Origin of the sequence: Vibrio ordalii ATCC 33509 (assembly GCA_000257205.1) — a bacterium.
GTDB classification, from domain to species: domain Bacteria; phylum Pseudomonadota; class Gammaproteobacteria; order Enterobacterales; family Vibrionaceae; genus Vibrio; species Vibrio ordalii.
In genome coordinates, this window is sequence record AEZC01000134.1 from 1 (window position 1) to 57,671 (window position 57,671).

The 57,671-nt window shown below is 46.0% G+C and carries 48 protein-coding genes, 1 tRNA gene and 2 pseudogenes (1 of these 51 running past the window's edge); 30 read left to right on the forward strand and 21 right to left on the reverse strand.

Annotation, left to right across the window (positions count from 1 at the left end):
• The first annotated feature begins 66 nt into the window (after positions 1–66).
• The 9 genes from VOR_RS0109695 (at position 67) to luxS (ending at position 10,359) form a co-directional block, all read left to right on the forward strand.
• Positions 67–143, forward strand: a tRNA-Arg gene (locus VOR_RS0109695).
• Between the two features lie 373 nt (positions 144–516).
• Positions 517–771: an oxaloacetate decarboxylase subunit gamma gene (locus tag VOR_RS0109700; RefSeq protein WP_010319511.1), complete on the forward strand. Its 255-nt coding sequence runs from the start codon at positions 517–519 to the stop codon at positions 769–771.
• Positions 772–801: 30 nt separating this feature from the next.
• The gene (gene oadA / locus VOR_RS0109705; protein WP_010319512.1) at positions 802–2,580 is read left to right on the forward strand and encodes a sodium-extruding oxaloacetate decarboxylase subunit alpha; all 1,779 of its coding nucleotides are present in this window, start codon (positions 802–804) and stop codon (positions 2,578–2,580) included.
• A 9-nt stretch (positions 2,581–2,589) separates the two neighbouring features.
• Entirely contained in the window at positions 2,590–3,720 is a 1,131-nt protein-coding gene (locus VOR_RS0109710; protein ID WP_010319513.1) for a sodium ion-translocating decarboxylase subunit beta, read from the forward strand.
• Positions 3,721–3,837: 117 nt separating this feature from the next.
• Positions 3,838–4,788, forward strand: coding sequence for an NADP-dependent oxidoreductase (locus VOR_RS0109715; RefSeq protein ID WP_010319514.1), 951 nt, complete (start codon positions 3,838–3,840; stop codon positions 4,786–4,788).
• Positions 4,782–5,243 carry a YqaA family protein gene (locus VOR_RS0109720; RefSeq protein ID WP_010319515.1) on the forward strand — a complete coding sequence of 154 codons (462 nt, stop codon included), beginning with the start codon at positions 4,782–4,784 and terminating at the stop codon, positions 5,241–5,243. The genes VOR_RS0109715 and VOR_RS0109720 overlap by 7 nt, the downstream gene beginning before the upstream one ends.
• Positions 5,244–5,252: 9 nt before the next feature.
• On the forward strand, positions 5,253–8,108 hold the full coding sequence (locus VOR_RS0109725; protein WP_010319516.1) for a M16 family metallopeptidase: 2,856 nt from the start codon (positions 5,253–5,255) through the stop codon (positions 8,106–8,108).
• A gap of 102 nt (positions 8,109–8,210) precedes the next feature.
• On the forward strand, positions 8,211–9,776 hold the full coding sequence (gene gshA / locus VOR_RS0109730) for a glutamate--cysteine ligase (RefSeq protein ID WP_010319517.1): 1,566 nt from the start codon (positions 8,211–8,213) through the stop codon (positions 9,774–9,776).
• 64 nt (positions 9,777–9,840) lie between these two features.
• Entirely contained in the window at positions 9,841–10,359 is a 519-nt protein-coding gene (gene luxS, locus VOR_RS0109735) for an S-ribosylhomocysteine lyase (RefSeq protein ID WP_010319518.1), read from the forward strand.
• 94 nt (positions 10,360–10,453) lie between these two features.
• Here the strand turns inward: luxS and VOR_RS0109740 are convergent, their stop codons facing one another.
• Both VOR_RS0109740 and VOR_RS0109745 read right to left on the reverse strand, forming a co-directional pair.
• On the reverse strand, positions 10,454–11,728 hold the full coding sequence (locus tag VOR_RS0109740) for an HlyC/CorC family transporter (RefSeq protein WP_010319519.1): 1,275 nt from the start codon (positions 11,726–11,728) through the stop codon (positions 10,454–10,456).
• An 83-nt stretch (positions 11,729–11,811) separates the two neighbouring features.
• Complete coding sequence (locus VOR_RS0109745; protein ID WP_010319520.1) at positions 11,812–12,606, reverse strand: cytochrome C assembly family protein; 795 nt, start codon at positions 12,604–12,606, stop codon at positions 11,812–11,814.
• A 306-nt stretch (positions 12,607–12,912) separates the two neighbouring features.
• Here VOR_RS0109745 and ffh point away from each other — a divergent pair, with 306 nt between their 5' ends.
• The 5 genes from ffh to rplS all read left to right on the forward strand — a co-directional run bounded on the left by ffh (position 12,913) and on the right by rplS (position 16,511).
• A complete protein-coding gene (gene ffh, locus VOR_RS0109750) occupies positions 12,913–14,295 on the forward strand; it encodes a signal recognition particle protein (RefSeq protein WP_010319521.1) in 1,383 nt (460 codons plus the stop codon).
• Between the two features lie 214 nt (positions 14,296–14,509).
• Positions 14,510–14,758 carry a 30S ribosomal protein S16 gene (rpsP, locus tag VOR_RS0109755; protein ID WP_010319522.1) on the forward strand — a complete coding sequence of 83 codons (249 nt, stop codon included), beginning with the start codon at positions 14,510–14,512 and terminating at the stop codon, positions 14,756–14,758.
• Between the two features lie 29 nt (positions 14,759–14,787).
• Entirely contained in the window at positions 14,788–15,342 is a 555-nt protein-coding gene (gene rimM, locus VOR_RS0109760; RefSeq protein WP_013857691.1) for a ribosome maturation factor RimM, read from the forward strand.
• A 27-nt stretch (positions 15,343–15,369) separates the two neighbouring features.
• On the forward strand, positions 15,370–16,116 hold the full coding sequence (gene trmD, locus VOR_RS0109765; RefSeq protein WP_010319524.1) for a tRNA (guanosine(37)-N1)-methyltransferase TrmD: 747 nt from the start codon (positions 15,370–15,372) through the stop codon (positions 16,114–16,116).
• A 41-nt stretch (positions 16,117–16,157) separates the two neighbouring features.
• Positions 16,158–16,511 (forward strand): 50S ribosomal protein L19, encoded by a 354-nt coding sequence (rplS, locus tag VOR_RS0109770; protein ID WP_010319525.1) that lies wholly within the window; start codon positions 16,158–16,160, stop codon positions 16,509–16,511.
• A 69-nt stretch (positions 16,512–16,580) separates the two neighbouring features.
• Here the strand turns inward: rplS and yacG are convergent, their stop codons facing one another.
• From yacG to nadC, 8 genes are all read right to left on the reverse strand, one after another.
• The gene (yacG, locus tag VOR_RS0109775; protein ID WP_010319526.1) at positions 16,581–16,778 is read right to left on the reverse strand and encodes a DNA gyrase inhibitor YacG; all 198 of its coding nucleotides are present in this window, start codon (positions 16,776–16,778) and stop codon (positions 16,581–16,583) included.
• A gap of 89 nt (positions 16,779–16,867) precedes the next feature.
• Positions 16,868–17,608, reverse strand: a complete 741-nt coding sequence (gene zapD, locus VOR_RS0109780) for a cell division protein ZapD (protein WP_010319527.1) — start codon at positions 17,606–17,608, stop codon at positions 16,868–16,870.
• A 32-nt stretch (positions 17,609–17,640) separates the two neighbouring features.
• The gene (gene coaE, locus VOR_RS0109785) at positions 17,641–18,249 is read right to left on the reverse strand and encodes a dephospho-CoA kinase (protein WP_010319528.1); all 609 of its coding nucleotides are present in this window, start codon (positions 18,247–18,249) and stop codon (positions 17,641–17,643) included.
• Positions 18,240–19,121: a prepilin peptidase gene (locus VOR_RS0109790; RefSeq protein ID WP_010319529.1), complete on the reverse strand. Its 882-nt coding sequence runs from the start codon at positions 19,119–19,121 to the stop codon at positions 18,240–18,242. The genes coaE and VOR_RS0109790 overlap by 10 nt, the downstream gene beginning before the upstream one ends.
• A 37-nt stretch (positions 19,122–19,158) precedes the next feature.
• Entirely contained in the window at positions 19,159–20,385 is a 1,227-nt protein-coding gene (locus tag VOR_RS0109795; RefSeq protein ID WP_010319530.1) for a type II secretion system F family protein, read from the reverse strand.
• Between the two features lie 42 nt (positions 20,386–20,427).
• Positions 20,428–22,116, reverse strand: coding sequence for a type IV-A pilus assembly ATPase PilB (gene pilB / locus VOR_RS0109800; RefSeq protein ID WP_010319531.1), 1,689 nt, complete (start codon positions 22,114–22,116; stop codon positions 20,428–20,430).
• Positions 22,117–22,125: 9 nt separating this feature from the next.
• The gene (locus VOR_RS0109805) at positions 22,126–22,551 is read right to left on the reverse strand and encodes a pilin (protein ID WP_010319532.1); all 426 of its coding nucleotides are present in this window, start codon (positions 22,549–22,551) and stop codon (positions 22,126–22,128) included.
• Positions 22,552–22,810: 259 nt separating this feature from the next.
• Complete coding sequence (gene nadC, locus VOR_RS0109810) at positions 22,811–23,698, reverse strand: carboxylating nicotinate-nucleotide diphosphorylase (protein ID WP_010319533.1); 888 nt, start codon at positions 23,696–23,698, stop codon at positions 22,811–22,813.
• Between the two features lie 124 nt (positions 23,699–23,822).
• Between nadC and ampD the strand changes: the two genes are divergently transcribed.
• On the forward strand, positions 23,823–24,374 hold the full coding sequence (gene ampD / locus VOR_RS0109815) for a 1,6-anhydro-N-acetylmuramyl-L-alanine amidase AmpD (RefSeq protein WP_010319534.1): 552 nt from the start codon (positions 23,823–23,825) through the stop codon (positions 24,372–24,374).
• A gap of 21 nt (positions 24,375–24,395) precedes the next feature.
• On the opposite strand, the gene fldB is transcribed toward ampD, so the two are convergent.
• On the reverse strand, positions 24,396–24,914 hold the full coding sequence (fldB, locus tag VOR_RS0109820; protein ID WP_010319535.1) for a flavodoxin FldB: 519 nt from the start codon (positions 24,912–24,914) through the stop codon (positions 24,396–24,398).
• Between the two features lie 152 nt (positions 24,915–25,066).
• Here fldB and xerD point away from each other — a divergent pair, with 152 nt between their 5' ends.
• The 7 genes from xerD to lpdA all read left to right on the forward strand — a co-directional run bounded on the left by xerD (position 25,067) and on the right by lpdA (position 35,958).
• Positions 25,067–25,975 (forward strand): site-specific tyrosine recombinase XerD, encoded by a 909-nt coding sequence (xerD, locus tag VOR_RS0109825; protein WP_010319536.1) that lies wholly within the window; start codon positions 25,067–25,069, stop codon positions 25,973–25,975.
• 13 nt (positions 25,976–25,988) lie between these two features.
• Positions 25,989–26,762 (forward strand): thioredoxin fold domain-containing protein, encoded by a 774-nt coding sequence (locus VOR_RS0109830; RefSeq protein WP_010319537.1) that lies wholly within the window; start codon positions 25,989–25,991, stop codon positions 26,760–26,762.
• A 41-nt stretch (positions 26,763–26,803) separates the two neighbouring features.
• Complete coding sequence (gene recJ, locus VOR_RS0109835; protein WP_010319538.1) at positions 26,804–28,543, forward strand: single-stranded-DNA-specific exonuclease RecJ; 1,740 nt, start codon at positions 26,804–26,806, stop codon at positions 28,541–28,543.
• Positions 28,544–28,846: 303 nt separating this feature from the next.
• Positions 28,847–29,614, forward strand: coding sequence for a pyruvate dehydrogenase complex transcriptional repressor PdhR (gene pdhR / locus VOR_RS0109840; RefSeq protein ID WP_010319539.1), 768 nt, complete (start codon positions 28,847–28,849; stop codon positions 29,612–29,614).
• A 53-nt stretch (positions 29,615–29,667) separates the two neighbouring features.
• On the forward strand, positions 29,668–32,343 hold the full coding sequence (aceE, locus tag VOR_RS0109845; RefSeq protein WP_010319540.1) for a pyruvate dehydrogenase (acetyl-transferring), homodimeric type: 2,676 nt from the start codon (positions 29,668–29,670) through the stop codon (positions 32,341–32,343).
• 18 nt (positions 32,344–32,361) lie between these two features.
• Positions 32,362–34,230, forward strand: coding sequence for a pyruvate dehydrogenase complex dihydrolipoyllysine-residue acetyltransferase (aceF, locus tag VOR_RS0109850; RefSeq protein ID WP_010319541.1), 1,869 nt, complete (start codon positions 32,362–32,364; stop codon positions 34,228–34,230).
• Between the two features lie 300 nt (positions 34,231–34,530).
• Positions 34,531–35,958, forward strand: coding sequence for a dihydrolipoyl dehydrogenase (gene lpdA, locus VOR_RS0109855; RefSeq protein ID WP_010319542.1), 1,428 nt, complete (start codon positions 34,531–34,533; stop codon positions 35,956–35,958).
• An 81-nt stretch (positions 35,959–36,039) separates the two neighbouring features.
• Here lpdA and VOR_RS0109860 read toward each other — a convergent pair whose 3' ends face one another.
• Entirely contained in the window at positions 36,040–36,678 is a 639-nt protein-coding gene (locus VOR_RS0109860; RefSeq protein ID WP_010319543.1) for a LuxR/HapR/OpaR family quorum-sensing transcriptional regulator, read from the reverse strand.
• A 367-nt stretch (positions 36,679–37,045) separates the two neighbouring features.
• Between VOR_RS0109860 and hpt the strand changes: the two genes are divergently transcribed.
• Positions 37,046–37,576 carry a hypoxanthine phosphoribosyltransferase gene (gene hpt / locus VOR_RS0109865; protein ID WP_010319544.1) on the forward strand — a complete coding sequence of 177 codons (531 nt, stop codon included), beginning with the start codon at positions 37,046–37,048 and terminating at the stop codon, positions 37,574–37,576.
• 87 nt (positions 37,577–37,663) lie between these two features.
• Here the strand turns inward: hpt and can are convergent, their stop codons facing one another.
• Positions 37,664–38,332: a carbonate dehydratase gene (gene can, locus VOR_RS0109870; RefSeq protein ID WP_010319545.1), complete on the reverse strand. Its 669-nt coding sequence runs from the start codon at positions 38,330–38,332 to the stop codon at positions 37,664–37,666.
• 249 nt (positions 38,333–38,581) lie between these two features.
• Here can and VOR_RS17845 point away from each other — a divergent pair.
• The 3 genes and pseudogenes from VOR_RS17845 (at position 38,582) to VOR_RS0109885 (ending at position 42,088) form a co-directional block, all read left to right on the forward strand.
• Positions 38,582–40,250 (forward strand): annotated as a pseudogene (locus tag VOR_RS17845) (SulP family inorganic anion transporter).
• 141 nt (positions 40,251–40,391) lie between these two features.
• On the forward strand, positions 40,392–41,312 hold the full coding sequence (locus tag VOR_RS0109880) for an ABC transporter ATP-binding protein (RefSeq protein ID WP_010319546.1): 921 nt from the start codon (positions 40,392–40,394) through the stop codon (positions 41,310–41,312).
• A gap of 5 nt (positions 41,313–41,317) precedes the next feature.
• On the forward strand, positions 41,318–42,088 hold the full coding sequence (locus tag VOR_RS0109885; protein WP_010319547.1) for an ABC transporter permease: 771 nt from the start codon (positions 41,318–41,320) through the stop codon (positions 42,086–42,088).
• A 241-nt stretch (positions 42,089–42,329) separates the two neighbouring features.
• Here the strand turns inward: VOR_RS0109885 and VOR_RS17850 are convergent.
• Positions 42,330–43,241: pseudogene (locus VOR_RS17850) on the reverse strand (LysR substrate-binding domain-containing protein).
• 109 nt (positions 43,242–43,350) lie between these two features.
• Here VOR_RS17850 and VOR_RS0109895 point away from each other — a divergent pair.
• Complete coding sequence (locus tag VOR_RS0109895; protein ID WP_010319548.1) at positions 43,351–44,676, forward strand: 6-phospho-beta-glucosidase; 1,326 nt, start codon at positions 43,351–43,353, stop codon at positions 44,674–44,676.
• A gap of 333 nt (positions 44,677–45,009) precedes the next feature.
• On the opposite strand, the gene panC is transcribed toward VOR_RS0109895, so the two are convergent.
• From panC to sfsA, 7 genes are all read right to left on the reverse strand, one after another.
• On the reverse strand, positions 45,010–45,891 hold the full coding sequence (panC, locus tag VOR_RS0109900; RefSeq protein ID WP_010319549.1) for a pantoate--beta-alanine ligase: 882 nt from the start codon (positions 45,889–45,891) through the stop codon (positions 45,010–45,012).
• An 11-nt stretch (positions 45,892–45,902) separates the two neighbouring features.
• Positions 45,903–46,697, reverse strand: a complete 795-nt coding sequence (panB, locus tag VOR_RS0109905) for a 3-methyl-2-oxobutanoate hydroxymethyltransferase (protein WP_010319550.1) — start codon at positions 46,695–46,697, stop codon at positions 45,903–45,905.
• Positions 46,697–47,203 carry a 2-amino-4-hydroxy-6-hydroxymethyldihydropteridine diphosphokinase gene (gene folK, locus VOR_RS0109910; RefSeq protein ID WP_010319551.1) on the reverse strand — a complete coding sequence of 169 codons (507 nt, stop codon included), beginning with the start codon at positions 47,201–47,203 and terminating at the stop codon, positions 46,697–46,699. The genes panB and folK overlap by 1 nt, the downstream gene beginning before the upstream one ends.
• Complete coding sequence (gene pcnB / locus VOR_RS0109915) at positions 47,200–48,561, reverse strand: polynucleotide adenylyltransferase PcnB (protein ID WP_026028232.1); 1,362 nt, start codon at positions 48,559–48,561, stop codon at positions 47,200–47,202. Before pcnB ends, folK begins: the two co-directional genes overlap by 4 nt.
• 107 nt (positions 48,562–48,668) lie before the next feature.
• Positions 48,669–49,538, reverse strand: coding sequence for a tRNA glutamyl-Q(34) synthetase GluQRS (gluQRS, locus tag VOR_RS0109920; protein WP_010319553.1), 870 nt, complete (start codon positions 49,536–49,538; stop codon positions 48,669–48,671).
• 92 nt (positions 49,539–49,630) lie between these two features.
• Entirely contained in the window at positions 49,631–50,077 is a 447-nt protein-coding gene (dksA, locus tag VOR_RS0109925) for an RNA polymerase-binding protein DksA (protein WP_010319554.1), read from the reverse strand.
• 139 nt (positions 50,078–50,216) lie between these two features.
• Entirely contained in the window at positions 50,217–50,957 is a 741-nt protein-coding gene (gene sfsA / locus VOR_RS0109930) for a DNA/RNA nuclease SfsA (protein ID WP_010319555.1), read from the reverse strand.
• Positions 50,958–51,012: 55 nt separating this feature from the next.
• Between sfsA and hrpB the strand changes: the two genes are divergently transcribed.
• The 3 genes from hrpB to VOR_RS0109945 form a co-directional block, all read left to right on the forward strand.
• Entirely contained in the window at positions 51,013–53,481 is a 2,469-nt protein-coding gene (gene hrpB, locus VOR_RS0109935; RefSeq protein ID WP_010319556.1) for an ATP-dependent helicase HrpB, read from the forward strand.
• Complete coding sequence (mrcB, locus tag VOR_RS0109940; RefSeq protein WP_010319557.1) at positions 53,478–55,826, forward strand: penicillin-binding protein 1B; 2,349 nt, start codon at positions 53,478–53,480, stop codon at positions 55,824–55,826. The genes hrpB and mrcB overlap by 4 nt, the downstream gene beginning before the upstream one ends.
• 139 nt (positions 55,827–55,965) lie before the next feature.
• On the forward strand, positions 55,966–57,671 hold the 5' portion of the coding sequence (locus tag VOR_RS0109945) for a patatin-like phospholipase family protein (protein WP_286118391.1). The gene runs 502 nt beyond the window's last position; only the first 1,706 of its 2,208 coding nucleotides appear in the window; it begins with the start codon at positions 55,966–55,968; its stop codon lies off the right edge, out of view.

Consider the following 57,671-nt stretch of genomic DNA (forward strand, 5'->3'; position numbering starts at 1 on the left):
CTTATTCAAAGGGTCATTGATCCTGATACTGTTAGCGATTATCGCTGATTAATATCAAAACTTTGCGCGCTCATAGCTCAGCTGGATAGAGTACCTGGCTACGAACCAGGCGGTCGGAGGTTCGAATCCTCCTGAGCGCGCCATTTATTAAGAAGCATCGCATTGTGCGGGGCTTTTTTATGTTGGTTTTTTTGTTGCTATTTTGTTAAATTGAAAATGGCAACTATTTGTTTTATCTTGTTAATCTGCAATGTTTTAACTCCCTCTCAGTATCTGCATCATTTTTTGATTAACGTAGCCGTATTGGCTAGTTAAATGCCCTTCTTAATAGAGAAAATTCAGAGTTTTGTGATTTGTGTGAGTAATTGTTCGCCGATTTTGTGTGTTATCTACAAGAGTCCCTTAAACAAAATTGACAATTATTAACCAATCGAGATAATCCTAATCCACTTGCCAAGATCGCATGTGTAAAAATGGATGGCAATTGTTGTCAGGATGACACAGAAAGGAAGCAACATGACTACTATTGGAAGCCTATTAGTTGACGCCGCCACCCTTATGATGACAGGGATGGCTGTAGTCTTTATTTTTCTAACTATTCTCGTTTATCTCGTTCGGTTAATGTCAACCTTGGTACCGGAAGATGTACCACAACCGATCGCAGCGCCGATTCAACATCGAAAAGTTCAATCAAACCCTTCAGCTGTAAGTCCGCAAATTGTGGCGGCAATTTCTGCAGCAGTGCACCAGCACCGCGCATTAGCTAAATAGCATAGAAAGGATGAAAAGGAGTTTATGAGCATGTCTAAACCACTAGCTATTACGGATGTGGTCCTTCGTGATGCCCATCAGTCACTATTTGCCACGCGCATGCGTATCGAAGACATGCTGCCCATTGCAGCAGAGCTTGATAAGATCGGTTATTGGTCACTGGAAACTTGGGGGGGAGCAACGTTTGATGCTTGCATCCGTTTTCTCGGTGAAGATCCATGGGAGCGTTTACGTTCGCTTAAGCAAGCGATGCCCAACACCCCAATGCAAATGTTGCTACGCGGCCAGAATTTACTAGGCTATCGCCACTATGCCGATGATGTTGTTGAAAAGTTTGTCGAACGAGCTCACGCGAATGGGATGGATGTTTTCCGTATTTTTGATGCGATGAATGATGTTCGCAATTTTGAAAAAGCGGTCAAAGCGACAATTGATGTTGGCGCACACGCGCAGGGCACACTGTCTTACACCACTAGCCCTGTTCATAATTCAGATACTTGGGTTGATCTTGCCAAGCGGTTGGAAGATCTCGGTTGCCACTCTTTGTGTATTAAAGATATGTCAGGGTTGCTCAAGCCGTATGAAGCTGAAGATCTGATCACCCGTATTAAATCCTCTTGTGCCGTACCTTTAGCGCTGCACAGCCATGCAACGACTGGTCTTTCAGCGGCAACAGCCGTTAAAGCGGTAGAAGCGGGTATCGATATTTTGGATACCGCTATCTCGTCAATGAGCCAAACTTACGGGCACACACCAACCGAGACAGTGGTCGCTATGCTTGAAGGAACCGAGCGTGATACGGGCCTGAGCCTGACACAGCTTGAACCGATTGCCACTTATTTTCGTGAAGTGCGTAAGAAATACGCTAAATGGGAAGGACAGTTAAAAGGTGTCGATTCTCGTATTCTTATTGCGCAGGTTCCTGGTGGTATGTTGACGAATATGGAAGGTCAACTAAAAGAACAAGGAGCGGCCGATCGCCTTGATGAGGTTCTTGAAGAGATCCCTCGTGTGCGAAAAGATTTAGGTTTCATTCCCCTTGTGACTCCAACATCTCAAATCGTAGGAACACAAGCGGTGATCAACGTCCTGACTGGTGAGCGCTATAAGAGCATCACGAAAGAAACTGCAGGGGTATTAAAAGGTGAATACGGTGCCACGCCTGCGCCAGTGAATACTGAGTTGCAAGCCAAGGTGTTGGGTAATCTTACGCCGATCACTTGCCGTCCAGCCGATTTGTTGGATGCAGAAATGGCCGTGTTGACCACTGAATTGCTTGAAAAGGCAAAAGCAGAGGGAATTTCATTAGCGGCAGATACGGTGGATGATGTTCTGACTTATGCATTGTTCCCGCAAGTTGGTTTGAAGTTCTTGAAAAATCGTCACAATCCAGATGCATTTGAGCCTGCGCCAACCGTGGAGTCAGCCAAACCTACACCTGCCACCGTTGTGACAAAAGGTGGTATTGAAACCTACAGTGTTAAAGTGGATGGGCAAATTTACACGGTTGAAGTGGGGCCACAAGGCCAGCTTAGCTCAATTGCTGCCAGCCAGTCTCAAGCAGCACAGTCATCAGGCGTGCCTGCAAGTAACAGTGCAGAAGCCGTTCCTTCACCACTCGCTGGCAACATTTTTAAAGTGAATGTTCAAGCTGGTTCTGAGGTGTTAGAAGGGGATGTGTTAGTGATTCTGGAAGCGATGAAGATGGAAACCGAGATCCGTGCGGCACGTGGCGGTATTGTTCAAGATCTTCATGTCAAAGAGGGTGATGCTGTGACTGTTGGTGCACCATTGCTGAGCTTAGCGTAAGGGAGAACCATGGACGGATTATTGACCTTATGGTCTGAAACAGGGATCGCTAATTTTCAGCTAGGCCAAATCTGCATGATTTTGGTCGGTTGTTTACTGCTGTTTTTGGCTATTCGCAAAGGCTTTGAGCCACTGCTGTTATTGCCGATCGGCTTTGGTGCGATTTTAGCGAATATTCCGAATGCGGGTTTTACCGAACCCGGCGGTCTGCTTTATTACGTTTATCATGTTGGTATTGAGACGGGCGTTTTTCCACTGCTGATTTTTATGGGCGTGGGCGCGATGACCGATTTCGGGGCGTTGATTGCAAACCCTAAAACGTTATGGCTAGGTGCGGCCGCTCAGTTTGGTATTTTCGCCACCCTGTTTGGTGCGATATTACTCAACTATGTGCCGGGTATGGAATTTACCATGGCCGATGCTGCGTCCATCGCCATTATTGGTGGAGCCGATGGCCCAACCGCTATTTTCCTTGCCAGTAAATTATCGCCGGATTTATTAGGTGCAATCGCTGTGGCGGCTTATAGCTATATGGCATTAGTTCCTATCATTCAGCCACCGATTATGAAGGCACTTACAACACCTGAAGAGCGAAAAATCAAAATGGCTCAGCTACGCCATGTTGGGAAGACAGAAAAAATACTGTTTCCTTTGGCGGTGCTATTGATGACGATTCTATTTTTACCGTCAGCAACGCCATTAGTGGGAATGTTCTGTCTAGGTAATTTAATGCGTGAATCGGGTGTGGTTGAGCGTCTATCCAAGACAGCGCAAAATGAACTGATCAATATCGTGACGATATTTTTAGGGCTAGGTGTTGGTTCAAAGTTGCAAGCCGATCAGTTCCTCAATTTGGAGACTTTAGGCATTTTAGCACTGGGCGCTGTTGCATTTAGTATTGGCACGGCTGGTGGTGTATTGATGGCGAAAGTGCTTAATAAATTTTCGAAAGAGGATATTAACCCTCTCATTGGCGCAGCTGGTGTGTCTGCGGTACCGATGGCCGCGCGAGTTGTGAATAAAGTGGGGCTTGAAGCTAATCCACAGAACTTCTTATTGATGCATGCTATGGGGCCAAATGTAGCGGGTGTTCTGGGCTCTGCTGTTGCGGCGGGCGTTTTGCTTGCTCTTGTTGGCTAAGCCTAGACGAGCCAATGGTTATTTTGCGAGCTAAAGATTAACTAGAAGCAATAAAATGGTATATATTCAAAGGGATGCTGAGGCATCCCTTTCTTTTTATCAATAGGGAAGTTTGACATGGATAATAAACAGATCGCAATGACTGAGTTTGGTGGACCAGAGGTGCTCGTTATTCAAACCAGTGACGTTCCTCAACCTAAAGCTGGCGAAGTGTTAGTAAAAGTGGCGTTTGCTGGTGTAAACCCTATTGATGTAAAAACTCGGGCGGGTCTGGGGTGGGCTGCAGCGCAAAACAAAGATAAACTGCCATGGGTGCCAGGTTACGATATTTCTGGACAAGTTGTTGAGGTGGGGAAAGATAATCGCCGCTTTCAGATTGGAGATAATGTGGCGGGCTTTGTTGGGTTTCCGTTGCGTGGTGGCGGTTACAGCCAATACCTGTGTGTGGCAGAAAGCGAACTCAGCCTTGTTCCTGATGCTGTGACTTTAGAAGCAGCTGCGGTGCTGCCACTGGCAGGGCAAACGGCGGCGCAAGCCCTAAATAAAGCGCAAGTGAAAGAGGGGGATTGCGTATTGATCCTCGCGGGCGCCGGTGGTGTCGGGCACTTAGCGGTACAAATTGCTTTAGCAGCAAAAGCCGAAGTGTATACCACGTGCAGCGAACAAAATTTGGATTATTTAGCGACTCTTGGTGCTCATGCGATTAATTACAATTTTGCTCCTGCTTCACAGCGTTTAGAAGAAGTGGATGTGCTGATTGATTTAGTCGGGGGTGATGCGGCTCTCGACGCTTTGAAATGCTTGAAAGATCATGCGCGTGTCGTTACTGTTCCCACTCTAAGTGCTGAGCTTATTTGTGAAAAAGCAAAATTACTTGGTTTTGAAGCCACAGGCATGTTAGTTGATCCTAATCCTGAACAGCTCGATACCATGCTTTATATGGTTAGCGTTGGCTTATTGAAAACGGAAATTCAAGCTGTTTATCCGATGGCGGAAGTGGCTGCGGCTCATCAACAGATTGAAACAGGCCATACTCGAGGCAAAGTTCTTCTTGATATGAAATGTTAGACATTTTTAGCACCTATTTGGAACCGCTCTCGTATTGGTTTGCTGGTTCTGCGCTGTGGGTGCTTTTTTTTAGTGGTTTTCTCAGTGCTACCTTATTACCGGGAAGCTCAGAAGCGAGTTTATTCGCCACATTAAGCCTGAATCAATTTCCCGTATTTTGGGTTATCGCCGTTGCAAGCGCTGGCAATACCCTCGGCGGTCTGACCAACTATTGGCTCGGTATCTGGTTGCCTAATCGAACTGAAAGCGAAAAGCACGGTCATAAAGCGTTAGCTTGGCTCAATAAATATGGTTATTGGGTCCTCTTATTCAGTTGGTTACCTGTGGTGGGCGATGTGCTTTGTTTGGCTGCAGGTTGGCTACGCATGAAATTTTTACCTACTTTTGTCATGATTTTGATCGGCAAAGCACTGCGTTACATCATGCTTTCCGCTGTATTCTATGGTTTTTTCTAAGGAGCTGTTATGAGAAAAATTTGGCTAGGTGCCCTTTCTCTTATTGCCATTTATGGCTGTTCATCAACGGTCGCACCTATCGCTTTTTTTTCATCATTACCGAAAGGGGTTACGCTGATTGAGCAGGTGGATGCTCAACCAGAAAAAGTGATGATCCCTTATGCAAAATATCAGATCGATAATGGCCTTACTGTCGTGCTCTCACCGGATCACTCAGATCCTTTAGTGCATGTCGATGTCACTTATCATGTGGGTTCGGCACGTGAAGAGGTTGGAAAATCAGGGTTTGCTCATTTCTTTGAACACATGATGTTTCAAGGAACGGAGCACGTTGGCGATCAAGAACATTTTCGTTTGATCACCGAAGCGGGAGGAACCATGAATGGGAGTACTAACCGTGACCGTACTAATTATTACCAAACCGTGCCTTCAAATCAGCTAGAAAAAGTGTTGTGGCTCGAATCTGATCGGATGGGATTTTTGCTCAACGCAGTTTCTCAACGTAAATTTGAGATCCAACGTGACACAGTAAAAAACGAACGTGCACAAAACTACGACAACCGCCCCTATGGCTTGATGTGGGAAAAAATGGCGGAGGCGATGTATGCCGAAGGACACCCTTATTCATGGCAAACCATTGGTTATGTCGAAGATCTTGACCGAGTGGACGTCAACGATCTTAAAGCGTTTTTCTTACGTTGGTATGGGCCGAATAATGCAGTGCTGACCATTGGTGGTGATATTGATGTTCAGCAAACACTTGAATGGGTTAATCAATATTTTGGCACCATACCGGCAGGCCCAGCCGTTGATAACGCACCTAAACAGCTGGCCCAGTTGGCGCAAGATCGTTTCATTACCTTGGAAGATCGCATTCAGCAACCCATGGTTGTGGTGGGCTGGCCGACAGAATATCGCGGTGCTCAAAGTCAAGCCTCGTTAGATGCGCTTGCCAAAGTGTTAGGCAGCGGTACCAATAGTTATCTCTACCAAGCGTTGGTCAAAACTCAAAAAGCCGTCAATGCGGGTGCATTCCAAGATTGCGCCGAATTGGCTTGTACCTTCTATGTTTATGCCATGGCCCCTTCGGGTGAAAAGGCTCAGCTTGCTCCTTTGTATCGAGAGTTAATGCAAACGCTCAGTCAGTTTGAGCAGCAAGGGGTAGATCAGAGTCGACTTGATCAAATTACCGGTATGGCGGAAGCGAATGCGGTCTTTGCGCTGCAAAGCGTATCTGGAAAAGTGACGCAGCTTGCGTCCAACGAAACGTTTTATGGGCAGCCTGATCGCCTAGAGCAGCAATTAGCTCAGATTCATGCGGTCACCCCAGAGTCAATTCAACAGGCTTATAAGCGCTTCATTGCTCATCAACATAAGGTTACCTTAAGTGTTGTACCTAAACATAAAGCCGATCTTGCCGTTCAAAAAGCCAATTTCGTACCCCCTAAAAGAGTGCTACCTGAGCATCAAACGATAACCGAAGATCAATTGGCTTATCGCCAGGTTGAAGATCAATTTGATCGCTCAATCATGCCTTCTGTGGCAAAAGGTGTGAAAGCACAAATGCCGACATTGTATGAACTCTATTTTGATAACGGTATTGAGTTATTAGCCACACAAACCAGCGAAACGCCGACCGTGCTAATTAATATCAATTTACCGGCAGGGGAGCGACACGCCGCGCGTGGCAAAGAAGGGTTAGCTAATTTAACCGCGGCGCTACTTGAAGAAGGCTCAACTCGACGCTCAGTGGAAGCGATTCAAGCTCAACTCGACACGTTAGGTTCGACTATCAGTGTTACTGCCAATGAGTATTCGACCAGTATTATCGTCTCTAGTTTGAAGAAGAATGTTGCAGCAACATTGGATGTGGTTGAAGAAGTTTTATTTCATCCTGCTTTCAAAGAGAGCGATTTTACACGGCTGAAACAACAGATGCTGGAAGGGTTGGTTTACCAGCACCAAACACCGGGCTGGCTTGCTTCACAAGCTACTCGTCAAGTGCTGTTTGGCAACTCTATTTTTGCGCGTTCAAGTGAAGGCACTGAGCAATCACTAAACGATTTAACCTTAGAAGATGTAAAACGCTTTTATGCGAAACATTACACGCCACATGGTACGCAAATCGTTGTGGTTGGCGACATTTCCAAAAAAGAGGTCGCTAAACAGTTAACCTTTTTAGGGCAGTGGCGTGGTGAAGCGTCTCCTTTGTTACGTCCCCAAGTGGTGAACTCACTGACAGAGCGGAAGATATATCTGGTTGATAAGCCTGATGCGCCGCAGAGCATCGTCCGTTTTGTGCGAAAATGGTTGCCTTTTGATGCCACTGGCGAGCTTTTTCTCAGCCAACTGGCTAACTTCAATTTAGCGGGCAACTTTAACAGCCGCATTAATCAAAATTTGCGTGAAGATAAAGGCTACACCTATGGCGCTGGGAGTTATTTCGCGAGCAATCGAGAAGTGGGCGCTATCGTTTTCAATGCTCAAGTGCGTGCTGATGCCACTGTAGCTTCAATCGTTGAAATAGAAAAAGAGATGGCAACATTCAGTCAAAGTGGCTTAACCGACCAAGAGCTAAAATTTATGCGCCTTGCTGTCGGCCAACAAGATGCACTGACGTATGAAACACCATCACAAAAAGCGCAGTTGCTTAGTAATATTTTGACCTATAGTTTGGATGAAGATTACCTACAGCAACGAAATGAACTGGTAGAAAACGTAAAAAAATCAACGCTCAATAAACTCGCCGCTAAATGGTTTGCACCACAAGAGTATCAAATTATCGTGGTGGGTGATGCGAAAACGTTGAAGCCACAACTTGAAAAATTAGATATTCCCGTAGAAGAGCTTGAAATCATCCGCTAGAGTACACATTTATAGGGGGCAGATTGTTTGCCTCCATTCTACTCTCTTGCTGAGTTAGAGCCGCTTTCATTCGGATCATTCACCTATAAGCGAATCATTATTTTGACTAATTTTGCCGCACGACTTGAACAAGTCACTAAAAAATCAGAAGTGTTTAAGCAGTTTGGCCGAGGCGTTGAGCGTGAAACGTTACGCTATACCCCAGAAGGCTCGTTAGCTCTGACTCCTCATCCAGAAGCACTCGGCAGCGCATTAACCAACCGTTGGATCACCACTGATTTTGCGGAGTCATTGCTTGAATTTATTACACCAGTCTCTCATGACGTGCCGACTTTACTCTCACAACTGGCGGATATTCACCATTTTGCTCAAACCAAATTGGGTGACGAAAAACTGTGGCCGCTTTCTATGCCTTGTTATGTTGGCAGCGAAGATGATATAGAACTGGCGCAATATGGTTCATCGAATACGGGTAAAATGAAAACCCTTTATCGAGAAGGTCTAAAGCGTCGTTACGGCAGCTTAATGCAGATCATTTCTGGCGTGCATTTCAATTTTTCATTTCCAGAATCATTTTGGGATGCCTTGTATGGCGATCAGACTGAATCCCAGCGCACTGAGACAAAATCGGCAGCCTATTTTGGTGTGATTCGTAATTACTACCGTTTTGGCTGGCTCATTCCCTATTTCTTTGGCGCATCACCTGCGTTATGTTCATCGTTTGTGCGCGGACGTGAAAGCCATCTGCCATTTGAACATATTGGTAAAACGCTTTATTTTCCTCATGCTACCTCGTTGCGCCTCAGTGATTTGGGTTATACCAATAGCGCGCAAAGTGGTTTGAAAATTGGTTTTAATAGCTTGGATCAATATCTAGAAGGGTTGAATCAGGCGATCCGCACCCCATCAAAAGAGTTTGCAGAACTAGGCGTGTATGTCGATGGTGAACATCGTCAGCTCAACAGCAATGTTTTGCAGATAGAAAACGAACTCTATGCACCGATCCGTCCTAAACGTGTGGCCAAAAATGACGAAAAGCCGTCACAAGCGTTAGAGAGAGGTGGAGTCGAATACATCGAAGTGCGTTCGTTAGACGTAAACCCGTTTAGCCCGATTGGTATTACTGAAGATCAAGTGCGTTTTCTCGATCTGTTCCTCACTTGGACAGCTCTTTCCGATTCAGATCCGATGGACAATTGTGAGCTGGCATGTTGGCGAGATAACTGGAACAAAGTGATTTTAGAAGGTCGTAAACCGGGTTTAGAGTTACAAATTGGCTGTCGCGGTGAGAAACTGACGCTGCAAGCGTGGGCGCATAGTGTATTTGATGACTTACGCAAAATAGCGCAAGTGATGGATAGTGCTTGTGGTGGTAACGCATACCAAGCCGTATGCGAGAAACTAAGCTCGTGGATTGATAATCCAGAATTAACCTTTTCCGCTCAACTGCTTGAACAGACTAAACAGTTTGGCGGGCTCGGTAAGGTGGGTTGTGCATTAGGAGCAGAATACCGACAAGCCAACCTGGCACATCACTATCAAACTTATTCTGAGTCTGTGATGGAAGAGGAAGTGCTGCGTTCTCGAGCCGCTCAGCAACAGATAGAACAACACGATACTCAAAGTTTTGAAGAATTTCTTGAAAGCTACTTTTCGTACCTAAAATGATCTCTCGATCATAATCTAACATTGATAGGCAGAGCATCGCTCTTTGCCAAATAAGGAGAAAGCAATGCCATTACTCGACAGTTTTACGGTAGATCACACTCGTATGCATGCGCCTGCGGTACGTGTGGCAAAAAATATGCAGACGCCTAAAGGGGATACAATCACCGTATTTGATCTCCGTTTTACTGCTCCAAACAAAGATATTCTTTCAGAAAAAGGGATCCACACTTTAGAGCATTTATACGCTGGCTTTATGCGCGCGCACTTAAATGGTCATGATGTAGAAATCATCGACATCTCACCTATGGGCTGCCGCACAGGTTTTTACATGAGCTTGATTGGCGCGCCAACAGAAGCGCAAGTGGCGCAAGCGTGGTTAGCGGCGATGCATGATGTGCTAAAAGTAGAGAGCCAAGATCAGATCCCTGAACTAAACGAATACCAATGTGGTACAGCCTCAATGCACTCGTTAACAGAAGCTAAAGAGATTGCTCAAGCGATTATCACGGCAGGTATTGCGGTGAATAAAAATGATGAGCTTGCTTTACCTGAGTCGATGCTCAAAGAGCTGAAAGTGGATTAAAGATCGCCAGATCTGGCCCTTTAAAAACAATTTAAAAACAAAAAGCTTGGCAGTGACCAAGCTTTTTTTCTTTCTTTTATGCAGTGACTGGCGATTAATGTTTTTTGGTTTTGCGTGGAAAGACTTTAACCTGCTTAATGCGGTTTTCTTCTACATCCACAATCTCCATCGCATGGCCAGAAACTTTGACACTTAAATGGCTACTTGGAATATCTTCAAGGTGCTCCAAAAGTAAACCGTTTAAGGTTCTTGGGCCCGTTGTTGGCAGTTTCCACTTCAGCCCTTTGTTAATGTCACGGATATTTGCGCTGCCATCAATCAAGAAGCTGCCATCACTTTGTGGGGTAATTTCATCGGCTAAGCTTGGTGCCATCGAGGTGGTGAATTCTCCTACAATCTCTTCGAGAATATCTTCAACAGTGATCAAGCCATTGATATCACCGTATTCATCAACGATCAGGCCAATCCGTTCTTTGTTGCGTTGGAATTTAAGTAATTGTACGTTGAGCGGTGTGCCTTCCGGGATGAAGTAGACTTCATCAGCGGCACGTAAAATCATCTCTTTATTGAACTCTTTTTTTTCCAACATCAAACGAGAAGCATCACGAAGGCGCAATATGCCCACCGCTTCATCAATTTTGTCTCGGTAAAGCACCACGCGTCCGTGTGGCGAGTGAGTTAACTGACGCACGATAGATTTCCAATCATCATTAATATTGATACCAGTAATTTCGTTACGTGGGATCATGATGTCGTTCACTGTGACATGTTCAAGGTCGAGAATGGAAAGCAGCATATCTTGGTGGCGACGAGGAATAAGACCACCCGCTTCGTTGACGACGGTTCTTAATTCTTCAGAACTCAAGTGAGCGTCACCACCATGCTTGGCCTTAAGGCCCAGTAAGCGGATGAAACCATTGGTGATGAAGTTAATGAACATCACCAATGGTGACAATATCTTCATTAAGAAGATCAGTAAGATGCTGCTGGCGTAAGATACGCGTTCAGGGTAAAGCGCGGCCAATGTTTTTGGTGTCACTTCAGCAAAAACCAGAACGACCAAAGTCAGCGCACCGGTAGCAATGGCCACTCCTAGATCCCCATAAAGGCGCATACCGATTATAGTGGCAATCGCAGAGGCTAAAATATTGACTAGGTTGTTGCCGATGAGGATCAAACCAATGAGGCGATCTGGACGATCAAGCAGTTTTTCAACACGCTTTGCACCTTTGTGGCCGGTATTGGCCAAGTGCTTTAAGCGGTAGCGGTTCAAAGACATCATGCCGGTTTCTGAACCTGAAAAATAAGCCGAAATTACGATGAGACCCGCGAGTAGTGCAAACAATATACCCGTTGAAATGTCGTCCAAAACGTGGTGTTTCCTTATAAATAGTGTGATTAAGTAATGATCTAATTAAATGAATGTGTCAATACGCTATCAAACGTGTTGAGTTAGCTCAAAATGATTTCTTTTACAAAACGGCTACCAAAGTAGGCCAGTGTCAGTAAGGTTGCACCAGCGACAGCAAACCAAGTCACTTTTCTACCGCGCCAACCTTTTCGGTAATGTCCCCACAACAATACAGAATAGACAACCCAAGCAATGAAAGACAAAATACCTTTATGCGCTTTGCCTTGAGCAAACATATCACCGACAAAATCAAATCCAGTAATCAAGGTACCAGTAAGCAATACGTTACCTATCAAGATGATTTTAAACAGTTGCCTTTCTACCATCAGTAGTGGTGGCAAATTGGGGTTGATGGTTAGCATCTTCTTTTTCTTTAGCTTGTAGTCCAGCCAAGCCAATTGCAAAGCGTAGAGTGCGCCAATCGAAAGGGTTGAATACGAAAATAGTGCTAGAGAAATATGCAACAACAGCGGCGGATTGTTTTCTAAGTGAGTCATAAACATACTGGGAAGAAATGAGGCGGCGCTGACGTTGATCGCGGCGAAGCTGTACACAACTGGCAACAGAAACCACAAGCGCGTTTTTAACATCGCAATGCTCATCACCAGTGAGATGATAAAGCTGATCAATGATGCCACATTGAGCATGCTGAGGTTTTGCCCATTAGCGTTGAAGATTAAATCACTCAGTAACCACGCATGAAAAGCCAGCGCCAGTGCTGAACTGAACAATACTGTCTGCACACGAATCCCAGTTTGATTAACTAAGCCTGGAATAATGGTCGCTATGGATAAAAAATACAAAATAGTGGCGACTATTGCGATTAAGTTTTCCATACTTCTTACAAAATGGTGGCTAAATTGGCGAATTATACCTTGCATCACGATAATGAGCTACGTTGGATACCGATTGATTTGATATATCACCATCTTAGTTCTACTTAAGGTGCAAATAATTGATAGAGCGAAGACTTTTATTTGCTCTATCGCTGAGATAATGCTTTTTTAACGCTCTGGTTTTTGAATCGAATGTTGTGTTTTATCGGGTTAAGTCGCTTATCGCGAAGCGTCAATGGGTATGACTATTAGATTGGCTAAGGTATACTGACCCCAATTAATCGCCGAACTAGCGAAGAGACAACGATGTTTGAAAATTTAACGGATCGACTATCCAAGACGCTGAAAAATATCAGCGGTAAAGGCCGTCTCACCGAAGAGAATATTAAAGAAACCCTACGCGAAGTGCGCATGGCGCTGCTTGAAGCGGACGTGGCACTGCCTGTAGTGCGTGATTTTGTCGCTCGAGTTAAAGAGGGCGCAGTGGGTGTTGAGGTGTCTAAATCGCTGACACCGGGACAAGAGTTCATCAAGATTGTTCAAGCGCAGCTTGAAGCGGTAATGGGCGAATCTAACGAAGCGCTTAACCTTGCAGCCCAGCCGCCAGCAGTGATTTTAATGGCGGGTTTACAAGGTGCAGGTAAAACTACCAGTGTTGGTAAGCTTGCTAAGCTGCTTAAAGAACGCGATAAAAAGAAAGTGCTGGTGGTTTCGGCTGACGTTTATCGTCCAGCGGCGATAAAACAGCTTGAAACGCTAGCTAACGATCTGGACGTTGAATTTTTTCCTTCTTCAGCCGACCAAAAACCGATTGATATCGCCAATGCGGCCATTGACCATGCGAAGAAGAAATTCTTCGATGTGCTGATTGTCGACACTGCAGGCCGTCTTGCGATTGATGAACTGATGATGGCAGAGATCCAAGATCTGCATGCGGCGATTAATCCGATTGAAACATTATTCGTCGTGGATGCCATGACGGGGCAAGATGCCGCGAACACCGCAAAAGCCTTTGGTGATGCGCTGCCGTTAACGGGGGTTATCTTAACCAAAGTTGATGGTGATGCTCGAGGTGGTGCCGCACTTTCCGTTCGTCATATCACCGGTAAACCGATTAAATTCTTAGGGGTCGGTGAAAAAACTGACGCGCTCGAGCCTTTCCATCCTGATCGTATTGCATCACGCATATTGGGGATGGGCGATGTTCTCTCATTAATTGAAGATCTACAACGTAATGTTGATCACGAGCAAGCAGAACGCCTAGCTAAAAAATTCAAGGAAAAGAAAGGATTTGATTTAGAAGATTTCCGCGAACAGCTCGGGCAAATGCAGAATATGGGCGGCATGATGGGCATGCTCGATAAACTGCCTGGCATGGCAAACCTACCTGCCAACGTGAAAGATAAGGTCGATGATAAGATGTTCAAGCAGATGGAAGCGATCATCTGTTCGATGACCATGCACGAGCGTCAGCACCCAGACATGATAAAAGGTTCACGTAAAAAACGTATCGCGACGGGTTCTGGCACCCAAGTACAAGATGTTAACCGCTTACTGAAACAGTTCACCCAAATGCAGAAAATGATGAAAAAAATGCAGAAAGGTGGCATGAAAGGCATGATGCGTAATATGCAAGGCATGATGGGCGGAATGGGTGGTATGGGCGGCGGCGGTTTCTTTGGTCGTTAACCTAACTCATTGCGATGCTTAAAATTTACTAAAGCGTGATGTCCATCACTGCAAAAGCATAATGCTTCTGCTGGTGAAAAAATAGCTAAACCCCTTGCAAAGCCTCGGAATAAGAGTAAAATTCCGAGGCTTTATTTTGGCACGAGACCCCAGGCTGTTTTTCGTAAATGGTTTTTGGGGTTAATTTTATTATTGAGAAAGCAAAGAGGACGACATGGTAACCATTCGTTTGGCACGTCACGGCGCTAAAAAGCGTCCATTTTATCAAATCGTAGTTGCGGATAGCCGTAACGCAGTAACTGGCCGTTTCATCGAGAAAGTAGGTTTCTTTAATCCTACGGCTACTGGCCAAGAAGAAGGCCTACGTGTTGATCTAGATCGCGTTAACCATTGGGTTGGTCAAGGCGCATCTCTATCTGATCGCGTAGCTAAGCTAGTAAAAGACGCTCAAAAAGCGGCTTAATTCTTACTTTTATAGAAGAACATTAGCTTATGTCGATGAAAGGTAAAGAAACAATGAGCAAAGAAAACGAAAAGATTGTTATGGGCAAGTTTGGTGCTACCTATGGCATTCGTGGCTGGCTCAAAGTTTTTTCCTACACAGACGAAGCTGAAAGTATTTTTGATTACAGCCCTTGGTTTATTAACCAAAAAGGCCAGTGGATCGAGTACAAAGTAGAGAGTTGGAAGCGCCATGGTAAGAGTATGGTGGTAAAACTTGAAGGTTTAGATGTTCGAGAAGACGCACATCTACTCACCAACTTTGAAATTGCTATTGATCCCGCATCATTACCAGAATTGTCAGCAGATGAATTCTACTGGCGTGAATTGTTCGGTATGCAAGTTATTACCACTAAGGGGTATAACCTTGGTGAGGTCACTGACCTATTAGAAACTGGCTCCAACGATGTTCTGGTTGTGAAAGCGAATTTGAAAGATGCTTTTGGCCAAAAGGAACGGTTGGTACCGTACCTTGAAGAGCAAGTGATCAAGAATGTTGATCGCGAAGCTCGACGGATCGAAGTTGACTGGGATCCGGCATTCTAACTCTAAAATTTCAGAGCGAGAGAACACATGTGGGTTGGCGTTATAAGCCTATTTCCTGAAATGTTCCGTTCTGTTACTGATTTTGGAGTAACAGGTCAAGCGGTTAAAAAAGGTTTGCTGTCTATTGAAGCTTGGAATCCTCGAGATTTCACTCATGACAAACATCGCACCGTCGATGACAGACCTTACGGTGGTGGTCCTGGAATGCTCATGATGGTTCAGCCTTTGCGCGATGCCATTCATGCAGCAAAACAAGCCGCACCGGGAAAGACGAAAGTCATTTACCTTTCTCCTCAAGGTCGAAAACTCGACCAAAAAGGAGTCGAAGAGCTGGCGACGAATGAGAACCTAGTTCTTATTTGCGGACGCTATGAAGGGGTAGATGAGCGTATCATCCAATCAGAAGTTGACGAAGAATGGTCGATTGGTGATTTTGTGATGACAGGCGGCGAACTGCCAGCCATGACGTTGATTGATTCTGTCTCTCGGTTTGTTCCGGGAGTATTAGGAGATTTCGCATCAGCAGAAGAAGATTCTTTTGCCAATGGTTTGCTAGATTGCCCGCACTATACGCGTCCTGAAGTGTTAGATGGAAAAGAAGTACCTGCGGTACTGAAATCCGGTAATCACGAGGATATTCGTCGCTGGCGGCTGAAACAGTCGTTGGGCCGAACTTGGCATAGAAGGCCAGAGCTCCTGGAAAACCTAGCTCTGACTGACGAACAGGAACTATTACTGGTTGAGTTCATTAAAGAAACTCAAATACATCAGTAACCTATTTAATTTAGTATCAGTTTATTCTAGGAATTTTTAAAATGAGTAACATCATCAAGGCTCTTGAAGAAGAGCAAATGAAACAAGGCCTACCTAAATTCGCACCAGGTGACACTGTTGTTGTTCAAGTTAAGGTAAAAGAAGGTGATCGTGAGCGTCTACAGGCTTTTGAAGGCGTTGTAATCGCAATCCGTAACCGTGGCCTACACTCTGCATTCACTGTTCGTAAGATCTCTAACGGTGAAGGTGTTGAGCGTACGTTCCAAACTCACTCTCCAGTGGTTGATAGCATTGAAGTTAAACGCCGCGGTGCAGTACGTCGTGCCAAACTGTACTACCTACGTGAGCGTTCTGGTAAGTCAGCTCGTATCAAAGAGAAACTTGCTAAGAAGTAATGCTATAAACTAGCGTTCTCATAGTAATAAACAGGGGTCGAGTAATCGACCCCTGTTTTTATATGTGCGCTAATATTGATCTTCTGACCAACCATCACTGTCTGACATATCCGGTGCACCGGGAATACTTTTTTCCTCATCGGCCCACTCGCCAAAATCGATCATCTGACACTGTTTGGAACAAAAAGGACGATAAGGGCTCTGTTCTCCCCATTCGACATCGGCTTTGCACTGCGGGCATTTTACAATGGTAATTTTCTTTGACATAACGGACTTCAAGTAACGATGGATAGGCGTAAGTGTATTACCTAACGCAATGGAAAGTAAGAGTCAGTCGGGAATTGAAGCGGAATTGATTAACAGCAGACGGCGAGATCAAACTCGATATCGCACCCTGTTGCTTGGCCTGATTGGAATTCGATAAACTTAATCGCGAAGCGATTTTTATGGCCAGAGATCATGGGATATACCCCATACTCAAGTGGGATCGACAAGCGCAAGATATTAGCGTCTTCTGCATCGCTTTGATAAAAACCTAATCGTGCTAGGCGTGCTTTAAAATGGCCCGTTTCGCGGGTTAATTTCAGCCAAAGTTGCAACGCATCTGATAACGGTCGCAGCGTTTCCATCCATTGGTGCGCATCTTGGGTCTTCTTTTCTATCGGAATGTGTAGCCAGTAGTGCAGGGCTGGTAGGTCGAAACAGCACGACCCGCCCGGTAAATTAAAACGTTGGCGAATCGTGCTTAAGAAACGATCTTCTTTGAGTGATTGACCAAAGCGTTCAGCGCTCATTAAATTACGATGGACCTCGTCGATCTCTTCAAGGAGCGATAGCAACATTTCTTGATCAACACCATCCACATTGAGCCAGCTACGGTAGTTCAAACGCTGTTTTTCAATATCTTTAGCCAACTCGCTTTTGAGTTGGATCTGTTCGAAGATTTCGAGTAAATCAAACAATGAACGAAAGAAGAGTTGGTGTTGAATACCGTCACGAAACTGAGCGGAATGCATCAACTGGTTAAGCAGCGCTTCGACTCTTAAATAGATACGAGTTTTTTCGTTCAGTGGGTGTTCAAACTTATGCGTGGTCATCTAGCTAGCCTTAGGTCCGGTCTGGGTTATTCTTACAGACTTAGGCTGCATATGGCTAGATACTTTTTGTGTAATTCTGTGATTTGAGGCAAAAGTTTTTGGTTTTCTGCGCTATTTTTAATCACATCGTCAGCGTATTGCAATCTTTGTTCACGGCTCGCTTGAGCGGCTAAGATCGAACCGACTTGTTGCTCTGATACCTTGTCTCTTGCCATAGTGCGAGCGATTTGGGTTTTTAGATCAACATCAACCACTAAGATGCGATCGACTAAGCTTTGTAGGTTATTTTCTATCAATAATGGCACAACCAATAAAGCATAAGGCGAGGTAGTTTTTGCTAAATCAGCGATCATTTTTGCACGGATAATTGGGTGAAGAAGCTGATTAAGCCAAGCCTTTTCTTGTTCATCAGCAAAGATCTTTTCTCTTAACGCGGTGCGATCCAATTGCCCGTCGGTCTTTAATATGGCAAGACCAAAGTGCGCGCAAATCGCCGTTAATCCTTCACTACCTGGTTCGACGACTTCTCGAGCGATGATGTCAGCATCCACGACATCAATCGAGAAATGCTGCTGAAATAAATGAGCAACAGTGCTTTTTCCGCTGGCAATCCCGCCGGTTAAACCCACCACTAACCCCATGACGATAACCCTATAATTGAACCTAAATACCAACTCATAATATCGTTACCCCACAACAAGGTTAGCCAGCCAGCAATGGCGAGATAGGGGCCAAAAGGAAAGGCTTTGTCGATCCCTTTTTTTTGCAAGCGCAATTGAATTAGGCCAAAGACAATGCCAACCACAGATGACATGAGAATGATGATGGGCAGATATTGCCAGCCCAACCAAGCGCCGAGAGCAGCCAGCAGTTTGAAATCGCCATAGCCCATTCCTTCTTTACCCGTGACGAGTTTAAACAGCCAATAGACCGACCATAAGCTCAGATAGCCAGCAATGGCGCCGATCACCGCATCTTGCAAACTGACTGGGCTAATGTGCATCAGTGATAAGCTGAGGCCCGCCCACAGTAGTGGCAGTGTCAGCTTGTCGGGTAACAACATGGTATCGAAATCGATAAACGTCGCCGCGATGAGCACAAAAGTGAAAAACAATAGCGCTAGTGAAAAATAACTAAAACCGAAGTGGCTAGCCACGACAAAGCTCATACTGGCGGTGAGCAGTTCAATCAAAGGATAGCGTGCACTGATCGTGCCTTGGCAACGGGAACATTTCCCTTTTAAAAAGAGCCAACTGAGTAGCGGAATATTGTCAATAATACGGATTGGCGTATCACAGTGTGGGCAGCTAGAACGGGGGACACTGAGCGTGAGTTGCCCTTCCGGTGGCGCAATGTGATATTCGGGAAAGCAGTCAGCGCACTCTTGTCGCCATTCTCTCTCCATGATTTTGGGTAGACGATAAATGACCACATTGAGAAAACTCCCCACGATTAAGCCAAACAACGCTGCAAACAGTGGAAAGAGCCAAGGGTAATAAATAAAAACTTCCATGCACAGACTCGATAAGTAAAAGATTAGCGTGCTAATACTATCCTAATACACTCATTAAGTTAAAGATGGGCAAGTACATTGCCACCACCAAACCACCGACCACCGTACCCAAAAAGACAATGATCAATGGTTCGAGAATTTTGCCTAAGTTATCGACGGTATTATCGACTTCAAATTCGTAAATGGTGGCGACTTTATTGAGCATGTCATCCAATCGGCCTGATTCTTCACCAATCATCACCATTTGCAGCACCATTTCAGGAAAGGCTTCTGTATTACGCATCGCAATATACATTGGCATACCGGTTGCCGTATCACGATAGACCTCATTAATCGCCGTCTCAAAATGGACATTGCCAGCGGTTTTGGCGGTGGTTTTTAAGCTGGCTAAAATCGGAATGCCTGCACTAAAACTGGTGGCGAGTGTGCGACTGAATTTGGCAATAGAGGCTTTGCCTATCACCCCGCCAAGAATGGGAAACTTTAATCCTAATCGGCTGGTTTTTAAGCGTATTAAAAAAGATTTTTGCCGTACTGCTTTCACGGCAATTGTGGAGAGGATTATGGTAATGAGTACCCACAAACTGTAACTTTGCACCCAATGAGAGAGTTTCAATACTTGCAGTGTAAACCAAGGTAATTCGGCGCCGAATCCTTTGAACATGCTTTCAAACTCAGGGATCACCATAGTAAGCATTAAGTAAGAAACACCTAACGCGACCAACACCACCATGGTTGGGTAGATGAGCGCTTTAATGACTTTAGCGCGCAGTTGTTCACTTTTTTCTCGATAAGTCGCTAGCCGCTCAAACACTTCAGCCAAGTTACCTGACTGTTCGCCTGTGTGAATGAGATCAACATACAAGGTATCGAAATGAGTGCTGGCAGTACGCATCGCTTTGGAAATTGGCGTTCCGGCTTCAACCCCTTTGGTGACTTGCGACAAAATGGATTTCATTTCGGCTTTACGATGGTTATCTCCGACCAGTTTTAAGGCTTTCACGATCGGCACGCCCGTGGTCAGCATGGTCGCTAATTGGCGTGTCAGAATGGTGATGTCTCTGGCCTTGACGCGATGAGTCAAGCGGGTGATAAAAGAGACGCCCCCTTTTTTGATTTTTTTGATCTGAATGTGCTGCTCTTTAAGTTTGTCACGCACTTCCAGTTCGGTTAAAGCGAGAGTTTGGCCAGATACTTTTTTGCCCGAACTATTGATGCCTTTCCAACGATAATTTTTGAGTTCTGATTTGATTTTTGTGTTCATACAATAGAGTCACTCAATGGCTAGCTAAGAGGGATCAAAGCGTTAGAAATAGAGCACGCGTTGCAGCTCTTTGAAGCTGGTTACGCCGTTTTTGAGCTTTTCAATGCCTGATTCTTGTAGTGTCTGCATTCCGTTGGCTTTCGCGATCTGTTCTATTTGATGAATGCTTGCTTTTTGCATAATCGCTTCGGCCAGCTGTGGGTTAAACACCATCACTTCATAAATGCCGACTCGACCTGAATAGCCCCCTGTGCATTCGTTGCAACCATGCGGGTTCGCTTCATAAATGGTTTCTGTTGATAGCAACCGAAAATGTTGCTGCAACTGCATTGAGGTCACGACGGCAATTTTGCAGTGCCGACAAAGGCGACGAGCCAAACGCTGGGCAATAATCAAACTGAGTGAAGAGGCTAAGTTAAACGCTTCAATTCCCATATTACTCAAGCGAATCACCGTTTCGGCGGCGGAGTTAGTATGCAAGGTAGAAAGGACTAAATGCCCGGTTTGTGCTGCTTTCACGGCGATTTCGGCAGTTTCTAAGTCGCGGATTTCGCCAACCATAACAATGTCGGGATCTTGCCGTAAGAAAGAACGTAATGCTTGCGCAAAGCCAAAGCCAATTTTTGGCTGCACTTGAACTTGGTTGATGCCGGATAAGTTAATTTCAACCGGATCTTCGGCGGTGGAGATGTTCACTTCATCAGTATTTAAAATGCGTAGCCCCGTATAGAGCGAGACGGTTTTTCCGCTGCCCGTCGGGCCCGTCATTAAAATCATCCCTTGTGGTTTTTTCAGCGCAGCTAAGTAGAGTTGTTTTTGCTGGTCGTTATAACCCAATTTGTCGATATCTAAGTTAGCGGCGCTGCTATCAAGTAGACGTAGCACGATTTTTTCACCCCATAAAGTAGGGAGGCTGGAAACGCGCATATCGATGGCGGTGTCTTGATTCAACCGCAGTTTAATGCGGCCATCTTGTGGTAAGCGCCGCTCGGCAATATCGAGTTTGGATAAAATTTTAAGCCGCGCGGCAAGCCGGCGACTTAAGTTGCTTGAGGGACGTTGCGTTTCCAGCAAAATACCATCACAGCGCAATCGTACTCGGTAAAGCGCTTCGTACGGTTCGAAATGGATATCGGATGCGCCTTTTCGCACCGCATCAAGCAGGATTTGGTTAATAAAACGGCTGACTGGGGCGTCATCTTGGCTGAGGTCTTCAATCGATTGAATCTCATCATCAGACAGCTTAACTAAGTTTGCCAGTTCATCTTGGCTGATCTCTTTCCCTGAAGAAGAGGATCCTTGAATTGTTCGGCCATATAAGCGCCGGATGGCTGCTTGCAGCGCTTTGTCGTCGGCTAAAACCAGTTCAACTTGTAAGCCTGTCGCGAAGCGAAAATCATCTTCCACTTGTAAATGGGTCGGGTCGGAAACCGCGATGGTCAGGGTTTGGCCATTATGGGCAATCGGCAGTGCTTGGTAACGGGTGATGAGATCACGCAAACCAAGCTGTTGGCAGAGCTGTGGGTAGTCGTAGCGGGTTAAGTCGGTGTCCGGTAGGCCAAAAAGGGTACTTAACTGCTCAGTCAGATCATCGGGATGGAAAAAATCCAAAGCGAGCAAAGCGTCTGGCACACTCGCACCAGACGCTTTGATATGTTCAATAACTGCGTGTTCTTGCGTCGGGCTCAATATCTGAGCCTGACGCAGAATCGCAGGTAGGTTGGTTAGCATTTATTAATCTTATGAGCAGCCATCAATTGCTGGCATATTACTTACACCACCAGAAGTTGCTTTACATGACCAACCTGTATTTGCATCTCGTGAGAATGTTAGGTATGCACCGTTGATTGCACTTTTTTCTCCAAATTCGAATTTTATATTGTTATTACTTGGGATGGATATGGTTCCTAAACTGTTTGAACCTGCTGATATTCCTAAGTCAGTAGGTTCAGTAGCAGCGGCCAAAATACCTTTGTCTTGATAGGTAATCTCGGCAGGGGTAATTAAGGCTTTCATTGTTGCTATTGCTGAAGCTACTTCACTTTTAGCTACATAGTTTTTATAAGCAGGAACGGCAATCGCAGAGAGTACGCCAATAATCGCTACCACAATCATCAATTCAATTAAGGTAAAACCACTTTGTTTCGTTTTCTTATTTGTGTTCATTATTTGTTTTGCTCCGTTTGAACGCATAAGGATGGGCAGAGCATAAGAAGCTTGTGGGTTGGTGGGAATGAGATAAAGAGCAGTGCGCGAGTGATCTGGATTTTTTACCTGTTTAGTTGCATATATCAATCACTGAAATACGACTGACTTAAAAATGCCGTCTTGCTTTTGATACGCAAGCGATAAAAAAAGGAAGCTCGTCAGGCTTCCTTAACTATTTGAAATTTTTGATCTTTATTTCAATGGTTGATGTGATTAATTACTGAAAGCGCATTGAGAGATCGAGTGCTTTAATGTGCTTAGTCAGCGCGCCGACTGAGATGTAATCAACACCGGTTCGCGCGTAATCGCCAATGGTTTCTAATGTGACGTTACCAGAATTTTCTAAAGCCGCGCGGCCCGCGTTAATTGCTACCGCTTCACGCATCATCTCAATACTAAAATTATCCAGCATAATGATGTCAGCACCCGCTTGAATCGCCTCTTCTAACTCTTGCAAGCTTTCGGTTTCGACTTCGACGGGTTTACCGGGGTTGAGCTGTTTAGCGGTGCCGATGGCTTGGGTAATACCGCCACAAGCAATGATATGGTTTTCTTTAATTAAATAAGCATCAAACACGCCAATACGATGGTTAAAGCCGCCGCCACACGCGACAGCATATTTCAGTGCGCTGCGCAGGCCAGGGATAGTTTTGCGTGTATCAAGTAGTCGGCATTCGGTGCCTTCTAACTGTTTGGCATATTGAGCAGTAATGCTGGCGCAACCTGACAAGGTTTGAATGAAGTTCATCGCATTGCGTTCACCAGTCAGCAGCGCGCGAGCAGGGCCTTCGAGAGTGCACAAAATTTGGTTTGGCTTAACGTGATCACCATCTTGGACATGCCAGTCAATTTTCACTTCACCACCAAGTTGTTTGAATACTTCCTCTGCCCACGCTTGGCCACAAAATACGCCATGTTCACGGGTGATGAGAGTCGCGCTATTGCGCGCATCCGCTGGAATAAGGTTTGCGGTGATATCAGCAGTCGCATCCAAGCTGCCACCGAGATCTTCTCTGAGTGCATCGCTAACGGCACGAGTAATTTCCAATGGGAGTTGCTGTTTCAGATAATCAAGGCGTTGTTGGCTGTTGTGTGTATTTTTCATCGCAAATCTAATATGGTGTTGAACAGAGTGAGAATGATACGCTGAGTTTTACTCAAATTCAGCCACTAATCTCGCATTTCCTCTGGCTAAGGTTCATTTTTGTTTGAGTGTAAGGGGTCAACTGATGATCGATAAAAAGGGTTGGTATCAAAGTGCACGTCGAGTGCCGTCGCCGTTTTATGATCAGCGAAGCGATGCGCAAGATATTTCATTGCTGGTGGTACATAATATCAGCTTGCCTCCGGGCCGGTTCGGCGGCCCATATATTGAGCAGTTTTTCACTGGCACGCTTGACCCGAATCAACACCCTTTTTTTCAAACCATCCACCAGATGCGCGTCTCGGCTCACTGCCTCATTCGGCGAGAGGGAGAAGTAGTGCAATTTGTGCCATTTAATGCCAGAGCTTGGCATGCGGGCCAGTCAAGCTTCGCTGGTCGTGCAAAATGCAATGATTATTCGATTGGGATTGAATTGGAAGGGAGTGATGAGACGGCTTATACGCCTGCGCAATATCAAGCCTTAGCGACTTTGACGTGTGCATTGCAGCGGCGTTATCCGCTCATCACCAATCAACGCATTACCGGGCATCAATACATTGCACCACTACGCAAAACTGACCCCGGTTTGGTGTTTGATTGGCGTTGCTATCGAGCCTTGTTGGCAGCAAATGACTAACAACAAATAGCGCACAACGAATTAAATCGAATCGTGATATTCCACTAAAATTTGCTCAACCCAGCATTGAATGCGTTCGTCGCTTTGCTCGTATTGCGAATCTTCATCGAGTGCGAGACCAACAAAATGGCGGCCATCTTTCGTTAGGGCTTTTGACGCTTCAAAATGGTAGCCTTGGTTGGGCCAGTAGCCAATCAATTGAGCGCCAATTTTTTTTAGCTCATCATGCAGCATCCCCATCGCATCGAGGTACCATTCGCCATAACCTTCTTGATCGCCTAAGCCGAATAATGCGACGTACTTGCCGTTTAGCGACACGCCACCGATTTGATCCCATATTGCGCTCCAATCTTCTTGGATTTCGCCAAAGTCCCAAGTTGAGATGCCCAGTATTAAAAGATCATAGTTGCTCATCAAAGAGAGTGGCGTTTCTTTCACATTGTGAATCTCCACCAAATCCTCACCGATGAGCGCACGGATCTTCTCTGCTGCCATTTCGGTATAACAAGTTGTTGAGCCGTAGAACAGACCGATCTTCATAATTTTGTGTTCGTTTTAAATCAAGAATAGTGAATTCTAACCATAAAATGACGCGCTTTGCAGCGATTATCCTGCCGATGATGTTTTTTTATGGTATTAAACCAGTGGCTCACATAACCTAAGCAACTTGATTTTCACCACAGAGGTTTGATGTGTCTGAATATATTTCTCCTGATCAAGGGGTTGTGGAGCAGTTTTTAGATGCGATGTGGATGGAGCGTGGTTTAGCTGAAAACACGCTCTCATCGTATCGCAATGATCTGACAAAATTGTTGCAATGGATGCAGCACAATAATTATCGCCTCGATTTTATTAGTGTCACTGGTTTGCAGCAGTACCAAGCGTGGCTTGCTGATCAAGACTACAAGCAAACCTCGCGGGCGCGCATGTTGTCGGCGATTCGTCGTTTATTTCAATATCTGCACCGTGAGAAACTCCGCTGCGATGATCCGAGCGCGCTCTTAATTGGTCCTAAATTGCCACAGCGTCTGCCTAAAGATTTATCTGAGCAGCAAGTGGAAGATCTATTGAATGCTCCCGATACCAATAATCCTCTAGAATTACGTGACAGAGCGATGTTGGAACTCTTGTATGCAACAGGGCTACGGGTGACCGAATTGGTTTCACTGACCATGGAAAATATCAGTTTACGTCAAGGTGTCGTGAGAGTAATTGGTAAAGGTGGCAAAGAGCGCCTTGTACCGATGGGCGAAAATGCCGTTGATTGGATTGAAACTTTTCTTGAACAAGGGCGGTCTACTCTGCTGGGCGAACAAACCTCGGATGTGGTTTTTCCTAGCCGACGAGCAAGGCAGATGACTCGCCAAACCTTTTGGCACCGAATTAAACATTATGCGGTGATTGCACAAATCGATGTGGAAAAACTCTCTCCACACGTGCTAAGGCATGCTTTTGCCACACATCTGCTCAATTACGGAGCCGATTTACGTGTAGTGCAAATGCTGCTCGGCCATAGTGACTTATCGACCACGCAAATTTATACTCATGTTGCGACTGAGCGACTTAAACAATTACATAGCGAGCACCATCCAAGGGCTTGAAAAGGTGAATTTAATGAGCGTATTACGCCAACTGACTCTTCTTACATTGCCACTTTTTGCTGTGGCGTGTAACGCCGAAACCACAGAGCAAGTGACGTCAACAGCTGTGCAAGCGGCTGCGTTTGATAAAAGCGTTTTTGAACAACGCTTTGCTAAACTCGGATTGGAAGTGCTGAATGTTCAAGCCTCTGATATCCCCGGAGTGATTGAAGTACAAACTTCCGGTGGCGTGCTGTTTTCTGCCCCTGACGCAAGCCATTTTATCGCCGGAACCTTGTATGAATTAGATAAGAATGGTGGTTATGTCGATGTGTTAGCCAAACGCCAAGCGCCGGTTAATGCGGCGAAGATCGCGCAGTTTGAATCAAGTATGATCGAATACAAAGCCGCTAACGAAAAATACGTGGTGACTGTTTTTACTGATATTACCTGTGGTTATTGCACTCGCTTGCATAGTCAAATGAAAGGGTATAACGACCTAGGGATCACCGTGCGTTACATGGCTTACCCGCGTCAAGGTGCTACGGGGCAAGTAGCCGATCAAATGGCGGCTATTTGGAATGCAGATGATAAAGCGGCTGCAATGAATGAGGCAAAAAACGATCATAAATTGCTGGAAGCAGGGCAAAACATCCAACAAGCTAAGCAATTGATTAGCAAGCACTATCAGCTCGGGCGTGAGTTAGGCATCAACGGCACGCCTGCGATTTTCCTACCGAATGGCGAAATGGTTGGCGGTTATTTACCACCAGAGCAACTGTTGCAACGCCTTCAGCAGATTCAATAACTTTAGGAGTCGGGCTTGAGTGTTCTTGAGCCCGCTGATTTATGATTGAAATAAAACAAAGACCAGCCCCCGATCTTTCGCAACTGCCTGACACGATTCCAACACTGCTTAAACGTATCTATATCAACCGTGGTATCACGAACCTTGAACAACTCGACAAGGCCGCTAAAGCACTGCATTCCTACCAACAATTAGGTGGTATAGAGCAAGCGGTACAGCTACTTTTTCACGCCATTGAGCAGCAGCAGCGCATCATAGTCGTCGGGGATTTTGATGCTGATGGCGCAACCAGTTGCGCCTTATCTGTTTTGGCGTTGCGAATGTTGGGATCGCACAATGTCGATTATCTCGTGCCTAACCGTTTTGAAGATGGTTATGGCTTAAGCCCTGAAGTGGTCGATCAAGCGATTGAGCTTGGCGCGCAGATGATCATGACGGTCGATAACGGCGTCTCCTCTATCGACGGGGTGCGTTATGCCAAGCAGCAAGGACTGACCGTCTTGGTGACTGATCACCATTTACCGGGACACGAGTTGCCAGAGGTTGATGCGATGGTCAATCCCAATTTGGCTAACTGCCCGTTTCCCTCGAAGGCATTAGCCGGCGTAGGGGTGGCTTTCTATTTGATGATGGCGCTGTGCGTGCATATGCGAAAAAACGGCTGGTTTACTCGACAAGGCATGAGTGAACCCAAGTTGATGGAGCTGATTGACTTAGTCGCACTGGGTACTGTCGCTGATGTTGTGCCGCTCGATGAAAACAACCGCATTTTAGTGCATCAAGGTTTGCAACGCATTCGCGCCGGGCATGCAAGGCCCGGTATTCAAGCGTTGATTGAAGTGGCTAAACGTGACGCGAGGCGTTTAGTTGCCTCGGATTTTGGCTTTGCGTTAGGGCCACGCATCAATGCGGCAGGGCGCTTGGATGATATGTCATTTGGCGTTGAGCTGCTAATGTGCAATGACATTCACGCTGCGCGTCGAATGGCCAGTGAGCTGGATGGCCTTAATCAAACTCGTAAAGAGATTGAAGAGGGGATGAAGCAAGAGGCACTGGCTTTTTGTGAGCGCTTACAACTGAGTGAAAATAGCGAATTGCCGCACGGTTTAGTGCTGTTTCAACGCGATTGGCACCAAGGTGTGATTGGTATTTTGGCCTCACGTATTAAAGATAAATATCATCGTCCTGTGATTGCGTTTGCCGATGGTGGCGATGGCAGTATCAAAGGGTCATGCCGCTCTGTTGCTGGGTTACACATGCGCGATGTGCTGGATCGCATTGATACACAAAACCCCGGTTTAATCGCCAAATTTGGCGGTCACGCGATGGCGGCAGGTTTAACTATTGCCGAAAAAGAGTTTGAGCGTTTTGCTGAGCTGTTTGATCAAGCCGTACGTCGCGAGTTAGATGAGGCAGCGCTCAAGGGCGTGATTTTATCCGACGGGGAGTTAACACCTGAAGAGTTCTCGATGCATACCGCAGAAACCTTGCGTTCCGGTGGCCCCTGGGGGCAGGCGTTTCCTGAGCCTCTCTTTGATGGTGAGTTCAAACTATTGCACCAAAAGCTGGTGGGGGAAAAGCATTTGAAACTGATGCTTGAACCGCTGTTCAAAGGCCACCCAACCAACATTATGATCGATGGTATCGCTTTTAATGTCGATTTAAGACGCTGGCCAGATGCGTCGGTGAAAACGGTGCGTCTTGCGTATAAGCTTGATATTAATGAGTTTCGCGGCAATCAGTCACTGCAATTGATGATTGATCACCTCGAAGCGAAGTAACGGCTTGATATTTCTCTTCTTTCGATGTGCAACACAACCTTCCCTTCCCTAGAAAGGGGAGGTCCCAACCAATGTTTCCGCATGTCTAGCCTATTCTTCCCCATCTGTAGTAATTTTGTAATTGGTCTGACCAATAATATTGCTGTTTTAATCGACTATTGTTATCAGAGTGTTTAGGCGTGGGCCGTTCTATGATTTAGGTCAACTTTTGGCTGGACAGCCACGTTTTAATTATGTTAATTTCTGCACCAACTTGAAATTGGTATTACCAATTGACTGCAAAGAGTAGAAGAATAATAAATTATGGCTTATCAAAGGATTCGTCAGCCAAAACTCTCTGATGTAATTGAACAGGAGTTAGAAAGGCTGATAGTGGAAGGAACACTCTCTCCGGGGCAACAATTGCCTCCAGAACGAGAACTGGCAAAACAGTTCGAGGTGTCTCGTCCATCCATTCGTGAAGCCATTCAACGCCTCGAAGCCAAGCGTTTATTAACCCGCCGTCAAGGTGGAGGTACGTTTGTCAGTGAGAACATTTGGCAGAGTTTTTCTGATCCTCTGCTAAATTTATTGTCTAGCCACTCTGAAACCCAGCTCGATCTATTGGAATCGCGTCACGCGATGGAAGGTATTTCAGCGTATTTCGCAGCATTGCGTGGTACTGAGGAAGATTTTGCTCGCATTCAAGCCTGTTTGGCGAGAATTGGTGAACAACAAGTAAAAAAAGAGGTCGAAGCAGAAGCGTCTGCTGTAGTCGCGTTTTTAGTCGCGCTTACAGAAGCTGCTCATAACGTGGTGCTTTTGCATATCGTCCGCAGTCTTGCCCCTTTGCTTGAGCAAAATGTTCTACAGAATTTAAAACTATTACACCGCCGCCATGAAGTGGTGGAGAAAGTAAGTAGACACCGAGCTAATATCGTGGATGCGATCGTTTCTGGTCAGCCGGAAAAGGCGCGCGAAATGTCCCATTCTCACTTAGCTTATATCGAAGAAACATTGTTGGATTTGACCAAAGAAGAGTCTCGTCGTGAGCGTTCGTTGCGCCGAATTCAGCAGGGTAATGAGTCGTAACCTACGGCGAATTACTTGTTTTATAGATCCAACCAATAGAAGGATAGATCGCCATGTCTGACATGAAGCATGACGTAGATGCACTGGAAACTCAGGAATGGCTAGCCGCCCTTGAGTCAGTTGTACGTGAAGAAGGTGTAGAACGCGCTCAGTTCTTACTTGAGCAAATTCTAGATAAAGCACGTCTAGACGGTGTTGATATGCCAACCGGTATTACCACCAACTACATCAACACCATTCCAGCTGCGCAAGAACCAGCATACCCAGGTGACACAACGCTTGAGCGTCGCATTCGCTCAATCATCCGTTGGAACGCGATTATGATCGTTCTACGTGCATCGAAAAAAGACCTCGATCTTGGCGGCCACATGGCGTCATTCCAGTCTTCTGCTTCGTTCTACGAAACATGTTTTAACCACTTCTTCCGTGCGCCGAATGAAAAAGATGGCGGTGACTTGGTTTATTATCAAGGTCACATCTCTCCAGGGATCTACGCACGTGCGTTCGTTGAAGGCCGCCTAACGGCTGAGCAACTTGACAACTTCCGCCAAGAAGTGGATGGCAAAGGTATTCCTTCCTACCCACACCCGAAATTGATGCCTGAATTCTGGCAATTCCCGACCGTATCTATGGGTCTGGGTCCAATTTCTGCAATCTATCAAGCGCGTTTCCTCAAATACCTTGATGGCCGTGGCATGAAAGACACTTCTGAACAGCGTGTATACGCGTTCCTAGGTGATGGCGAAATGGATGAGCCAGAATCACGCGGTGCGATTTCATTCGCCGCTCGTGAGAAGCTTGATAACCTATGTTTCCTTGTTAACTGTAACTTGCAACGTCTAGACGGCCCTGTCATGGGTAACGGTAAGATCATCCAAGAACTTGAAGGCCTATTTAAAGGCGCAGGTTGGAACGTTGTTAAAGTGATTTGGGGTAACAACTGGGATTCTCTACTGGCGAAAGACACCACAGGTAAGTTGCTTCAGTTGATGAACGAAACCATCGATGGTGACTACCAAACATTTAAAGCGAAAGATGGTGCTTACGTGCGTAAACACTTCTTTGGTAAATACCCAGAAACAGCGGCACTTGTTGCTGACATGACTGACGATCAAATTTTCGCGCTCAAGCGTGGTGGTCACGAGTCTTCTAAACTGTACGCCGCCTTTACTAACGCTCAAGACACGAAAGGCAAGCCAACCGTGATTCTGGCGAAGACTGTTAAAGGTTACGGCATGGGTGAAGCGGCAGAAGGTAAGAACATCGCTCACCAAGTGAAGAAAATGGACATGACTCACGTGCTGCACCTGCGTGATCGTCTTGGTCTGCAAGATCTTCTGACAGATGAAGCTGTGAAAGAGTTGCCATACCTAACATTGGCAGAAGGCTCGAAAGAGCACGAATACTTACACGCTCGCCGTAAAGCGCTAAAAGGTTACACGCCTCAACGCTTGCCTAAGTTCACTCAAGAACTTGTGATTCCAGCGGTTGAAGAGTTCAAGCCTCTGCTTGAAGAGCAAAAACGTGAAATCTCAACCACAATGGCGTTTGTCCGTGCGTTGAACATTTTGCTCAAAGATAAGAGCATTGGTAAAAATATTGTGCCAATCATTGCAGATGAAGCACGTACTTTCGGTATGGAAGGTCTGTTCCGTCAAATCGGTATCTATAACCCACACGGTCAGAACTATACTCCTCAAGACCGCGACATCGTTTCTTACTATAAAGAAGCGACTTCAGGTCAGGTGCTGCAAGAAGGGATCAATGAGCTGGGTGCTATGTCTTCATGGGTTGCTGCTGCAACTTCATACTCGACAAACGATCTGCCAATGATTCCGTTCTACATCTACTACTCTATGTTTGGTTTCCAACGTGTTGGCGACATGGCATGGATGGCAGGTGACCAACAAGCACGTGGTTTCCTATTGGGTGCTACCGCTGGTCGTACGACGCTGAACGGTGAAGGTCTACAGCACGAAGATGGTCACTCGCACATATTGGCAGCAACGGTTCCTAACTGTATTTCTTACGATCCAACATTTGCTTACGAAGTTGCAGTCATCATGCAAGACGGTATTCGCCGCATGTATGGCGATCAAGAGAACGTGTTCTACTACCTAACGCTGATGAACGAGAACTACGCAATGCCTGAAATGCCACAAGGCGCTGAAGAAGGTATTCGTAAAGGTATCTACAAATTAGAAAGCTACGCTCCACAAGGAACGACTGGCTCTAAAGGTAAAGTTCAGTTAATGAGCTCAGGTACGATCATGAACGAAGTACGCAAAGCGGCTCAAATCTTAAGTGATGAGTACGGCGTGGCTTCTGATGTTTACTCAGTAACATCATTCAACGAAGTGACTCGTGATGGCCAAGCATGTGAGCGTTACAACATGCTTCACCCTGAAGCGCAGCCGCAAGTACCTTATATCCAAACGGTAATGGGTAGCGAGCCTGCCATCGCAGCAACTGATTACATGAAGAACTACGCTGAGCAAGCGCGTGCGTTTATCCCGGCTGAATCATACAAAGTACTAGGTACTGATGGTTTTGGTCGTTCTGATAGCCGTGAAAACCTACGTCGTCACTTCGAAGTGAACGCAGGTTACGTGGTGGTTGCCGCGCTAAGCGAACTAGCGAAACGTGGTGATGTTGAGAAATCAGTTGTGGTTGAAGCGATTAAGAAATTCAACATCGATACTGAAAAAACAAACCCGCTATACGCTTAATTAAGGTAGGAAAGAATAATGGCAATCGAAATTAATGTACCGGATATTGGTGCGGATGAGGTTGAAGTTACTGAGATTCTTGTCAGCGTTGGCGACAAGGTTGAAGAAGATCAATCGCTCATTACAGTAGAAGGTGATAAGGCTTCTATGGAAGTACCGGCTTCTCAAGCGGGTATTGTAAAAGAAATCAAAGTAGTCGCGGGCGATAAAGTATCGACCGGTTCACTTATCATGATTTTTGAAGCAGAAGGCGCAGCGGTCGCAGCGCCAGCAGTGGAAGCTGCACCGGTTGTGGCTCCTGCTGCCGCGGCTGTCGCTGAGCTTAAAGAAGTTCACGTGCCAGATATCGGCGGTGACGAAGTGGAAGTCACTGAAATCATGGTTGCAGTGGGTGATTCAATCGCAGAAGAGCAATCTCTACTGACGGTTGAAGGTGACAAAGCCTCAATGGAAGTACCTGCTCCATTTGCTGGTGTACTGAAAGAGATCAAAGTGGCCGCTGGCGATAAAGTATCGACAGGCTCACTGGTGATGATCTTTGAAGTGGCGGGTTCCGCTCCGGCGGCAGCTTCTGCTCAAGTGGCAGCACCAGCCGCTTCGGCAGCAAAAGAGATCCACGTACCAGATATCGGTGGTGATGAAGTCGAAGTCACTGAAATCATGGTGGCGGTTGGCGATACTGTGAGTGAAGAGCAGTCTCTTATCACCGTTGAAGGCGATAAAGCATCAATGGAAGTTCCTGCGCCGTTTGCTGGTGTTGTGAAAGAAATTAAAGTGGCGGCTGGTGATAAGGTGTCAACAGGCTCTCTTATCATGGTGTTTGAAGTTGCCGGTGCAGCGCCCGTTGCCGTAGCGGCCCCTGCGCAAGCCGCGGCTCCAGCCGCATCAGCGCCAAAAGCGGAAGCGGTAAAATCAGCTGTGGCAGCACCTGCCGAGTTTGAAGAGAACAATGAGTACTCTCACGCATCACCGGTTGTGCGCCGTATTGCGCGTGAATTTGGTGTTAACCTAGCGAAAGTCAAAGGTTCTGGCCGTAAGAGCCGCATCCTAAAAGAAGACGTGCAAAACTACGTGAAAGAAGCGCTTAAGCGTCTTGAATCGGGTTCTGCCGCGGTAGCTTCTGGCAAAGGTGATGGCGCAGCGCTTGGCTTGCTACCTTGGCCAAAAGTGGACTTCAGCAAGTTTGGTGACACCGAAGTACAACCGCTTTCGCGCATTAAGAAGATCTCTGGTGCTAACTTGCACCGTAACTGGGTGATGATCCCACACGTTACCCAATGGGATAATGCGGATATCACCGAGCTTGAGAACTTCCGTAAAGAGCAAAATGCGATTGAAGCGAAGAACGATACGGGCATGAAGATCACCCCACTGGTGTTCATCATGAAAGCGGTAGCTAAAGCATTAGAAGCATTCCCATCGTTTAACTCTTCACTTTCTGAAGATGGCGAAAGCTTGATTCTGAAGAAGTACGTGAACGTGGGCATTGCTGTTGATACGCCAAATGGTCTTGTTGTTCCTGTCTTCAAAGATGTGAACAAAAAAGGCATTTATGAGCTATCAAGAGAGCTGGCTGAAGTATCGAAGAAAGCCCGTGCAGGTAAACTGACCGCTGCAGATATGCAAGGTGGCTGTTTCACTATCTCTAGCTTAGGTGGCATCGGCGGTACAGCGTTTACGCCTATCGTTAACGCGCCAGAAGTCGGTATCCTTGGGGTATCTAAGTCTGAGTTTAAGCCAGTGTGGAACGGTAAAGAGTTCGAACCACGCCTACAACTGCCACTATCATTGTCATACGATCACCGTGTGATTGATGGTGCGGAAGGTGCGCGTTTCATCACATTCCTAAATGGCGCGCTATCAGACATTCGTCGTCTGGTTCTGTAAGCCAAGTTTAGTGAAAGAGAGGGCGGCCGTTAAAGCCGCCCTTGTTAACACGAATAATTGAACAATTGGATTATGAAGGGTTTTTTCTTAATCGAATTGTCGTCTAGCTCACAGGCTAAATGGATTTACTTTTCACACCATTAACATCTCTGTAAACTGTTGCGGTCTGAAAATAATTCGTTTTAATTCATTTGTTTTAAGTAATTGGCTCAGTCATGGGTTTAATTCATTGGATTAAACACTAAAAACAACGAGAACACCCACTCAGCCTGTTAGGGATAATGACTACAAGAGGTCAAAATGAGCAAAGAAATCAAAGCCCAAGTCGTCGTACTTGGTGCCGGTCCTGCTGGTTACTCCGCTGCATTCCGCTGTGCAGACTTAGGTCTTGAAACAGTAATTGTTGAACGCTATAGCACCCTTGGCGGTGTGTGTTTGAACGTGGGTTGTATCCCATCAAAAGCGTTGCTGCACGTTGCAAAAGTTATCGAAGAAGCGAAAGCATTGGCCCAGCACGGTATTGTGTTTGGTGAACCACAAACGGACATCGATAAAATCCGCCTTTGGAAAGAAAAAGTTATCAACCAGTTAACGGGCGGTCTTGGCGGCATGGCGAAGATGCGCAAAGTGACTGTCGTGAACGGTTTCGGCAAATTTACTGGCCCTAACGCCATTGAAGTTGAAGGTGAAGACGGTAAAACCGTGGTTAACTTTGATAACGCCATTGTTGCAGCTGGCTCTCGTCCAATTAAACTACCATTCATTCCTCATGAAGACCCACGCATTTGGGATTCAACGGATGCACTTGAACTGAAAGAAGTTCCTGGAAAACTGTTGATCATGGGTGGTGGTATCATCGGTCTAGAAATGGCGACGGTTTACCACTCGCTAGGTTCTAAGATTGATGTGGTTGAGATGTTTGACCAACTTATCCCAGCGGCGGATAAAGACATGGTTAAAGTCTACACCAAACGTATCAAAGACAAATTTAACCTGATGCTTGAAACCAAAGTAACCGCTGTTGAAGCAAAAGAAGATGGTATCTACGTTTCAATGGAAGGCAAAAAAGCACCAGCGCAAGCTGAGCGTTATGATGCCGTTCTTGTTGCTATCGGCCGCGTACCAAACGGTAAGCTGATGGATGCTGAAAAAGCAGGTATTGAAGTGGATGAGCGCGGCTTTATCAATGTTGATAAGCAAATGCGTACTAACGTTCCTCATATCTTCGCGATCGGTGATATCGTTGGTCAACCAATGTTGGCGCACAAAGGTGTGCATGAAGGCCACGTAGCGGCAGAAGTAATATCTGGTAAGAAGCACTACTTCGATCCTAAAGTTATCCCTTCAATTGCGTACACTGAGCCAGAAGTGGCTTGGGTTGGTAAAACTGAAAAAGAAGCCAAAGCAGAAGGCATTAACTACGAAGTCGCGACATTCCCATGGGCTGCTTCTGGCCGTGCTATCGCTTCTGATTGTGCTGATGGTATGACTAAGCTTATCTTTGATAAAGAGACTCACCGCGTGATTGGTGGCGCTATCGTTGGTACTAACGGCGGCGAACTGCTTGGTGAAATCGGTTTGGCTATCGAGATGGGCTGTGATGCAGAAGATATCGCTTTGACGATTCACGCTCACCCAACGTTACATGAATCGGTAGGCCTTGCTGCGGAAGTATTTGAAGGCACGATTACTGATCTGCCAAACGCAAAAGCGAAAAAGAAAAAGTAACTTCAACGCTGATGCGTTAAATTGCTAGTTAGTTAAATAGTAAAAACCGCTGAATTCAGCGGTTTTTTTATTGCTTATGATTCAAAGACTAGCGAAGTTAAGCCTAGTGATCTTTTTATAGATGCAGAGCATGCTGAGGTAGCTTTTCACAAGAGCATTCATGCTATCTTCATCTCGTACGCGATTTGCTTGTACAAATAGCGAGTAGAAGATGCCAAGAAAGAGCGTAGCAAGATGTTCTGGATCATGTTGATCGCACACTTCGCCACGTTCAATCGCTTTGATGAACATATTCTGCACCAAAAGTTGATTAGTACGGTTGGTGGAGACAAAAAGTGGCCACACTTCTTCGCGCGTTGAAGCGCTCCATTCAAACCATACTTTTAACCAGTGACAATCCTCAATGACTAGGCTAATCATCTCAGTGGTTAGGTTGGTTAAGTTATCTTTCGCATGTAAATCTAGGTCAATATTGTCTGCGAGGAAATTTGAAAACTGACGTACAACATGGGTGAGGACGTCGTCGACTAAATCTTCGCGGGTTGGAAAGTAGTTAAAGACAGTGGCTACTAAAACTTGGGCGATTTCAGCAATATCTGCGTGACCACCTCGGCCTATTCCCCGTGTAGCAAACACTTCAAGAGCGATCTCCATCAGTTGAAGTTTGCGTTTTTGTGGTGATAAGCGAGTTCTGTGGCGTTTTTCTATCGATGTTTCCATGAGTTGTTAATCCTTGCCAATGACTGTTGAATTGAGTTTTTCACTCTAATGATTATTTTGTTAGTTGCTTTAAAGCTTTATGAGTGTACTGCTGCATATGGTTGAGGTCAACGTTTCTAGTTTGTTTTTTGTGCGATCGTGTTAAATTCCATCGGATTCAATGTGTTTTATTGTACGTTTTATTGATGTGGTGTATTTGTTGTGGGCCTCGCCGCTAGTAAGAGCTTTATTTCATCATATCCAGAGTGTTGCTAATTATTTAACTATCCTGTGTGGCAGTGGTACTATACGCGCCAAGCTAGTTACGCGACGCCATCATGAAACTGCGATGATCGTAGCGTGTCGCATCACCCGAAAAGAGAACAGTATGAAACATACAGTTGAAGTGATGATTTCTGAGCAAGTGGTTCAGGAACGAATTCGTGAATTAGGCAAACAAATCACAGAGCATTACCAAGGTAGTGAAGATCTGGTGCTGGTGGGCTTGTTACGTGGCTCATTTGTTTTCATGGCAGACTTAGCTCGCGCGATCGATTTAGTTCATCAAGTCGATTTTATGACCGCGTCAAGCTATGGCAACACGATGCAAAGCTCACGAGATGTGCGTATTCTGAAAGATCTGGATGATGACATTAAAGGCAAAGATGTGCTGCTGGTAGAGGACATTATTGATACGGGTAATACGCTGAACAAAGTAAAAGAAATTTTGTCTTTGCGTGAACCTAAATCGATTCACATCTGTACTTTACTGGATAAACCTTCACGCCGTGAAGTACCTGTAGAGGTCAAGTGGATCGGTTTTGAAATCCCAGATGAATTTGTTGTGGGCGTAGGTATCGACTACGCGCAAAAATATCGTCACCTACCTTACATTGGTAAAGTTGTGCCGCAAGCGTAATTTTGCCAGCGATAATAGAATGCCCACTAAAATAGTGGGCATTGTGCATTTTTAGGTGTTGCTTTTAACGGTAATTAACACGCGATGTTATCGACACAGTAATTTATGCTGTGAATTAAGGATTTTTTCCATCGCTTTTTGATAGGTGTCGTTGACTCGCTCACGTGAATCGCAGCGAACGCCTAAGTATTCCAAACGTCCATCTTCAATACCGTAGACCACGCCATGCAACTCGACATCTTGGCCGCGCTCCCATGCGTTTTGCAGTACGGTTGAGTTACCTAAATTATACACTTGCTCGGCAACGTTGATTTCGCACAATTTGTCGGCTTTATCTTGTTCTGGCATTGCATCTAAGTAGGTACGGTGTTTAAGGTATAAGTCACGCACGTGCAGTAACCAGTTGTTGATCAAGCCCAGCGGTGGGTTATCAATCGCTGCGTTGACGCCACCGCAGTCATAGTGCCCGCAGATGATGATGTGCTTGACCTTCAGTACGTCAACCGCGTACTGCACCACAGAAAGGCAGTTAAGGTCAGTGTGAATCACTTGGTTTGCAACGTTGCGGTGTACAAATAGCTCACCAGAATAAAGCCCAGTCAAACGCTCGGCCGGAACTCGGCTATCAGAACAACCAATCCATAGAAAATCTGGGTCTTGCCCACGAGCGAGTTTTGCAAAGTACTCTGGGCGCTCAGCCTTTATTGATTCAGACCAACGTGAGTTATTTTCAAAAAGCTGTTTCAGTTCTGGCATATCACTTCCCTTAAAAATAGTGCAACCGCATCATAGTAATGCGCAAGAATAGGCCTTACTATACACAATGTTACAATTCCGTTCTCTTATAAAATGACAAAACACTCACTCATCTGACGAGTTTTCCTAGTAAAAAAATTAAACTGCTTCCATCGCTATTTGGATGGTCAACAGAGAATCAAACACATGTAAACTAATGGTTAATGATTAGAATGATGATTTGCTACAGTGAGACAACCTATTTTGAGTATGAGGAAAAGCATTGTGTTTAGAGGCCGTTTTGCCGATATCGACCTAAAAGGGGACGTCTTTGGTGGCGTCACAACCGCGATTATTTCACTGCCCCTTGCCTTGGCTTTTGGTGTGGCGTCTGGTGCGGGTGCAGAAGCAGGGCTTTGGGGAGCAATATTGGTGGGGCTGTTTGCTGCCTTGTTTGGTGGTTCATCTACATTAATTTCTGAACCCACTGGGCCAATGACGGTCATTATGACGGCCATTTTAACCAGTATGGTGGCGCGTTATCCTGAGGCAGGGCTTGCAGTCAGCTTTACGGTTGTCATGATGGCTGGGGCTTTTCAGATTTTACTCGGTACCCTAAAGCTTGGGAAATACATCACCTTAATGCCCTATAGCGTGATTTCAGGTTTTATGTCGGGGATCGGGGTGATTTTGATTATCCTGCAGTTGTCACCGCTGCTTGGTCAGGCAGCTCCCGCTGGGGGAGTGATGGGAACGTTAACCGCGTTGCCCGAGATCATTAGCCAGATGAAGTTCAGTGAGCTCTTTCTTGGTTTGTTAACCTTAGGCATTTTATTTTTTCTCCCGGCTCAATATCGCAAACAAGTGCCCGTTCAGTTGATTGCGTTAGTTGGGGTGACGCTTATTTCAGTACTGTTATTTGATAGCGATGAGATCCGCCGTATTGGCGTGATCCCTGCAGGCTTACCCTCTTTTGTTATCCCAACCTTTAATGCCGAGATGTTCACCACCATGGTGATTGACGCTTTAGTACTCGGTACGCTCGGCTGCATTGATACGTTGCTCACCGCGGTAATTGGCGATTCTCTAACGCGTAAAGAGCATGATTCCGATAAAGAACTGCGAGGGCAAGGGCTCGCCAATATGATAGCAGGGCTATTTGGGGCGTTGCCGGGTGCTGGCGCAACTATGGGTACGGTGACCAATATTCAGGTCGGCGCGCGTTCTCCTCTGTCGGGTGTAGTTCGTGCTTTAGTATTAGCCTTAGTGGTGTTGGTGGCGGGAGGCTTAACCGAACCGATTCCAATGGCGGTATTGGCAGGGATTGCGGTGTATGTTGGTTTCAATATTCTTGATTGGAGCTTTATCCAACGCGCGCATAAAGTGAGTGTGCAGGGGATGGCCATCATGTATGGCGTGATGCTGTTAACTGTCTTTGTCGATTTGATTGTTGCGGTTGGTTTGGGCGTTTTTATCTCAAATATTTTGATCATAGAACGCTTGAGCCGCGAGCAAGCTCGCCAAGTGAAAGCCATTAGTGATGCTGATGAAAACGATGTGCCATTGACTGACAGCGAACGAGCTTTATTGGATCAAGCCAATGGTAAGGTGCTGTTTTTTTATTCTCTCAGGGACGATGATTTTTAGTGTATCTAAAGCGATCGCTCGCCAGCATAATCACATCAGTGACTATGAAGCGATGATTTTAGATCTTACTGATGTACCTATGATTGATGTGACGGTTGGGCTTGCTTTAGAAAACGCGATTAATGATGCCTTAGATGCCCACTGCGCGGTCTACTTACTTTGCCCAAATGTGCACACCAAACAGCAACTGGAAAAGTTTCATATTTTGGATTTGGTGCCAACCGAGCAGACTTTTTCGTTTCGTTATGAAGCGCTCAATGCTGCGGTTAAGCAGGTAGCCCAAAATCGTTAAGCGTTAAGCTTGTGCAAGAATGAATTACGCAGATCGCTGGATCTGCGTTTTTTTATTTTATCAATTTCTAATATTGGGTTGAAAAACGCGAGCCTTAGCAGCACATTGGATAGGTTAACATCACAAAGAGTGATCCGTGGAATGTACGCATTAGAAATAGAACAATTACGAAAAACTTACGCTGGTGGGTTTGAGGCCCTAAAAGGGGTGAGTTTACAGGTTGAAAAAGGCGATTTTTACGCACTGCTTGGGCCCAATGGGGCCGGGAAATCAACCACCATTGGCATTATCTCTTCGCTGGTCAATAAAACCTCTGGCACCGTTAAAGTGTTTGGTTTTGATATTGATAAAGATCTTGAACTGGCCAAACAACACATTGGTTTAGTGCCGCAGGAGTTCAACTTCAACCAGTTTGAAACGGTTGAGCAAATAGTGCTGCAGCAAGCTGGGTATTACGGCGTGACGAAAGCGTTAGCGAAAGAGAGGGCAGAGAAGTACCTCTCAAAACTCGATTTGTGGGAAAAACGTAAAGAGCGTGCGCGTAATCTTTCTGGTGGTATGAAACGCCGTTTGATGATTGCTCGAGCCTTAATGCATGAACCTAAGTTACTGATTTTAGATGAACCAACCGCCGGTGTGGATATTGAACTGCGCCGTTCGATGTGGGAGTTCTTAACCGAAATTAACGCGCAAGGGATCACCATTATCTTAACCACGCACTATTTAGAAGAAGCGGAGATGCTGTGCCGCAATATCGGCATTATTAACCGAGGTGAGCTTATTGAAAATACCTCGATGAAGGATTTGCTGGCCAAATTACAGCTCGAAACTTTTATTTTAGATATCGCAGAGAATTCTCCGCCAGTGCCACAACTCAGTGGTGTGATCTCGCAGACCATGCTCAACGGTTCGTTACAAATTGAGTTGGAGAAAACGAAAGGGCTAAATTCAGTCTTTTCACAGTTAACAGAACAGGGAATTACGGTGCTTTCGATGCGCAACAAAGCGAACCGCCTTGAAGAGCTGTTTGTCAGCATTGTTCAACAGCAAAGCCGAGGATAATCATGATGTATCGTTTATATTGGACGGCTTTTTGCAGTTTGTTGACTAAAGAAATCAACCGTTTTACGCGTATTTGGGTGCAAACCTTAGTACCCCCAGCCATCACCATGACGCTCTATTTCATTATTTTTGGCAACCTAATTGGTTCGCGTATTGGCCAGATGAACGGCTTTAGCTATATGGAATATATTGTCCCGGGCTTAATCATGATGTCGGTGATCACTAACTCATACTCGAACGTCGCCTCTTCTTTCTTTAGTGCGAAGTTTCAAAAAAACATCGAAGAGTTGTTAGTTGCGCCTGTCCCTAACTATGTCATTATCGCCGGATTTGTGATGGGTGGGGTAGTGCGTGGCTTGCTGGTGGGCACGATAGTAACCCTGGTGTCGCTGTTCTTTGTTGATCTCAAGGTGGATCATTGGGGGATTATTGCGGCGACGGTTTTTCTCACCTCTGTTGTGTTCGCTTTAGGTGGCATGATTAACGCCATTTTTGCTAAAACCTTTGATGACATTTCGATTATTCCTACCTTTGTATTGACGCCATTAACCTACTTAGGTGGGGTGTTTTATTCGATCAGCCTATTGCCTGACTTTTGGCAAGCGGTATCGAAAATCAACCCAATCGTCTACATGGTTAATGCCTTCCGTTACGGTTTTCTTGGTGTGTCGGATGTGGGAATTGTTACCTCGTTCAGTGTGCTTGGTATTTTTGTAGTGGCCCTGTATGGCGTTGCGCATTATCTGGTTTCGCGTGGTATCGGGTTAAGGACTTAATAGTTCCTCCCCCTTTTAGGGGGAGGCTAGGAGGGGGTTCACCCCCCTAACCCTCCCCTTGAAGGGGAGGGAATTAGTTTTGTGATCGTTGGGAGTAAGCCATTAATGACAAGGGATGCAGTTTGCTAAAATAGTTTTTGTCCCATTATCATTTTCGCTCATTACAGCAATATTCACTCTGGTTGGTAATTATCATAAATAAAAAGTTATCCATCAGCCTTATCGACCTGAAGTCGGGAAATTAGTCATCTATTGTTGCCACTTTTTCTTTAAGCCATTGTGAAAATGCACTAAATCTTGGGCGGACTTCATGTCCTTTGGGACATATCAAATCATAGCCAAACCCTGAAGGCACACGTTTGAACGGAGCAATCAGTTCTCCGGAGTCCAGATAGGGTTTTATCAAATAGTAACGGCCCATCGCGATTCCCATCGATTGTCTAGCTGCAACCATGGTTAACTCTTCATGATTGAACACATATTTACGTTGCAAAATACTGATATCTCGCCCCGTATGTGTTAACCAGAGTTGCCATTCCGCTAATGGTGATAAAAACTCTAACGACTCAGTACAGTGTAGGAAACAAGCTTCACGCAACCGACTATCATCATTAAGTAGGTTGAACTTTTGTGCATATTCTGGCGTACAAACGGGGGTAAGGTATTCATCAAAAAGGCGGTAATGATAGAAATCTGCATGTGTGTTGTCACCATAATATATAGCGAGATCAACCGGCTGATTTTGAAAGTCTAACTTGCTGGCTTTGACCCGGATCTTAACGTCAAGATGTGGATACATAGCCTGAAACTCCGCTAAACGGGGAACTAACCATGCATGAGCGAACGTTGGGGCTGCGCCCAAATATAGCTCCCCACGAAGTTCGTTGAAGCGAATGTCTTCAATCTCCGCAAACAGGTTATCAAGCGAATAGGTCAATGTTGCCAGAATACGTTTCCCTTCGTCTGTCATTTCTAACTTACGAGTGAGTCGCACAAATAGCTTGAATCCCAGATCTTATTCCAGCTTTTTGATTCGCTGACTGACTGCCCCTTGTGTTAAGCACAACTCTTCTGCTGCCAGAGTAAAGCTCAGAAACTTTGCTACCACACTAAAAGTATAAAGGTGAGCAAGCAGGTGTTCTTTATGTTCCATATTCAGCCTATGTATTATTTTGGCTAATGCATGTGGGCGATTATTTAGTTTGTTAAACCTTATGTATTAGCATGAAATTAGCACAGCTTATCCAGACGAGGAAATAGAAATGGACAAACAACTAAAAATTACTGTGATCGGTGGCGGCTCTAGTTATACCCCCGAGTTAATTGAAGGCTTACTAAAACGTAAAAATGAACTGCCAATTGGTGAACTGTGGTTAGTCGACATCGAAGATGGTCGGGAAAAAGTGGATATTATTGCAGGCTTGGCTCGCCGAATGATCAAAAAGGAAGGATTGAATATTGAGGTCCATGTGTCGCTGGACCGACGTCCGGCTCTTGAAAATGCTGATTTCGTCTGCTCTCAGTTTCGAGCGGGCTGTCTGGAAGGCCGTATTAGGGACGAACGTATCTCTCTCAAATATGGCATGATTGGTCAGGAGACCAACGGACTCGGTGGTTTTGCTAATGCGTGCCGCACAATCCCCATCACTTTGGAAATTTGCCGAGACATGGAAGAGCTGTGCCCTGATGCCTGGCTACTGAATTTTACCAACCCATCGGGTATGGTGACTGAAGCGGTTCTTAAGCATACCAAGGTCAAAGCGGTTGGCTTGTGCAATGTTCCTGTCATCATGCAAAAAGGCATTGCACAAATACTGAAAGCTAGAGAAGACGATTTTATAATGCAAGTCGCCGGATTAAACCACCTCATTTGGGCACGTAAGATTTTGCACGAAGGGCAAGACAAACTGGACTACGTGATGAATGAAATTCTCAGTGGTAACGATCCTTTAGTGCCTGCAAACATTCCTCCATTTAAGTGGCCAAAGGATTTGCTACAAGATATGGGGATGATTCCTTGTGCTTACCTGCGTTATTACTACACCAGTGACGATATCATGAAGCAGGAACAACACGAAGCCGATGGTGACGGGACTCGTGGGGAAGTGGTTAAGGCGATGGAAAAACGTCTATTTGATATCTATAAAAATCCAGATTTGGCAGAAAAGCCTAAAGAGTTGGAAAAACGAGGCGGTCAGTATTATTCAGAAGCGGCTTGTGAACTAATGGCATCAATCTATAATGACAAACGTACCATCATGCATGTCAATACGCGTAATAACGGTGCGATTAGTGGGTTACCTGATGATTGCGCAGTCGAAGTCAGCTCCTTGATCACCAAAAATGGTCCACTACCTCTTAATGTTGCGCCATTCCCAAGTGATACTTTGCGACTTATTCAGTTAATGAAAGAGTTTGAAACTCTGACTGTTGAAGCAGCAGTCACAGGTAACTTGGTTGCGGCTAAACGTGGCCTGATATTGAACCCTATAGTTGACACGGGAACCGTACTGGATGAAGCATTGAAAGAAACAGTGAAAGAGAATCTGGACTATATGCCTCAATTTCACTGGATGTTTGAAGATTAATTGGTAAATTCGTGCAAATGACCACTGACTGTAAGAACAGTGGTCATTTACCTTTTAAGATACTAAAAGTTATCCAAGGGTTAGGAGCATACGTTGTAAACGTAGCACAGAGTTGTCCAAAAATGAGCTAGAAATTAATCTCTATTTATTATTGTCATTTCGTCAATCTTAGTAGTAGCGAACCTCAAAAATGATCAAACTATATTGTTCTCCGACAATCGCGTTCGACTCAGTTAAATAACGAGACAAAAAAGGTCGCTCCTTATGGGCGACCTTTGCAATATAGGGTTTTGAAGTGAGAATGAGTCATCACTTCATCACTTGAAATAGCAATTACTCTTCTTCAGGGTCCGCTTTCGTTTCGGCGCTAAATTCCAACACTTGGTTGTCGATTAAGCGTACTTTACCCAGAAATGCCGATACTAAGATCACCGCTTGTGTGGTCTCATTCGAGATCAGTTGCAGCGTTTTGGCATCGCGAATAAACAACTCATCAGGTTGTAGCCCAGCAGCGCGCAATTGGTCACTGGCATCTTCAATGATCGACGCGTAATCGTCGCGGCCACCACGCAGTGCACTGCTTATCCAACGCATGGTGCGAGCAAGGACAGGCGCACGTTGGCGTTCATCTAACGTCAGCAGCCCGTTACGTGAACTCATCGCCAAGCCATCCATTTCACGGACGGTAGGGACGCCGACAATCTCGATATCCATACAAAGATCGCTGACCATTTGGCGGATCACCGCTAACTGTTGAAAATCTTTTTCACCAAAACAGGCAACATTCGGCTGCACTATGTTGAACAGCTTAGCGACTATGGTTGCAACGCCACGGAAATGCCCTGGTCTTGATGCGCCTTCGAGCATATGAGAAAGCCCCGGTACTTCAACAAAGGTCTGTTTTTCTAATCCTTGCGGGTACATTATTTCTGGGGTTGGGGTAAAGACCAAATCAACCGCTTCCGCGTTGAGTTTACTTAAGTCTTCATCCAGTGTTCTCGGGTAGTTATTTAAGTCATCCGCGCGGTCAAATTGCATCGGGTTAACAAAAATACTGACCACGACCACATTGCCCTCTTCACGTGCTTTACGCACTAGGGTTAAGTGGCCTTCATGTAAATTGCCCATGGTCGGCACAAAAGCGACTCGGCGGCCTTCACGCTTATACTGTTTGATCTGCTCGCGAAGAGCTGAAATGTCAGCAAAAGTTTGCATGAATATCTCCTTTAGGCGATGGTATGAGCGTCATCAGGGAAAGCGGCACTTTCTACATCTGCGATGTATTTTGCAACGGCTTTACGCATATCCCCTGTTTCAGCAAGAAAGTTTTTCGAGAATTTTGGCATGTAATTCGCCGAAATTCCGAACATATCGTGCATTACTAGAATTTGTCCATCGGTCACGTTACCTGCGCCAATGCCAATCACTGGCACATCAAGCACTTCGGTAATTCGCGCTGCTAGGCTGGCCGGTACACACTCTAATAACACAATTTGTGCGCCCGCTTCTTGGAGCGCCAACGCGTCTTTGACCATTCGGTCTGCTTTTTCTTGGTCGCGGCCTTGGACTTTATAGCCACCAAAAATATTGACCGATTGTGGTGTTAAACCAAGGTGTGCGCAAACCGGAACCGCGCGTTCAGTCAGCATTTTCACCGTCTCGACCAGCCAATCACCACCTTCGATTTTGACCATATTTGCACCCGCTTGCATCAATTTAGCGGCGCTTTCACAGGCTTGTTGTGGTGTGGCATAGCTCATAAAAGGCATATCAGCCATCAATAAACAGTTAGGGCTACCGGCACGCACGCTGCGTGTGTGGTAGGCAATCTCTTCGACGGTGACGGGTAGGGTATCTGTGTGACCTTGTAGCACCATGCCTAGAGAATCACCCACTAATAATACAGGCATCTCTTGGCTTTCAAAAAGCTGAGCAAAGCTTGCGTCATACGCGGTGACGGTTGCAAATTTACGACCTTGTTGTTTCCATTGGATCAGATCGTTTATGGTGATTTTTTTCATTAAATGTCCTTACGAGGCGCTGACGAGTGCCAAATACCGAGCCCGTTACGTTCGACGAGCGGTAACAGTTGATTGAGCTCAGTCCCATCAGGGAGTTGTAAACTTGGTGCAATTTCGGCGAGCGGATAGAGCACGAATTCACGTACTTTCATTCCGTAGTGAGGAATGGTCAATCGCTCGGAATCGATCACCTCATTGCCGTAAAGAAGAATATCCAGATCGAGCGTTCTTGGCCCCCAACGTTCTTCTTTGCGAACTCGCCCTTGCTCTAACTCGATATTTTGGGTGCAATCGAGCAGCTCAAGTGGCGTTAAATCGGTTTCTATCGCAACCACCGCATTGATGTAATCGGGCTGGTTTTGTGGCCCCATCGGTGTACTACTGTACAAGGATGAGGCGCTTAAAAATCGAGAGTGTGGCAAACATTTCAAGGCTTCAATGGCCTGCTTAGCTTGCGCGATTGGGTCGCCTAAATTACTGCCAACAGCAATATAAACGAGAATCATGATTCTGGGCGGCTCTTTTTATTACGTGGGCTTCTGCGGCGGCGTACATTCGGCTTGTTACTTGCGCCACTTTCCAAATCATTTGCCATCGCTTGGCGCATATCTCGCCCGGCGCTTTCAAACGTTGTCCACCAGTCAGCCAGCTTCTTAGTCTCTCCGCCTTCGATCTCGCCACGCATTTGTAGAAAATCAAAACCCGCTCGGAATTTGTTGAGCTCCATAAGGCGGAAGGCGCGTTTCCCATTGCGACGTGGTAAGCGCAACTGCAATTGCCAAATTTCGCGAATTGTCGCGGTATGACGACGAGGTATGGCAAGGGTTTTCACCACTTGGTCAAGGATGAGGTTACTCGCTTCCATGACGGCGTCGTAATAGGCGAAATTACGCTGCTGCATTAACGCATCAGCCAGTTTCACCGTCGGGTACCAGAACATGGCAGCAAACATGAAGGCTGGGTTGATGCGTTTACCTTCTTCAATACGCAGGTCGGTTGAATCTAAGACCAGATCCAACATCTGTTCTGTGTGCGAGTCGTAGTCTGGAGTGAACTCTTGAGCTATCACAGGGAACAACTGCTGGAACAGGTTGTACTCACGCATTAAGTGGTAGGTTTCTAAACCGTGGCCAGTTTGCAGCATCTTTAGCGATTCTTCGTACAAACGTGCCGCAGGAATATCTTGCAGTAAAGGAGCAAGATGTTCGATTGGGTCGGCTGTTTCTTCTTCGATATCGAAATCGAGCTTGGCCGCAAAACGAATCGCACGCAACATGCGCACTGGGTCTTCACGGTAGCGCGTTTCAGGATCGCCAATTAAGCGGATGAGCTTATCTTCTAAGTCGTCCATGCCGCCAGCATAATCATGAATGCTGTAATCACCGATGTTGTAATACATGGCGTTAATCGTGAAGTCCCGGCGTTCAGCATCTTCATCAATAGTGCCGTAGACGTTATCACGCAGCAGCATACCCGCTTCAGATTGTGCTGAGACGTTTTGGCTCGGCTCTTGATGGTGTCCACGGAAAGTCGCCACTTCCACTACGTCGCGGCCAAACATGATGTGCGCTAAGCGAAAGCGACGGCCGATCAAGCGGCAGTTGCGAAACTGTTGGCGTATTTGCTCTGGTGTGGCATTAGTGGCGATATCAAAATCTTTTGGTGTCTCACCTAATAGTAGGTCGCGTACTCCACCACCGACTAAATAGGCGTCAAAACCTGCGCCATGAAGTCGGTATAGCACCTTGAGCGCATTATCGCTGATTTGCTTGCGCGAAATATTGTGTTCATCACGAGTGATAATATTTAGAGCTAAGTCTTGGTAAACGCGATTTTCGCGTGGTGTATAGTCGTTTTTATTCATGTGCATCTGGCAATAATTGGTTTTTGCCAACCTTGCTTTGGTTATTTAAAGTGCCCGTTCGGGACGATTTTGCGGCTAATCATAGCGTAAGGATAGCCTTTTGAGAATCACGGTGTGATCTCGGTCTCCCGAGGGAGTTGTTCAACGTGCCAATTCTGACTGCCCCAAAAGATAATTTCATCGATGGAAGCGTCGCTAATCTCTTGTTTTATCTCAAACCCTAAAAAGCGCATTGCCTTAAGCAAGGTAGGTTTAGGATTTTGAATATCAATGGCAGTGGCATGATTCTGTTTGGATAATTTATTGCCATTACCATCCATCGCGAGCGGCAGGTGAAGGTAGCTTACCGGAGTTTTATGTAAGCAATGATACAAGCTGATTTGTCGTCCTGTTGGTTCAATTAAATCGGCTCCCCGCACCACTTCCGTCACTCCTTGATCGATATCATCAAGCACTACGGCAAGATTATAAGCAAATAAACCGTCACGTCGCTTAATGATGAAGTCTTCCTGTGCTAATGCTTTAGGAATGTGAATTTCGCCATGTTTTTGATCGAAAAATGACTCTACCGGTGTATCAACACGCAACCTAACCGCGCAATCTTCGGTTAATGTTGGTTTTTTATAGCGGCATGTACCGGGATAAAAGCCACCCATCTGTTTAATTTGTTTACGCGTGCAATCACAATAATAGGCTTGCCCTGATTCAAGCCAAGCCTCAATTTTATCTTGGTATAAAGAGTGGCGCTGGCTTTGATAAACCACCTCGCCATCCCAATGCAAACCATAGGCATCGATGGCTTGAAGGATCAGAGTGTCCGATCCCGGCATCTCTCTTGGAGGATCTAAATCTTCGATGCGAACTAGCCACTTACCTTGCTGTGATTTTGCTTGAAAGTAGCTACCAAGTGCAGCGATCAAAGAACCAAAATGAAGTGGGCCTGAAGGTGATGGGGCAAATCGGCCAATATAGTGCATTGCGATTCATCCAAGTTACAAGTTATTTGGGTATCGAGTGAAAACAAAAAGGGAGCTTTAGCTCCCTTTTTTAACACAAACAAAAGCTAAGATTAACCTTGCATCTGTTTTTCTTTAAGTTCGGCTAGCGTTTTGCAGTCAATGCAAAGGTCTGCCGTTGGGCGAGCCTCTAATCGACGAACACCGATTTCAACGCCACAAGATTCACAAAAACCAAAATCATCTTCTTCAATTTTGCTTAATGTTTTTTCAATTTTCTTGATCAAACGACGTTCACGGTCACGGTTACGCAATTCCAAGCTGAATTCTTCTTCTTGAGAAGCGCGATCAACGGGATCGGGAAAGTTTGCCGCTTCATCTTGCATATGGTGAACGGTACGTTCAACTTCTTCACGAAGTTGGTTGCGCCAAGCACTTAAAATTTTTGTAAAGTGAGTTATTTGCTCAGGTGACATATATTCTTCACCTGGCTTTTCCTGATACGGCTCAACGCCTGCAATGGCTAGGATGCCTATCGCTTTTTTCTTCAATTCTGGCATGCAGCATCTCCTACTAACACCTAGTCAGCTGCGCGAGCAGCTAATTTTAGGCGGGTATCTATAGCAAAAAGATCTATAGGAGGCAAACACTCAATCGTAAACTTATTGTCAATGTGAACGCGCCATCAATTTTTTGTCGCTAATGGGCGAATTCTACAGTGTTAACGAGCTTGATTTCATTCCTTGAAAGTACAGCCTTGTAGCACAGTACTTCCACTCCTTCTTTTTGCGCTTGTTTCAATAATAGTGAATAGTTTGCGTCTATATGGAGTGCAGGCGAGACTTTTTCAATCCCTGAATGCAAAACAGCAAACAAAAGTACTGCTCTGCTTCCATTTTTTGCCATTTCCGTTAATTCACGCAAATGCTTTTGTCCACGCGTTGTGACGGTATCGGGGAAATAACCTTGTCCTGAATTGCAGGCGATATCGTCGAGTGGAGAGTAGCGCTCATCCAATAAGGTGACGCTTTTTACTTCTATATAGCACTTAGGTTTGGATGGTGATTTGAGCAAGATATCAATTCGGCTATTTTCTTGGCCGTAGCGCACTTCAGTTTGTAATTGCTCATAGCCTTGCAGCTCTTTGATGATGCCGTTTTGAATCGCTTCTACCGCCAGCGTATTCGCCCGAGCCGTATTGACGAAAATGCAGTGGCCTTGCTGGGTTTCAGTCAGCTCCCAACTGTGTGGGTATTTACGTTTAGGGTTGTCTGAGGTGGAGAACCAGACACGATTACCCGCCTCGGCGCAGCCCGTCATCGCGCCAGTATTGGCGCAGTGAATAGTCTCTTGTTGACCATCGGCAAACTCAATGTCGGCCAAAAAACGCTTGTAGCGTTTGAGTAAGGTCGCGGATCGAAGTGGAGGATTGAACTGCATTTATCTACTGTTTTTATGTACAATGTTGCCGCCATTTAACCATAAGGATTGCACATTGTCACAATTGCCCATTCAAGCTGTGATGCCCGAGCTGCTGGCGGGAGTACAAGCTCACCCACAGATGATTGTCAAAGCCGCTCCCGGTGCGGGTAAGTCGACCCATTTCCCGTTACAGCTATTAAAAGCGCAATTATTCACGGGTAAGATCATCATGCTTGAACCGCGTCGTTTGGCGGCGCGCAGTATTGCTTGCTATTTAGCGCAGCAATTAGGTGAGAGTGTTGGGCAAACCGTCGGCTATCGTATGCGTGGTGAGAGTAAAGTCAGCGCAGCGACGCAGCTTGAAATTGTGACAGAAGGGATCATGACACGTATGATCCAAACCGATCCTGAGTTAAGCGGAATCGATCTCTTGATCTTCGATGAGTATCACGAGCGGAGCATTCACGCGGATACGGCTCTCGCATTAAGTTTGGAAGTGCAATCAGCGCTGCGAGAAGATCTTAAAATCGTCGTAATGTCGGCAACCTTAGATCAACTGGCACTGCAGTCATTATTACCCCAAGCGCTTTATGTGCAATCTGAAGGACGCGCTTATCCGGTTGAAGTGCGCTATGCACCGCTGCGAGCCAATGATTATCTTGTGCCGACGATGAGCAAACAGATTGAAGGCTTGATGCGAGCTGAAAGTGGCTCTCTGCTGGCTTTTTTACCTGGCGTTTCAGCCATTAAACAGCTTGAACAGCAGCTCGCACACTTAGCCGATGAGTTTGATATTTGTCCTTTATACGGGCAGTTGAGTCTACAAGCGCAGCAAAAAGCGATTGCGCCTGCAGTAGCAGGCAAACGGAAAATTGTGCTAGCGACTAATATTGCCGAAACATCGCTGACCATTGAGGGGATACGCTTAGTGGTGGATGCAGGGCTAGAGCGGATAGCGAAGTTTGATCTTAAAACGGGCATCACTCGTTTAGAGCAAGTGAAAATTGCCCAGTCATCGGCGCAGCAACGCACGGGGCGCGCCGGACGCCTAGAACCCGGCATCTGTTTACGCCTTTACAGCGAAGCACAATATAAGCAGCAACCCCAAGTGCCGAGCGCGGAAATATTGCACAGTGACTTAGCTCCTTTAGCGATGGAGCTTGCGCAGTGGGGTGTGGTGTCGGTCAACGATTTGCCTTGGCTGGATACTCCACCACCAGCAGCGATGCAGCAAGCTTGGAGTCTATTGCATACGCTTGGTTTGATGGACAGCAAACAGCAGCTCAGCGCATTGGGTAAAAAAGCGCAGTCACTCGCTGTGGAACCAAGGCTGGTGAGTATGTTGCTCAAAGCCCATCAAACGAGTGATTCAATGCTAAATACGGCGCTCGCTGTGACCGCTTTATTAGAAGAGCCTGAGCGTAATGTGCTGGATTTACAACATAGCTTAATGCGTTGGCAGCAAGCGACTCACCCTAAAACACAAAACCTACATCAGCGTGCCACGACGCTTGCGCGCGCACTCGGTGGCCAATTTCAGCTAACACAAGTGGATGAATCATTGTTGGCGTTAGTGCTGAGTTTGGCTTTTCCCGATCGCATTGCCCAGCGTCGCAGCGAGTCGCAACGGGGGCAGTTTTTACTGGCGAATGGTCACGGCGCGCAAATGCGTGACGATGAACGTCTCGCGGGCGCGCACTATTTAGTGGTGGTGGATTTAATGCGCAGCGGTTCACAAGCGAGCCAAATCTTTGTTGCGACAGAGTTGGATATTGATGCACTGCAAGCCCATTTTTCGGAGCTATTTAGTACGCAAGAACGAGTCGATTGGGATGAGAAAGCAGGGAAACTGTGCGCGGAAAAGCTAACCCTGTGCGGTAAATTGATCATTGAGCGTGAAGCGCTGCCAGAGCCTGCTCATGAAAAAATGACGCAAGCCTTGCTCAATTATGTCCGTCGCAAGGGGCTATCGGTATTACAGTGGAGCGAAGCGGCGAGCGCTTTATTAACGCGCATACGTTGTGCTGCGCAATGGCTACCAGAAGCGGCGTGGCCTGCTGTCGAGGAACAAGCGCTGCTTGATGATCTTGAGGTTTGGTTAGCCCCCTATTTAGTCGGAGTAAAATCGGTCAAAGCGTTAGCAAAAGTACCGATTTTTGATGCGCTCAATGCCTATTTAGGTTGGCCATTAAACCAAGAAATTGATCGCTGGCTTCCAACTCACCACCCGCTACCGACAGGTAATCGAGCCGCCATTCGCTATCAACTGGGCGCGGAGCCGATGTTGTCGGTTCGTATGCAGGAGATGTTTGGCGAGCAAGATTCCCCCACCATCGCTCAAGGGCGCAAAAAAGTGGTGATGGAACTGCTCTCACCTGCGCAGCGGCCTTTGCAGGTGACTCAAGATCTCGCCGGTTTCTGGCAGGGTGCTTATAAAGAAGTACAAAAAGAGATGAAAGGGCGTTACCCAAAACACGTTTGGCCTGATGATCCTGCCAACCACATAGCGACGACGAAAACTAAGCGGCAATTAGCACAATGACAACCCAGAAAAAGCCTACGGGCACTCAAAAAAATAGCGTAAAAAAACCTTCACGTCGCCCGGCCAAGAAGCCCTCATCGCCACGCAAAGCATGGTGGAAAATTGTGTGGGGTATTGGCTGGAAACTGAGCCTTGCACTGGCCGCGGTGCTGTTGTTCGTTGGTATTTACTTAAATAGCGTGGTCAAACAACGCTTCGAAGGCCAGCTTTTTGATTTACCGACCGTCGTGTATGCGCGCATTTTGAATTTAGCACCCGGTGATGACATCCCGTTGCAAGAGCTGCGCAATGAGCTTGATGTACTCAACTATCGCAAAGTGAACCAGCCACGCTATGCTGGCGAGTACTCTTCATCATCAAGCAAAATTGAGATCATCCGCCGCCCTTTTGAGTTTGCCGATGGCCCTGAGCCTGACCGCCATGTGATGCTCCATTTTAATGACAGCGGTTTAGTTCGTATCCAATCTCTTGAGCAAAAAGGGGATTTAGGTTACTTGCGTATTGAGCCCAAAATGCTCGGCATGCTTGAAAAAGGCAACGATGAGCAGCGGCTATTTTTACGTCGTGATCAGTTTCCTGAAGTGATGGTGGATGCGTTGCTTGCGACCGAAGATCGCTATTTTTATCAACATGATGGCATCTCTCCATTTGCGATTGCCCGTGCTTTAGTGGCCAACATTAAGGCTGGGCGCACTGTGCAAGGCGGCAGCACGTTAACTCAACAGCTGGCAAAAAATATTTTCTTATCCAGCGATCGAACCTTATGGCGTAAAGTGCGTGAAGCTTATATGGCGCTCATTATCGACTATCGCTACAGCAAAGATCGCATTTTAGAAGCCTACTTAAACGAGGTCTATTTAGGGCAAAGTGGCGGTGAGGCGATTCACGGTTTCGGCCTCGCCTCACGGCTTTATTTCGGTCAACCATTGCAAGAATTGCGTATTGATCAACTAGCGTTGTTGGTGGGCATGGTTAAAGGGCCTTCTTATTATAACCCGGCGCGTTACCCTGAACGTGCTAAAGAGCGTCGCGACTTGGTTTTAAAGCTGATGATGCAGCAAGATATTTTGACGGCTAAACAGTTTGAACAAGCGGCCAGTCGACCGTTAGATGTGCAAAAGCATCCTCACATTGCCAGCCGCCAGCCAGCGTATTTTCAGCAGTTAAAAATTGAACTGAAAGAGAAAGTGGGCGACGCCTTCAAAGCGGATACTGGCTTGCGCGTTTTTACCTCGCTCGATCCTGTTTCGCAAGCCAAATTGGAGCTGGCGATTGATCGACAAATTCCAGTGCTTTCCAAAACAGCGGGGAAAAACTTAGAAGCGGCGGCGATTGCTGTTGATCGAACCAGTGGTGAAATCCGTGCCATGGTTGGCGGTAAACAGACCGGTTATGACGGCTTTAACCGAGCTTTAAATGCAAGCCGTCCTATCGGCTCGTTAGTCAAACCAGCGGTCTATCTCACCGCACTCGCACAGCCAGATAAATATAACTTAGCCAGCACGCTTATCGATAAACCCATCACACTCAAAGGGAACAAAGGCGAAGTGTGGTCACCGCGCAATTTTGATCGTCAGTTCCGTGGTGAAGTGCCGCTGTATCTCGCGTTGGCCAAATCACTGAATGTGCCTACGGTACAATTGGGCATGCAGCTTGGAATTGAACAAGTTTCTGACACTTTGGTGCGGCTTGGTGTCAACAAAGAGGAGATCCGTCCTGTACCGTCGATGTTTCTTGGCGCGTTCTCTCTGACGCCTTATCAAGTGGCGCAGATGTACCAAACCTTAACCAACTCGGGTAAAAAAGCGCCCTTATCGGCGCTGCGCTCGGTATTGGATTTAGAGGGCAATGTGCTCTATCAATCGATTCCCAAAGTATCCCAAGCCGTTGAGCAGCAAGCGGCGTGGCTTACCACTTATGCGATGAAGCGAGGAGTACTTGAAGGGACTGGGCGCTATCTCAATAACCAGTTCGCTTGGGCAGCATTGGCGGGGAAAACTGGCACCACTAACGATAGCCGCGACAGTTGGTTTGTCGGCGTCGATGGTCGTGAAGTTACCACGGTTTGGCTTGGCCGCGATGATAATCAGCCGATCAAACTTACGGGTTCGAGCGGTGCATTACGGGTGTACGCGGAATATTTACAACATCGGATCCCGGAAAAATTACTTCTTCCTTGGCCGCAAGGCATTACTACAATTGGCTTTAAAACCAGTTCCGAAGGGGAATTAGTCCAAGACTGCCACAACGAATTTAAACTGCCCATGTGGGATAAAAACGGCGCATTGAAACAGGGCTGTGATAAACAACCGGGGCAATGGTTAAAAAATCTCTTTCAGTGGTAGCGGGGTGAGTTTATAGTAAATTGATTTTAAAGGGATTTAAGGAAGAGTCGTGAAACGGTTTTTAAGTAACTTATTGTTCTTGGTATTCATGTTTGCTGCGACTTTCGCGGTGGCCGATGAGCCACCAACTAAAGAATCTATGTTGAACAGTACTGCGCGCCCCAAGATTGCTGTGGTACTTGCTGGTGGCGGAGCAAAAGGTGCAGCGCACATTGGTGTTCTCAAAGCATTGGAAGAGATGCACATCCCCGTTGATTTCATTACTGGTACCAGTATGGGCGCTTATGTCGGCGGTTTATATGCCAGTGGCATGAGCGCCGATGAAATTGAAAGTTTAATTTACAGCGTAGATTGGAATGAAGGTTATCGTGACCGGGTCAACCGTAGCCAACGTCGTGTTCGGGATAAAGAGTACGAAGACCGCTATCAACTGACCACCGACCTTGGACTGCGTTGGGGCGAGATCCGCGCACCACGTGGAGTGGTGCAAGGGCAGAATATGTTGCGTATTTTGCGAGAAACGTCGGGTAATCTCTCTGAATTTCACTCCTTTGATCAACTGCCTATTCCTTATCGCGCGGTAGCCACTGATATCATTGCTCTTGAGGAGGTGGTGTTGGATCGTGGCTATTTAGTGGATGCGATGATGGCGAGTATGTCAGTACCCGGAGCACTGCCACCTTACGAAGTTGATGGTCGTTGGTTAGTCGATGGTGGTGTGACCAATAACATGCCTGTTGATGTTGCACGTGCCTTAGGGGCCGATATTGTTATCGCGATAGATATCAGTACCGATTACAAAAACCAAGAAGATTTCACCACCTTTTTGACGGTCGCCGATCAGCTTTCCAACTATCTCGTACAAAGAAGTACTCAAAAACAAGCACGTTTATTGAATGAGCGAGATGTATTTTTGCGCCCAGATGTCGGCAGTATGGAAACCACTGAATTTGATAAAATGCCTACCGCTTATGAAAAAGGGTATGAGATTGCGATGGCAAATAAATCGGTGTTGGCTTCGCTCTCCTTATCTAGCGCAAACTATCAACATTATGTAGAAGTAAAACAAACTCGCCGCAGGGCTTTAATTTATGGCGATAATGTTAATGTTGATGAAATCGTACTCAACAACCGCAGTCATTACAGCGATCAATTATTGAAAAACCGTTTGCATTTAAAGACAGGACAAGCGCTATCAACCGAGCAGATTGAAGCGACAGTCGAAAATCTCTATGCATTAGATCGCTTTGAGTTAGTGACCTATGAATATCGAGAATCTGAAGGAAAGAACCAACTGGTCATCGATGTGAAAGAGAAATATTGGGGACCCAATTACCTCAATTTTCGCTTTTTCTTAGAAGATGATTTTCATACGGATAGTCAATACGCGTTGGGCATTTCTTCCAATTTTACTGACTTAAACTCATTCGGATCTGAATTGCGTTTCAACCTAGAAATGGGCACCGATAAGATCATTGAAGCGGAGCTATTTTCGCCTCTTTTTTCTGGACAAAAAGCGTTCACCTCAGCTTTGATTTCCTTTAGCAATGATAAACGTAATAAGCCAATGCAAGGGTTTGATGACACCAGTCTAGAAGCCAGTAAAGACTATTTGCCGATCAGCTATTTAGAATGGATTGGAGAGTTATCGATTGGTTATCAAGATAAATTATGGCGAGAGTTTAAGTTAGGGATCCGCTATACCGATGGGGAGGATGAAGTGTCACATTGGCCATCCATGGGAAATATGGATTACACCCGTGTAGGGGTGTTTGTTAACTACCGCATTGATACTTTGGATGACTTTAGTTTGCCTACCCAGGGTGTTTATCTTGATCTTGAGTA

What these genes read in the sequence shown, in the direction of transcription:
- VOR_RS0109700 (WP_010319511.1), top strand. Translation starts at nt 517, where the DNA reads ATGACTACTATTGGAAGCCTATTAGTTGACGCCGCCACCCTTATGATG.
- oadA (WP_010319512.1), top strand. Translation starts at nt 802, where the DNA reads ATGTCTAAACCACTAGCTATTACGGATGTGGTCCTTCGTGATGCCCAT.
- VOR_RS0109710 (WP_010319513.1), top strand. Translation starts at nt 2,590, where the DNA reads ATGGACGGATTATTGACCTTATGGTCTGAAACAGGGATCGCTAATTTT.
- VOR_RS0109715 (WP_010319514.1), top strand. Translation starts at nt 3,838, where the DNA reads ATGGATAATAAACAGATCGCAATGACTGAGTTTGGTGGACCAGAGGTG.
- VOR_RS0109720 (WP_010319515.1), top strand. Translation starts at nt 4,782, where the DNA reads ATGTTAGACATTTTTAGCACCTATTTGGAACCGCTCTCGTATTGGTTT.
- VOR_RS0109725 (WP_010319516.1), top strand. Translation starts at nt 5,253, where the DNA reads ATGAGAAAAATTTGGCTAGGTGCCCTTTCTCTTATTGCCATTTATGGC.
- luxS (WP_010319518.1), top strand. Translation starts at nt 9,841, where the DNA reads ATGCCATTACTCGACAGTTTTACGGTAGATCACACTCGTATGCATGCG.
- VOR_RS0109745 (WP_010319520.1), bottom strand. Translation starts at nt 12,606, where the DNA reads ATGGAAAACTTAATCGCAATAGTCGCCACTATTTTGTATTTTTTATCC.
- ffh (WP_010319521.1), top strand. Translation starts at nt 12,913, where the DNA reads ATGTTTGAAAATTTAACGGATCGACTATCCAAGACGCTGAAAAATATC.
- rpsP (WP_010319522.1), top strand. Translation starts at nt 14,510, where the DNA reads ATGGTAACCATTCGTTTGGCACGTCACGGCGCTAAAAAGCGTCCATTT.
- rimM (WP_013857691.1), top strand. Translation starts at nt 14,788, where the DNA reads ATGTCGATGAAAGGTAAAGAAACAATGAGCAAAGAAAACGAAAAGATT.
- trmD (WP_010319524.1), top strand. Translation starts at nt 15,370, where the DNA reads ATGTGGGTTGGCGTTATAAGCCTATTTCCTGAAATGTTCCGTTCTGTT.
- rplS (WP_010319525.1), top strand. Translation starts at nt 16,158, where the DNA reads ATGAGTAACATCATCAAGGCTCTTGAAGAAGAGCAAATGAAACAAGGC.
- yacG (WP_010319526.1), bottom strand. Translation starts at nt 16,778, where the DNA reads ATGTCAAAGAAAATTACCATTGTAAAATGCCCGCAGTGCAAAGCCGAT.
- zapD (WP_010319527.1), bottom strand. Translation starts at nt 17,608, where the DNA reads ATGACCACGCATAAGTTTGAACACCCACTGAACGAAAAAACTCGTATC.
- coaE (WP_010319528.1), bottom strand. Translation starts at nt 18,249, where the DNA reads ATGGGGTTAGTGGTGGGTTTAACCGGCGGGATTGCCAGCGGAAAAAGC.
- VOR_RS0109790 (WP_010319529.1), bottom strand. Translation starts at nt 19,121, where the DNA reads ATGGAAGTTTTTATTTATTACCCTTGGCTCTTTCCACTGTTTGCAGCG.
- VOR_RS0109795 (WP_010319530.1), bottom strand. Translation starts at nt 20,385, where the DNA reads ATGAACACAAAAATCAAATCAGAACTCAAAAATTATCGTTGGAAAGGC.
- pilB (WP_010319531.1), bottom strand. Translation starts at nt 22,116, where the DNA reads ATGCTAACCAACCTACCTGCGATTCTGCGTCAGGCTCAGATATTGAGC.
- VOR_RS0109805 (WP_010319532.1), bottom strand. Translation starts at nt 22,551, where the DNA reads ATGAACACAAATAAGAAAACGAAACAAAGTGGTTTTACCTTAATTGAA.
- nadC (WP_010319533.1), bottom strand. Translation starts at nt 23,698, where the DNA reads ATGAAAAATACACACAACAGCCAACAACGCCTTGATTATCTGAAACAG.
- ampD (WP_010319534.1), top strand. Translation starts at nt 23,823, where the DNA reads ATGATCGATAAAAAGGGTTGGTATCAAAGTGCACGTCGAGTGCCGTCG.
- fldB (WP_010319535.1), bottom strand. Translation starts at nt 24,914, where the DNA reads ATGAAGATCGGTCTGTTCTACGGCTCAACAACTTGTTATACCGAAATG.
- VOR_RS0109830 (WP_010319537.1), top strand. Translation starts at nt 25,989, where the DNA reads ATGAGCGTATTACGCCAACTGACTCTTCTTACATTGCCACTTTTTGCT.
- recJ (WP_010319538.1), top strand. Translation starts at nt 26,804, where the DNA reads ATGATTGAAATAAAACAAAGACCAGCCCCCGATCTTTCGCAACTGCCT.
- pdhR (WP_010319539.1), top strand. Translation starts at nt 28,847, where the DNA reads ATGGCTTATCAAAGGATTCGTCAGCCAAAACTCTCTGATGTAATTGAA.
- aceE (WP_010319540.1), top strand. Translation starts at nt 29,668, where the DNA reads ATGTCTGACATGAAGCATGACGTAGATGCACTGGAAACTCAGGAATGG.
- aceF (WP_010319541.1), top strand. Translation starts at nt 32,362, where the DNA reads ATGGCAATCGAAATTAATGTACCGGATATTGGTGCGGATGAGGTTGAA.
- lpdA (WP_010319542.1), top strand. Translation starts at nt 34,531, where the DNA reads ATGAGCAAAGAAATCAAAGCCCAAGTCGTCGTACTTGGTGCCGGTCCT.
- VOR_RS0109860 (WP_010319543.1), bottom strand. Translation starts at nt 36,678, where the DNA reads ATGGAAACATCGATAGAAAAACGCCACAGAACTCGCTTATCACCACAA.
- hpt (WP_010319544.1), top strand. Translation starts at nt 37,046, where the DNA reads ATGAAACATACAGTTGAAGTGATGATTTCTGAGCAAGTGGTTCAGGAA.
- can (WP_010319545.1), bottom strand. Translation starts at nt 38,332, where the DNA reads ATGCCAGAACTGAAACAGCTTTTTGAAAATAACTCACGTTGGTCTGAA.
- VOR_RS0109880 (WP_010319546.1), top strand. Translation starts at nt 40,392, where the DNA reads ATGTACGCATTAGAAATAGAACAATTACGAAAAACTTACGCTGGTGGG.
- VOR_RS0109885 (WP_010319547.1), top strand. Translation starts at nt 41,318, where the DNA reads ATGTATCGTTTATATTGGACGGCTTTTTGCAGTTTGTTGACTAAAGAA.
- VOR_RS0109895 (WP_010319548.1), top strand. Translation starts at nt 43,351, where the DNA reads ATGGACAAACAACTAAAAATTACTGTGATCGGTGGCGGCTCTAGTTAT.
- panC (WP_010319549.1), bottom strand. Translation starts at nt 45,891, where the DNA reads ATGCAAACTTTTGCTGACATTTCAGCTCTTCGCGAGCAGATCAAACAG.
- panB (WP_010319550.1), bottom strand. Translation starts at nt 46,697, where the DNA reads ATGAAAAAAATCACCATAAACGATCTGATCCAATGGAAACAACAAGGT.
- folK (WP_010319551.1), bottom strand. Translation starts at nt 47,203, where the DNA reads ATGATTCTCGTTTATATTGCTGTTGGCAGTAATTTAGGCGACCCAATC.
- pcnB (WP_026028232.1), bottom strand. Translation starts at nt 48,561, where the DNA reads ATGAATAAAAACGACTATACACCACGCGAAAATCGCGTTTACCAAGAC.
- gluQRS (WP_010319553.1), bottom strand. Translation starts at nt 49,538, where the DNA reads ATGCACTATATTGGCCGATTTGCCCCATCACCTTCAGGCCCACTTCAT.
- dksA (WP_010319554.1), bottom strand. Translation starts at nt 50,077, where the DNA reads ATGCCAGAATTGAAGAAAAAAGCGATAGGCATCCTAGCCATTGCAGGC.
- sfsA (WP_010319555.1), bottom strand. Translation starts at nt 50,957, where the DNA reads ATGCAGTTCAATCCTCCACTTCGATCCGCGACCTTACTCAAACGCTAC.
- mrcB (WP_010319557.1), top strand. Translation starts at nt 53,478, where the DNA reads ATGACAACCCAGAAAAAGCCTACGGGCACTCAAAAAAATAGCGTAAAA.